Annotated in this window: 55 protein-coding genes, 1 other RNA gene and 1 pseudogene; 27 read left to right on the forward strand and 30 right to left on the reverse strand. The window is 46.4% G+C overall.

The window, feature by feature from the left end; all coding sequences use genetic code 11:
- On the forward strand, positions 1–235 hold a 235-nt coding region (locus H6F77_RS27555; RefSeq protein ID WP_206753455.1), incomplete at its 5' end, for a hypothetical protein.
- Between the two features lie 193 nt (positions 236–428).
- Here the strand turns inward: H6F77_RS27555 and H6F77_RS11125 are convergent.
- From H6F77_RS11125 to H6F77_RS11160, 8 genes are all read right to left on the reverse strand, one after another.
- Entirely contained in the window at positions 429–1,379 is a 951-nt protein-coding gene (locus tag H6F77_RS11125) for a F0F1 ATP synthase subunit gamma (protein WP_190488369.1), read from the reverse strand.
- Positions 1,380–1,455: 76 nt separating this feature from the next.
- Entirely contained in the window at positions 1,456–2,973 is a 1,518-nt protein-coding gene (gene atpA / locus H6F77_RS11130) for a F0F1 ATP synthase subunit alpha (RefSeq protein ID WP_190488371.1), read from the reverse strand.
- 101 nt (positions 2,974–3,074) lie between these two features.
- Positions 3,075–3,632 carry an ATP synthase F1 subunit delta gene (gene atpH, locus H6F77_RS11135; protein WP_190488373.1) on the reverse strand — a complete coding sequence of 186 codons (558 nt, stop codon included), beginning with the start codon at positions 3,630–3,632 and terminating at the stop codon, positions 3,075–3,077.
- A gap of 2 nt (positions 3,633–3,634) precedes the next feature.
- Positions 3,635–4,177, reverse strand: a complete 543-nt coding sequence (locus H6F77_RS11140) for a F0F1 ATP synthase subunit B (protein WP_190488374.1) — start codon at positions 4,175–4,177, stop codon at positions 3,635–3,637.
- Between the two features lie 89 nt (positions 4,178–4,266).
- Entirely contained in the window at positions 4,267–4,752 is a 486-nt protein-coding gene (locus tag H6F77_RS11145) for a F0F1 ATP synthase subunit B' (protein WP_190488376.1), read from the reverse strand.
- Between the two features lie 192 nt (positions 4,753–4,944).
- Positions 4,945–5,190 carry an ATP synthase F0 subunit C gene (atpE, locus tag H6F77_RS11150; RefSeq protein WP_010994186.1) on the reverse strand — a complete coding sequence of 82 codons (246 nt, stop codon included), beginning with the start codon at positions 5,188–5,190 and terminating at the stop codon, positions 4,945–4,947.
- Between the two features lie 121 nt (positions 5,191–5,311).
- Positions 5,312–6,076 (reverse strand): F0F1 ATP synthase subunit A, encoded by a 765-nt coding sequence (gene atpB / locus H6F77_RS11155; RefSeq protein WP_199321288.1) that lies wholly within the window; start codon positions 6,074–6,076, stop codon positions 5,312–5,314.
- Positions 6,077–6,130: 54 nt separating this feature from the next.
- Positions 6,131–6,577, reverse strand: a complete 447-nt coding sequence (locus H6F77_RS11160; RefSeq protein ID WP_190488378.1) for an ATP synthase subunit I — start codon at positions 6,575–6,577, stop codon at positions 6,131–6,133.
- Between the two features lie 488 nt (positions 6,578–7,065).
- Between H6F77_RS11160 and H6F77_RS11165 the strand changes: the two genes are divergently transcribed.
- The gene (locus H6F77_RS11165) at positions 7,066–7,746 is read left to right on the forward strand and encodes a fasciclin domain-containing protein (protein WP_190488381.1); all 681 of its coding nucleotides are present in this window, start codon (positions 7,066–7,068) and stop codon (positions 7,744–7,746) included.
- A 167-nt stretch (positions 7,747–7,913) separates the two neighbouring features.
- Here H6F77_RS11165 and H6F77_RS11170 read toward each other — a convergent pair whose 3' ends face one another.
- On the reverse strand, positions 7,914–9,110 hold the full coding sequence (locus H6F77_RS11170) for a class I SAM-dependent methyltransferase (RefSeq protein WP_190488383.1): 1,197 nt from the start codon (positions 9,108–9,110) through the stop codon (positions 7,914–7,916).
- 380 nt (positions 9,111–9,490) lie between these two features.
- Here H6F77_RS11170 and H6F77_RS11175 point away from each other — a divergent pair, with 380 nt between their 5' ends.
- Complete coding sequence (locus tag H6F77_RS11175; protein WP_190488385.1) at positions 9,491–12,913, forward strand: phycobilisome rod-core linker polypeptide; 3,423 nt, start codon at positions 9,491–9,493, stop codon at positions 12,911–12,913.
- A 141-nt stretch (positions 12,914–13,054) separates the two neighbouring features.
- Here H6F77_RS11175 and H6F77_RS11180 read toward each other — a convergent pair whose 3' ends face one another.
- Both H6F77_RS11180 and H6F77_RS11185 read right to left on the reverse strand, forming a co-directional pair.
- Complete coding sequence (locus tag H6F77_RS11180; RefSeq protein ID WP_190488387.1) at positions 13,055–13,732, reverse strand: PD-(D/E)XK nuclease family protein; 678 nt, start codon at positions 13,730–13,732, stop codon at positions 13,055–13,057.
- 732 nt (positions 13,733–14,464) lie between these two features.
- Positions 14,465–14,671, reverse strand: coding sequence for a hypothetical protein (locus tag H6F77_RS11185; protein WP_190488389.1), 207 nt, complete (start codon positions 14,669–14,671; stop codon positions 14,465–14,467).
- 156 nt (positions 14,672–14,827) lie between these two features.
- Here H6F77_RS11185 and apcA point away from each other — a divergent pair, with 156 nt between their 5' ends.
- From apcA to H6F77_RS11205, 4 genes are all read left to right on the forward strand, one after another.
- A complete protein-coding gene (gene apcA / locus H6F77_RS11190) occupies positions 14,828–15,313 on the forward strand; it encodes an allophycocyanin subunit alpha (RefSeq protein WP_190488390.1) in 486 nt (161 codons plus the stop codon).
- A gap of 65 nt (positions 15,314–15,378) precedes the next feature.
- Positions 15,379–15,864 (forward strand): allophycocyanin subunit beta, encoded by a 486-nt coding sequence (gene apcB / locus H6F77_RS11195; protein ID WP_190488392.1) that lies wholly within the window; start codon positions 15,379–15,381, stop codon positions 15,862–15,864.
- A 284-nt stretch (positions 15,865–16,148) separates the two neighbouring features.
- Entirely contained in the window at positions 16,149–16,352 is a 204-nt protein-coding gene (locus tag H6F77_RS11200; protein WP_190488394.1) for a phycobilisome linker polypeptide, read from the forward strand.
- Between the two features lie 154 nt (positions 16,353–16,506).
- On the forward strand, positions 16,507–17,709 hold the full coding sequence (locus tag H6F77_RS11205; RefSeq protein ID WP_190488396.1) for an FtsW/RodA/SpoVE family cell cycle protein: 1,203 nt from the start codon (positions 16,507–16,509) through the stop codon (positions 17,707–17,709).
- An 86-nt stretch (positions 17,710–17,795) separates the two neighbouring features.
- On the opposite strand, the gene H6F77_RS11210 is transcribed toward H6F77_RS11205, so the two are convergent.
- Positions 17,796–20,243: a CHAT domain-containing protein gene (locus H6F77_RS11210; protein WP_190488398.1), complete on the reverse strand. Its 2,448-nt coding sequence runs from the start codon at positions 20,241–20,243 to the stop codon at positions 17,796–17,798.
- Between the two features lie 407 nt (positions 20,244–20,650).
- Here H6F77_RS11210 and H6F77_RS11215 point away from each other — a divergent pair, with 407 nt between their 5' ends.
- From H6F77_RS11215 to H6F77_RS11225, 3 genes are all read left to right on the forward strand, one after another.
- Positions 20,651–21,379 carry a cytochrome c biogenesis protein CcdA gene (locus H6F77_RS11215; RefSeq protein ID WP_190488496.1) on the forward strand — a complete coding sequence of 243 codons (729 nt, stop codon included), beginning with the start codon at positions 20,651–20,653 and terminating at the stop codon, positions 21,377–21,379.
- A gap of 358 nt (positions 21,380–21,737) precedes the next feature.
- A complete protein-coding gene (locus H6F77_RS11220; protein WP_190488400.1) occupies positions 21,738–23,333 on the forward strand; it encodes an NAD(P)H-quinone oxidoreductase subunit N in 1,596 nt (531 codons plus the stop codon).
- Between the two features lie 35 nt (positions 23,334–23,368).
- Entirely contained in the window at positions 23,369–23,707 is a 339-nt protein-coding gene (locus tag H6F77_RS11225; RefSeq protein ID WP_309228833.1) for a hypothetical protein, read from the forward strand.
- Positions 23,708–23,975: 268 nt separating this feature from the next.
- Here the strand turns inward: H6F77_RS11225 and H6F77_RS11230 are convergent, their stop codons facing one another.
- Together H6F77_RS11230 and H6F77_RS28350 are read right to left on the reverse strand one after the other, a co-directional pair.
- The gene (locus H6F77_RS11230; protein ID WP_190488402.1) at positions 23,976–24,608 is read right to left on the reverse strand and encodes a PEP-CTERM sorting domain-containing protein; all 633 of its coding nucleotides are present in this window, start codon (positions 24,606–24,608) and stop codon (positions 23,976–23,978) included.
- A gap of 232 nt (positions 24,609–24,840) precedes the next feature.
- Positions 24,841–24,972 carry a hypothetical protein gene (locus tag H6F77_RS28350; RefSeq protein ID WP_255515723.1) on the reverse strand — a complete coding sequence of 44 codons (132 nt, stop codon included), beginning with the start codon at positions 24,970–24,972 and terminating at the stop codon, positions 24,841–24,843.
- Positions 24,973–25,002: 30 nt separating this feature from the next.
- Between H6F77_RS28350 and cobJ the strand changes: the two genes are divergently transcribed.
- Positions 25,003–26,985: a precorrin-3B C(17)-methyltransferase gene (gene cobJ / locus H6F77_RS11235; RefSeq protein ID WP_190488404.1), complete on the forward strand. Its 1,983-nt coding sequence runs from the start codon at positions 25,003–25,005 to the stop codon at positions 26,983–26,985.
- Between the two features lie 91 nt (positions 26,986–27,076).
- Here the strand turns inward: cobJ and H6F77_RS11240 are convergent, their stop codons facing one another.
- Entirely contained in the window at positions 27,077–27,424 is a 348-nt protein-coding gene (locus H6F77_RS11240) for a phage holin family protein (protein WP_190488406.1), read from the reverse strand.
- Positions 27,425–28,258: 834 nt separating this feature from the next.
- Between H6F77_RS11240 and H6F77_RS11245 the strand changes: the two genes are divergently transcribed.
- The 9 genes and pseudogenes from H6F77_RS11245 to H6F77_RS11285 all read left to right on the forward strand — a co-directional run bounded on the left by H6F77_RS11245 (position 28,259) and on the right by H6F77_RS11285 (position 37,695).
- Positions 28,259–28,750, forward strand: a complete 492-nt coding sequence (locus tag H6F77_RS11245) for a pentapeptide repeat-containing protein (protein WP_190488408.1) — start codon at positions 28,259–28,261, stop codon at positions 28,748–28,750.
- A 767-nt stretch (positions 28,751–29,517) separates the two neighbouring features.
- Positions 29,518–30,162, forward strand: a pseudogene (locus tag H6F77_RS28860) (adenylate/guanylate cyclase domain-containing protein); the annotation flags it as partial.
- 4 nt (positions 30,163–30,166) lie between these two features.
- Positions 30,167–31,372, forward strand: a complete 1,206-nt coding sequence (locus H6F77_RS11255) for a 5-(carboxyamino)imidazole ribonucleotide synthase (protein WP_309228834.1) — start codon at positions 30,167–30,169, stop codon at positions 31,370–31,372.
- Positions 31,373–31,486: 114 nt separating this feature from the next.
- A non-coding RNA gene (gene ssrS, locus H6F77_RS11260) (6S RNA) lies at positions 31,487–31,671 on the forward strand.
- Between the two features lie 196 nt (positions 31,672–31,867).
- Positions 31,868–33,133 (forward strand): M16 family metallopeptidase, encoded by a 1,266-nt coding sequence (locus H6F77_RS11265; protein WP_190488412.1) that lies wholly within the window; start codon positions 31,868–31,870, stop codon positions 33,131–33,133.
- A gap of 199 nt (positions 33,134–33,332) precedes the next feature.
- Positions 33,333–34,547, forward strand: a complete 1,215-nt coding sequence (locus H6F77_RS11270) for a M16 family metallopeptidase (RefSeq protein ID WP_199321292.1) — start codon at positions 33,333–33,335, stop codon at positions 34,545–34,547.
- A gap of 67 nt (positions 34,548–34,614) precedes the next feature.
- Positions 34,615–35,535, forward strand: coding sequence for a peptidoglycan-binding domain-containing protein (locus H6F77_RS11275; RefSeq protein WP_242022075.1), 921 nt, complete (start codon positions 34,615–34,617; stop codon positions 35,533–35,535).
- A 373-nt stretch (positions 35,536–35,908) separates the two neighbouring features.
- Entirely contained in the window at positions 35,909–36,457 is a 549-nt protein-coding gene (locus H6F77_RS11280; RefSeq protein WP_190488425.1) for a hypothetical protein, read from the forward strand.
- A 95-nt stretch (positions 36,458–36,552) separates the two neighbouring features.
- Entirely contained in the window at positions 36,553–37,695 is a 1,143-nt protein-coding gene (locus tag H6F77_RS11285; RefSeq protein WP_190488427.1) for a hypothetical protein, read from the forward strand.
- A 502-nt stretch (positions 37,696–38,197) separates the two neighbouring features.
- Here the strand turns inward: H6F77_RS11285 and H6F77_RS11290 are convergent.
- The 11 genes from H6F77_RS11290 to coaD all read right to left on the reverse strand — a co-directional run bounded on the left by H6F77_RS11290 (position 38,198) and on the right by coaD (position 48,226).
- Entirely contained in the window at positions 38,198–38,842 is a 645-nt protein-coding gene (locus H6F77_RS11290; RefSeq protein WP_190488429.1) for a YqiA/YcfP family alpha/beta fold hydrolase, read from the reverse strand.
- Between the two features lie 29 nt (positions 38,843–38,871).
- On the reverse strand, positions 38,872–40,086 hold the full coding sequence (locus H6F77_RS11295; RefSeq protein WP_190488431.1) for an ABC transporter permease: 1,215 nt from the start codon (positions 40,084–40,086) through the stop codon (positions 38,872–38,874).
- A gap of 152 nt (positions 40,087–40,238) precedes the next feature.
- The gene (locus H6F77_RS11300) at positions 40,239–41,756 is read right to left on the reverse strand and encodes an efflux RND transporter periplasmic adaptor subunit (RefSeq protein WP_242022068.1); all 1,518 of its coding nucleotides are present in this window, start codon (positions 41,754–41,756) and stop codon (positions 40,239–40,241) included.
- A gap of 377 nt (positions 41,757–42,133) precedes the next feature.
- Positions 42,134–42,634, reverse strand: coding sequence for a Spy/CpxP family protein refolding chaperone (locus H6F77_RS11305; RefSeq protein ID WP_190488433.1), 501 nt, complete (start codon positions 42,632–42,634; stop codon positions 42,134–42,136).
- Positions 42,635–42,760: 126 nt separating this feature from the next.
- Complete coding sequence (locus H6F77_RS11310; protein ID WP_190488435.1) at positions 42,761–43,273, reverse strand: Spy/CpxP family protein refolding chaperone; 513 nt, start codon at positions 43,271–43,273, stop codon at positions 42,761–42,763.
- A 108-nt stretch (positions 43,274–43,381) separates the two neighbouring features.
- Positions 43,382–43,711 (reverse strand): hypothetical protein, encoded by a 330-nt coding sequence (locus H6F77_RS11315; RefSeq protein WP_190488437.1) that lies wholly within the window; start codon positions 43,709–43,711, stop codon positions 43,382–43,384.
- Entirely contained in the window at positions 43,708–44,226 is a 519-nt protein-coding gene (locus H6F77_RS11320; protein WP_375335933.1) for a sigma-70 family RNA polymerase sigma factor, read from the reverse strand. The genes H6F77_RS11315 and H6F77_RS11320 overlap by 4 nt, the downstream gene beginning before the upstream one ends.
- A 153-nt stretch (positions 44,227–44,379) precedes the next feature.
- A complete protein-coding gene (locus tag H6F77_RS11325; RefSeq protein WP_190488441.1) occupies positions 44,380–45,312 on the reverse strand; it encodes a phosphodiester glycosidase family protein in 933 nt (310 codons plus the stop codon).
- A 203-nt stretch (positions 45,313–45,515) separates the two neighbouring features.
- Complete coding sequence (gene gor / locus H6F77_RS11330) at positions 45,516–46,919, reverse strand: glutathione-disulfide reductase (RefSeq protein WP_190488443.1); 1,404 nt, start codon at positions 46,917–46,919, stop codon at positions 45,516–45,518.
- A 141-nt stretch (positions 46,920–47,060) separates the two neighbouring features.
- Complete coding sequence (locus tag H6F77_RS11335; RefSeq protein ID WP_242022069.1) at positions 47,061–47,765, reverse strand: F0F1 ATP synthase subunit B; 705 nt, start codon at positions 47,763–47,765, stop codon at positions 47,061–47,063.
- Complete coding sequence (coaD, locus tag H6F77_RS11340; RefSeq protein ID WP_190488445.1) at positions 47,675–48,226, reverse strand: pantetheine-phosphate adenylyltransferase; 552 nt, start codon at positions 48,224–48,226, stop codon at positions 47,675–47,677. Before coaD ends, H6F77_RS11335 begins: the two co-directional genes overlap by 91 nt.
- Positions 48,227–48,862: 636 nt before the next feature.
- Here coaD and H6F77_RS11345 point away from each other — a divergent pair.
- Entirely contained in the window at positions 48,863–49,801 is a 939-nt protein-coding gene (locus H6F77_RS11345) for a type II secretion system F family protein (protein ID WP_242022071.1), read from the forward strand.
- A gap of 91 nt (positions 49,802–49,892) precedes the next feature.
- On the opposite strand, the gene H6F77_RS11350 is transcribed toward H6F77_RS11345, so the two are convergent.
- From H6F77_RS11350 to H6F77_RS11360, 3 genes are all read right to left on the reverse strand, one after another.
- Positions 49,893–51,044: a class I SAM-dependent methyltransferase gene (locus H6F77_RS11350; protein ID WP_190488447.1), complete on the reverse strand. Its 1,152-nt coding sequence runs from the start codon at positions 51,042–51,044 to the stop codon at positions 49,893–49,895.
- A complete protein-coding gene (locus tag H6F77_RS11355) occupies positions 51,037–51,618 on the reverse strand; it encodes an NADPH-dependent FMN reductase (RefSeq protein ID WP_190488449.1) in 582 nt (193 codons plus the stop codon). Before H6F77_RS11355 ends, H6F77_RS11350 begins: the two co-directional genes overlap by 8 nt.
- Positions 51,619–52,081: 463 nt before the next feature.
- Entirely contained in the window at positions 52,082–53,059 is a 978-nt protein-coding gene (locus H6F77_RS11360) for a carbohydrate kinase family protein (protein WP_190488451.1), read from the reverse strand.
- Positions 53,060–53,163: 104 nt separating this feature from the next.
- On the opposite strand from H6F77_RS11360, the gene pedR reads away from it, so the two are divergent.
- From pedR to H6F77_RS11390, 6 genes are all read left to right on the forward strand, one after another.
- Positions 53,164–53,439: a photosynthetic electron transport-dependent transcriptional regulator PedR gene (pedR, locus tag H6F77_RS11365; RefSeq protein ID WP_190488453.1), complete on the forward strand. Its 276-nt coding sequence runs from the start codon at positions 53,164–53,166 to the stop codon at positions 53,437–53,439.
- A 17-nt stretch (positions 53,440–53,456) separates the two neighbouring features.
- Positions 53,457–54,116, forward strand: a complete 660-nt coding sequence (locus tag H6F77_RS11370; protein ID WP_242022073.1) for a TolB family protein — start codon at positions 53,457–53,459, stop codon at positions 54,114–54,116.
- A gap of 186 nt (positions 54,117–54,302) precedes the next feature.
- Positions 54,303–54,953 (forward strand): DUF6391 domain-containing protein, encoded by a 651-nt coding sequence (locus H6F77_RS11375; protein WP_190488455.1) that lies wholly within the window; start codon positions 54,303–54,305, stop codon positions 54,951–54,953.
- A gap of 81 nt (positions 54,954–55,034) precedes the next feature.
- Entirely contained in the window at positions 55,035–55,412 is a 378-nt protein-coding gene (locus H6F77_RS11380) for a photosystem I reaction center subunit IV (RefSeq protein ID WP_190488457.1), read from the forward strand.
- A gap of 3 nt (positions 55,413–55,415) precedes the next feature.
- Entirely contained in the window at positions 55,416–56,333 is a 918-nt protein-coding gene (locus H6F77_RS11385) for a DNA-formamidopyrimidine glycosylase (RefSeq protein WP_190488459.1), read from the forward strand.
- A gap of 431 nt (positions 56,334–56,764) precedes the next feature.
- Positions 56,765–56,980: an NAD(P)H-quinone oxidoreductase subunit O gene (locus tag H6F77_RS11390; RefSeq protein ID WP_190488462.1), complete on the forward strand. Its 216-nt coding sequence runs from the start codon at positions 56,765–56,767 to the stop codon at positions 56,978–56,980.
- A 540-nt stretch (positions 56,981–57,520) separates the two neighbouring features.
- Here H6F77_RS11390 and H6F77_RS11395 read toward each other — a convergent pair.
- Positions 57,521–57,640 (reverse strand): photosystem II protein Y, encoded by a 120-nt coding sequence (locus H6F77_RS11395; RefSeq protein WP_190488464.1) that lies wholly within the window; start codon positions 57,638–57,640, stop codon positions 57,521–57,523.
- Positions 57,641–57,671 lie beyond the last annotated feature (31 nt).

A 57,671-nucleotide genomic window follows, 5' to 3' on the forward strand; every position in this document is an offset into this window, starting at 1 on the left:
CTGGCTGTGGTACGCATCTATAATCTTTTGCCGTAAATCAATGGAGTACGCTTTCATTTTTAACTCATCAAATATTCACCCTTTTATACCTCATTCACTTGAGAAAGGCTATATTGCAGTTGCTATGCTCCCAGTAGTAATTCTAGTAAAACAAATTCCATTTGCAGTTCCTAAAGATACTATCGCCATCATCTGTAGAGGACCGGGACTGGCTGAACGTATAGCAACAGCCTAACTATCGCTATTACAGTTGTGCATCTATTGTGTACTTAGAATATCTACTACTAGATTCCTGTCTATTAGCTAAATCTAAAGTTACTAACCAGAAAAAAAATGCGTCTGAGAAATTACAGATGCACTCGAATATAATAAAAAATGCGTCCGCACAATCGCCGACGCATTCTAATTATTTCAGTTAAAAACTGAATCTATCCTTGTAGTGCCTCGGCACCGCCGACGACTTCGAGAATTTCCTGAGTGATTGCTGCTTGACGCGCTTTGTTATAAGTCAGCGTCAGACTTCCAATCAATTCTTTGGCGTTATCGCTGGCGCTGTTCATTGCTGTCATCCGCGCTGCGAGTTCGCTAGCTGCTGACTCTTGCAATGCACGCAACAACTGGTTATTCAAATACAGGGGTAACAAAGCATCCAGAATTTGCGCTGGATCTTGCTCGAAAATCATATCCCTGGGGAATGCTTCGACAGGGGTTGTGACTTTATCGCGAGTTACTTCAAAATTGCCGCCTTTGGTTGTGAGACGGAAGATTTCGTCATCAGCTGCTTCTAGTCCTTGCCGATCTAGAGGTAGCAATGTTTGGACGACAGGACGAGAGCTAATCAACGATACAAATTTGGTGTAGACTAGCTCAATTCTGTCCACGTTTTCTGATAGGAACAAGGACAACAGTTCATCAGCAATCATCGATGCTTCTGCTGCGGTAGGAATTTGCTCCAGTCCGGTGTATGTGGCATCAATTGGCTGGGTGCGGCGCTGGAAATACTGGGTGGCTTTGCGACCGACCAGTACATATTTGTAGTCCAGTCCTTCTGCTTTGAGTTCCTTGGCGCGGGCTTCGGCGCGACGGATGATATTGGTGTTGTAGCCACCGCACAGTCCGCGATCGCCTGAAATTACTAGCAACCCAACCGACCGCACTTCCCGTTGTTTGAGCAAGGGAAGATCTACGTCTTCAAACTGCAAACGGGTTTGCAGACCATATATAACTTGAGCCAAACGGTCGGCAAATGGGCGAGTAGCAAGTACCTGCTGTTGGGCGCGGCGCACTTTGGCAGCTGCTACCAGTCGCATCGCCTCAGTTATTTTCTTTGTGTTTTTGACCGACTGAATGCGATCGCGGATCGCTTTGAGATTAGCCATAATTTTTTTTTGTTTAGGGGTTCCTCTTGCTCCCCCCTCCCAGCAAGGGAGAGGGGTTGGGGGTGAGGGTGTCAGGCTACGCAGATACCAAGAAAGTCTTCTTGTATTCAGCGATCGCTTCCTTCAAAAGTCCCTCTGCTTCATCCGTCAGCTGCTTCTCCTTGCGGAGGATTTCACCATACTTGGGCTTGCTGGTTTTCAAATAGTCCCGCAGACCCTTAGCAAAACTGGCGGCTTTATCAACAGCAATATCATCGAGATAGCCATTCAGACCCGCATACACCACTGCCACTTGTTCGGCGACACTCAGCGGCGAGTATTGTGACTGCTTCAACAGTTCTTGCAAGCGCTGACCCCGCGCTAGCTGGTCTTGTGTTGCCTTATCCAAATCCGAGGCAAACTGAGCAAAAGCACGCAAGTCGTCGTACTGTGCCAGTTCCAGTTTCAACTTACCCGCCACCTTCTTCATCGCTTTAGTTTGAGCGGCAGAACCCACGCGGGATACTGAGATACCAGCGTTAATTGCCGGACGCAGACCAGCGTTGAACAAGTCGGAAGACAGGAAGATCTGACCATCAGTAATCGAAATCACGTTGGTGGGAATGTACGCAGACACGTCACCAGCTTGCGTTTCGATAATCGGCAGAGCAGTCATGCTGCCTTCGCCTAGTTCGTTACTCAACTTAGCCGCACGCTCCAGCAAACGGGAGTGGAGATAGAACACATCTCCAGGATAAGCTTCCCGTCCTGGTGGACGACGCAGCAGCAATGACATCTGGCGATAAGCTTGAGCCTGCTTGGAGAGGTCATCGTAGATAATCAGCGTGGCTTTGCCTTTATACATAAAGTATTCAGCCAAAGCAGCACCCGTGTAAGGAGCCAGATATTGTAGTGTTGCTGGGTCGTTGGCGCTAGCATTAACAACAATCGTGTAGTCCATCGCTCCCCGCTCTTGCAGGATACCGACTACTTGGGCGACAGTGGAAGCTTTTTGCCCGATGGCGACGTAAACGCAGACAACGTTTTCTTCTTTTTGGTTGAGAATCGTGTCTACAGCAACTGCGGTTTTACCCGTCTGTCTGTCACCAATGATTAGCTCTCGCTGACCGCGACCGATGGGAATCATAGCGTCAATAGCTGTAATTCCGGTTTGCATCGGTTCGTAAACCGAGCGACGCTCAATAATCCCAGGTGCGCCTGATTCAATAAGACGCGATTCAGTTGTTTGGATGTCTCCTTTGCCGTCAATTGGACGAGCCAGAGCATCGACCACGCGACCGAGCATAGCGTCTCCCACAGGCACCTGAGCAATCTTGCCAGTCGCCTTGACGGTGCTACCTTCTTGGATTTGGCGACCGTCGCTCATCAGCACCGCGCCCACATTGTCTTCTTCCAAGTTCAGGGCGATGCCAACGCTGCCATCTTCAAATTCTACAAGTTCTCCAGCCATGACCTTTTCCAGGCCATAGATCCGAGCAATGCCGTCTCCTACCTGAAGAACGGTTCCAACGTTGGAAGCCTTAACTTCTTGGTCGTACTGCTCAATTTGCTGCCGAATAATGTTGCTAATTTCGTCTGGTCTGATAGCGATCATGATCGGTTGTTAGTTGTTAGTTGTTAGTTGTTAGTTGTTAGTTGTCATAGTTCATGGTTCAGCGGCGAATGAACAATAAACCCATGAAACATGGCAACGGACTATGTGGCGCTGCTCAGATGCATTCCAATGCGGCGGATCTGTCCGCGCAAGCTTGCGTCTATAACTTGAGAGCCTACTTTGATGATGACTCCGCCAATTAAATCCGGGTCAATTTTCGTATCCAGTTCCACTTCGCTGGCGCTGGTTAAAGCCTTAACCTTGTCACGCACGCTCTGTTGCTGCGCTTCATTGAGATCCACCGCTGAGGTGACTTCAGCCAAGACAGTTTGCTTGAGTTCGCGTAACAGAGCTAAATAGTGTTGGCAGACTCCTTCGAGGAACATAATGCGGCGTCTGTCTACTAGCAGTTTCAAGATGTTGATGGTGAAGGGATCGAGCTGCTCCCCGCCAACCTGCTGCAATACTGCCTTTTTTTGTTCGTTCTTGACTATTGGAGAACCTAGAAACAGCTGCAAATCCTCAGAGCTTTTGATTATGCTCAACAAGGAGCGCATATCTTCGCCTATCTTATCTGTTTTGTTCTGAGACTTAGCCAAGGACATCAGCGCCTCAGCGTAAGGTTCTAGGACTTCAGCGCTTGCCATACTGCCTTTCATGCTCAACCTCCTAACCCCGCGATACTACGGTCTATTAATTGTTGTTGAGTATTGTCATTTAACTGACTTTTCAGCTGAGACTCTACTTGCTGCATGGCCATTGCCGCAACCCGTTGACGCAATTCGGCGATCGCTCTTTCTCTTGCGGCGTTCGTATCCTGTTGAGCTGTTGTCTTCAAGCGTTCCACATCCCGAACAGCATCTGCCAAAATTCTTTCTCTTTCCGCCTTGGCGTTTTCTTCTGCTACTGCGCGAAGCCGTTGTGCTTCCGATTGGGCTTGGGTCAACTTCTGCTGAGCGTCGGAAAGTGCAGCAGCGGCTTCCTTCTGTTTAGCTTGTGCTTCCTTAATCGCCGTTTCAATTTTTGAGCGTCTTTCTGTCAGGATGTTACCTATAAACTTCCGCCCAAAGTAAAACAACACCCCGATAATAATCGCGAGGTTTATCAGGTTAGTTTCTAAAATGTTTGTATTCAGACCAACCCCATGACTCGCTGATTCAGCTTCAGCCGCCGCTTCTGTAGCCAGTAATAAAAAAGTCCCCATGTTGCTCGTCCGTTGAAGTATGAATTCTGAATTATGAATTTTGAATTATGAATTTCATCCATTCATAATTTACAATTCATAATTCTTGTCTATTTGACCAGTGATGGTCCTAATAGTTTTTCCACAATCTGGCGACTAAGTGCGTCTACCTGTTGCTCTAGAGATTGAAATGCTTTGTTCTTTTCATCTTCAATCTCTTTACCTGCCTGTTCTCGTAGCGCGATCGCTTCTGCTTGCGCTTCAGCCATCTTCTGCGCTGCTATTTTCTGAGCATCTGCTTGCGCTGCCGCAATTATCGCGCTCGACTGACGGCGCGTTTCTGCTAGATCTTGCTCGTATTTTTTGGTCAGGCTTTCAGCTTTCGATAGCTTCTCCCTGCCCTCTAGAAGATTGGTGCGGATGTAGTTATCCCGATCGTCAATTGACTTTGTTAGTGGCTTGTAGAACACTGCATTTAACACAGCCACTAAAATCAAAAACTGCACTGCCATCAATGGCAGGGTGGCATCAAGATCGAACAACCCCCCTTCTTTGGCAGCCGTTTCCACAGCCAGCAGAATGGTCCAGTTTGTCATAATTTTATGACCCTCTTCTCAAAAAGGGTCTTTACTTTCTGCTTATTGAGATGCAATTTTTACAGTTGTAGTGATTGTTTTTTCCAGCGCCCAGACTGGTTAGATTTTAAATTTTGGATTTTAGATTTTAGATACTATCTAAAATCTAAAATCTTTGTTTTTTCTTGTTAGCCTGAGCGCTGAACCTACAATTTACGCGAAGGGGTTGGCAAACAGCAGCACTAGCGCCACGACCAGACCGTAGATAGTTAGCGCTTCCATGAAGGCCAAGCTCAACAGTAGAGTGCCGCGAATTTTACCTTCTGCTTCTGGTTGACGAGCAATACCTTCTACTGCTTGACCAGCTGCATTACCTTGACCAATACCAGGGCCAATTGCGGCTAAACCAACAGCGAGAGCAGCAGCCAAAACTGAAGCAGCAGAAACTAATGGATCCATGATTTTCCTTACCTTAAATACAGTACGATTTGCGCTTTTAGATTTGAGGGGATTTCTGAAAAAATCCCTAATCCCAAATCCAAACTTTTTTACTAGAGCCACGACTTGAGTTCTTTACTACTCAATCGTGATGCCCTTCCTCACCATGACCGTGATCCTCTACAGCTTCCCCAATATAAGATGCTGCCAGCGTCGCAAAGATTAAAGCCTGAATTGCACTTGTGAACAGACCTAAAATCATTGCTGGCAATGGCACAAACAGGGGAACCAAGAGAACCAAAACCGCCACCACTAATTCATCAGCCAATATGTTACCGAACAGACGGAAGCTGAGAGAGAGGGGTTTGGTGAAATCTTCCAAAATCTTGAAGGGCAACATGATGGGGGTTGGGTGGACATAATTGCCGAAGTACCCCAATCCCTTTCTGCTAAAACCAGCGTAGAAATACGCCAAGCTTGTTAGCAGTGCCAGTGCCACTGTTGTATTAATGTCGCTTGTGGGAGCGGCTAGCTCACCTTCTGGTAGCTTAATCAGCCTCCAAGGAATGAGTGCCCCCGACCAGTTGGACAAGAATATGAACAAAAACAATGTGCCCACAAACGGCACCCAGGGACGATATTCTTTCTCACCTATTTGGGTTTTGGCCAAATCTCTAATAAAGTCCAGCGCGTACTCCATAAAGTTTTGCAGTCCGCTTGGAATTCGCTGGAGATTTCTAGTCGCTGCTAAGGAAGCTATGACTAAAATGGCGATTACTACCCATGAGGTAAGAAACACCTGGCCATGCAGTTTGAGATTGCCCACTTCCCAGTAAAAGTGCTTGCCGACTTCCAATTCAGCAAGTGGCAAAGAATTTAGGACGCTTAAACCATCTAACATGAACATTGCGGCGATGTCCCCACCAGAGCAAGAGAAGTCAAGGATGACCTAACACACAATTTATTTGGTATTAGGCACGAGAGAAGTTCGCAGCACGTATATGATGAGCGCGGCTTTGTAAGTGAGAAATCCCAAAAAAATGGGCAGAATTTGTAATTTTTGCCACTGTGTAGCTACTACCATCAGCCCAATAAAAAGCCCGAGTCTATTAGACCCAAGACGCTTCTTTTCGCCGCCCAGTCGCTCAACATCTTTAGCCAACATTCTCAAGTAAACCACACCAGTGGACGCCCCAAGCAAATAATTCAGGGCAATGTTGAGGGAATAAAAAATCCATACACAGATAAAAATAATCCCGGTCAAAACAATTGTTACCAGCAACAACGATTGTTGTAGTTGGTAAAACTCTTGCATGGAAGCGTTGGGTTGGCTGTCTGCCGATACTTCGTCAGATAGCTCTCCCGGCGTTACTGGTATGGGTGTTTGAGATTCGTCTGATAAATTCACGGAACTGGTAAGTTAGTCCAGTTAGTTGACTTGTCTGTTACAGAGTTCAAGCAATAATGTTGTAAACTTCGGTGAAAGCTGCTAAACTCTCTCCAAATTACCGTAAAAGCTTGTAATTCTAACTTTTACTTGGACAACACTACGCGATCGCTCCCGCCGCAGAGCGGCAAGGAAATTCTTTATTTGGAGCAACCCCACTCAAATTGCTTTTGTTTAAGCCGTCATATTGTGGGGAGAAGAGCGACGAGTTTTTTGCCTCACACGCTTCAACTTGAATATACCATGCAGTGGTAACAATACTTAAAAAAGAATTAATGCTGTAAATGTTCTGATTTACTCGAATAGTTACCAGCGATCGCCCATACCGCAACCGTAAGTGATTGAATATCTCAAGTTGTACGTCGGCTGCTAGAGGTCAAGGCCGGGAAACATAACTTAATCTGTAGTCATAGCAAATCGTAAATAGCTTTTTAAAAGGGATTTATCAAATGAAGACTGGAATTCACTTACTAATCGGCGTTTTAGGATTAACCTCTATCATAAGCCTACCCGCGATCGCTCAACCGACCCGCGTCGAAGACTTCTTCAATAGTGTCCCAGGAAGGGGTAACGAGACTTTTGGCCCCCTCAACCAAACTGGAGATGAACAAGCCCCTAGCTATAATCGGGCGAGCGATTCCCGCCAAATGACGACAGCAGCAAACAGCACCCTGCTAGATCGAGCCGCAAGCAACAATCAGTTCAAGCTCCTCGCTATGGCTGTGCAAGCGGCAGGCTTGAGCGACACTCTGAAGGGAGAAGGGCCTTTCACGATTTTTGCCCCTACGGATAAAGCCTTTGCAGCGCTCTCACCCCAGACAGTAGATAAGCTACTAAACCCCGAAAATAGAGATTTACTGCGTCAGGTGCTGGCTTATCATGTAGTTCGCGGTAAAGTTACATCCAGTGCTTTAAAAAGCGGACAAATCGAAACTTTAGCTGGCAAAACAGTGGCAGTACAAGTTAATAGCTCTGGTGGGGTGACAGTTAATAATGCCAATGTGACTCAACCAAACATCAGTGCAAGTAACGGGGTCATCCACGCAATTGACCAAGTGATTCTACCACCACAGATTCAGGCTCAGATAGATTCAGCACCAGCAACTCAGAAGACAAACCCAGCCCTGTAATAAAATGCTGCGATCGCTCTAATTTTTGTCCCCTAGCTGCCTATGCTAGGGGAGAATTTTTTGCTCGCAGCATAAGATACACTTCCTTGGTTGTAGTGCATCGAAATGAAAACCGTGATAACTTCTGGCGAAGACATACCGCGTGCGATCGCGCGTCTGCTTTTTGCTTAACTTGGTGTCAGCATAATTAGCTGCTGGTCGAGGAGCGATCGCACGCCTGTTAACCCTACTGGCACATCTGTCAAAATTTCTTCTACAGTTCTACGTTTTTCTGAGTTGGCATCACAAACTTGCAGAAATTCAAACTCAGATTCGGACAAATTCACAATTTGATAATCGTAATTAAACAAGCAACGACTAGGCCATCCGTCCATACAAGGATTGCGATCTGGAATCGCTGAGAGAAGCGCCCGTTCGTGCGACCAATCTACTTTAGTTAACGGTGGACGTGCCAGAAAGAACTCATAGTGAGTGACTGCTTCGGGATCTAATAATTCAATTAAGCGATAACGTTCGCGATCGCTTAACCCTTGCGCCCTTTCCATCAATTCTGGATTTTTCCCTAAAAGTCTTTCGAGCTGCCAATATTTGGGATTAGAAAAACCGATAAATTCCAACCCAGAAGCATCAATTAATTCAAACAGCGTCTCGATGTTATAGTCAATTTCTTGGGGATGAACGTACATATCGGCAAAGCACTCATCGCGCTGATTTTCCAGCGACCAGCGTTCTTTTTCCCTCTTGACGAGCCGATTATCTTCTGGTAAAGAAGCAAATATCTGACGTCCTACTTTAACACCATCGCGGTAGTCGCCGCGCTTGTCACCTTGTAGGAGAGCGATCGCCTTCTGCATCAGTTGAATTTCCCAGCGTCCCTGTTCACCATAGACAAAAATGTGCATCAATCCCCCAGGCGCTAGCTTAGGGGCTAGAGACTGAATCCCCCGAATTGGATCGGGCAAATGGTGTAGCACTCCTACACAGTTAATCAAATCAAACTCACCCGGAACCTGCGCCACATCGTACAGACTGAGGTGATGAAACTCGACTCGATTGGCTCCGGAACGCTGACATCGCTCAGATGCCACAGCCAAAGCACCAGAACTCAGGTCAATACCAGTGACGTGCGCGTGAGGATTGAGGTGAACCAAATATTCTGTTCCCACGCCAGTGCCGCATCCAGCATCCAAAATGCGGATATCCTGTTTTTGCGGTTTTTGCCCAGTGCAAAAACTATAAGCAGCCAGCCAATTCCAACGCCAGTTGTACCCTGGAGGTGGGCTATCCAGTAGCGGTTCTGGGGGAAAGGGGTAAGTATCGTATAGCCGCTGAACGGCAGAAGTAGTATTTTGATTAATTTCCATATATTTTTTTGTACCAGACAAAGCCGCTCTGTAACGTTGGGGCTTAGTATTATCCAAGACAGTCTATCTGGAAAGTGGAACCCATGTAACCCTGACGCTGCTTGGTTGGCCTTTTTTAGGACTTGGGAAGCAACTTCACCAACACTGCTGAGTGTCGGACATGATGGAAGTGGCTGTTTTGGCCCCCCAACTCTTAAAAACGTTACCTAAATTTTTCAAAATCTACACACTTCTTAACAAAGCAGCGTAAACAACGCGAAAAGTTCTAATCTAGAAAACTGAACAGGTAGACGCTCGGCAGTTGTTTTGAACAAGCCCAGGCTCCAAAGCTGGGAATTAGCGCAAACAAAATTTATCTATAGGGAGCTTTTGGAATAATCATGAGTGTTAAAGCCAGTGGTGGAAGCTCAGTTGCACGTCCGCAACTATATCAAACCGTACCCGTGGCTACAATTTCGCAAGCGGAACAACAAGACCGCTTCTTAGGGCGTGGCGAACTCGATGAACTAGCCAGCTATTTCAGTTCTGGCAGCAAGCGTTTAGAGATTGCAGAAACGCTCACCCAAAATTCAGACCTGATCGTGTCTCGTGCTGCCAACCGCATTTTCGTGGGTGGTTCACCGATGGCTTTCTTAGAAAAGCCAAAGGAACCAGCGAGGGAAATGGCTGGTGTAGCTACAGCCGGGGGGATGGATGTCAAAGAAGGCATGAAATTGGGAACCGTCACCTATGTAGAAAGTCGGGGCGGATTCTTTGAAGGATTGCGATCGCTCTTCAGCGCCAGTGGTGGCGTGGGCACCAGTGCCACTCCTCCTGGCTTCCGACCAATCAACGTTGCCCGCTACGGCCCTGCTAACATGCAGAAATCGCTGCGGGACTTAGGGTGGTTCTTGCGCTACGTCACCTACGCGATCGTAGCTGGAGACCCCAACATCATCTCCGTCAATACGCGGGGATTGCGCGAAATCATCGAAAGTGCTTGCTCTACCGATGCCACCCTCGTGGCATTGCAGGAAATGCGGCTGGCAGCTTTGGGTTCCTTCCGCAAAGATGCTAAGGCAACTGAGATTGTCGAGAGCTACTTTGAAGTCCTGATCAACGAATTCAAAGCCCCCACCCCCTCAGACAAAGTACGGCAGCGTCCTTCGGGCGACCAACAAGGTCTGCAACTGCCCCAAATCTACTTCAACGCAGCCGAGCGGCGTCCCAAATACGCCATGAAGCCAGGGCTGTCGTCATCTGAAAAGCAAGAAGTTGTAAAAGCCGCTTATCGGCAAGTCTTTGAGCGCGACATTACCCGCGCTTACAGCCAATCCATTTCTGACCTAGAATCCAAGGTCAAAAACGGCGACATCTCCATGAAGGAGTTTATCCGCCGCTTGGGTAAATCTCCCCTTTACCGGAAACAGTTCTACGAACCCTTCATAAACAGTCGCGCTCTAGAACTGGCCTTCCGTCACATTCTTGGACGCGGCCCATCCAGCCGCGAAGAAGTACAAAAATACTTCTCTATCGTCTCCAACAAAGGTCTGCCTGGTCTGATAGACGCTCTGGTAGATTCTCAAGAATACTCCGACTACTTTGGCGAAGAAACAGTACCGTACCTCCGAGGTCTGGGTCAAGAAGCCCAAGAGTGTCGCAACTGGGGACCGCAGCAAGACCTGCTCAATTACAGCGCACCTTTCCGCAAGGTTCCTCAGTTTATCACTACATTCGCCGCTTACGAGCGTCCGCTGCCCGACCAACACCCCTACGGCTCCGGTAACGACCCCCTGGAAATTCAGTTTGGGGCAATCTTCCCGAAAGAAACCCGCAATCCCAGCACCCGTCCGGCGCCTTTTGGCAAAGATACTCGCCGCATCCTGATTCGCAACGGCCCTGGAATTGACAACCAACTGAGCAACCCAGCAGCTCGTCCCAAGGCTCCTGGCTCCCTCGGTCCCAAGGTGTTCAAGCTAGATCAACTCCCTGGTGTAGGAGGAAACGGCGGCACCTCGCTGAAACGCTATAGCAAAGGTTCCAGCGTTAAATTCTCCGAAAGTTCTACCCAAGCAGTTATTCGTGCTTGCTACCTGCAAGTGTTTGGGCGCGATGTCTATGAAGGTCAGCGCCTAAAAGTACAAGAAATTAAGCTGGAAAATGGCGAAACTACCCTGCGCGAGTTTATTCGAGCGCTGGCTAAATCTGACTTGTTCCGCAGCTTGTACTGGACGAAGCTGTATGTAACCAAGGCTGTTGAGTACATCCACCGTCGTCTGTTGGGTCGTCCCACCTACGGACGCCAGGAAATTAACAAGTACTTTGACATCGCTTCCAAGAAAGGCTTCTACGGTTTAGTCGATGCCCTTATCGACAGCCCAGAGTACAACGAGTCGTTTGGTGAAGATACCGTTCCCTACGAGCGCTACCTGACGCCCGCAGGCTTAAGCTTGCGTAGTCTGCGTGTTGGCAGCATCGGCGACACAGGCACGCTGGTAGATAAGGAAGAAACACCGCGCTTTGTCGAACTGGGTGCAGTTGCAGAAATACGGTCGGAACCGGATATTCAGTTCCGCGTCAACCAAGGCGTCAGCAAGCAGCGCGAACAGACCAAGGTCTTCAAGCTCACCAGCACCGAAGACAAGACTCAGGTGGCAACACTCATCCGGGCTGCTTATCGGCAAATCTTTGAGCGCGATATCGAACCCTATATCGTGAAAAACCAATTCAGCAACCTGGAAAGCAAACTGGGGAATGGTGAAATCAACCTCAAGGAATTCATTGAGGCATTGGGTGGTTCGGAACTCTACATCAAAGAGTTTTACACGCCGTATCCCAATACCAAGGTGATTGAACTGGGTACGAAGCACTTCTTGGGACGTGCGCCTCAAGACCAGAAGGAAATCCAGAAGTACAACGTGCTTCTGGCCTCGGGAGGGATTAAAGCATTTATCGGTGCCATGGTGAATAGTGCCGAGTATGGCAAGTTGTTTGGAGAAGATACGGTTCCATACCGTCGCTTCCCGACGCTGCCTGCGGCTAACTTCCCCAATAGCGAGAAGCTTTACACCCAGCTGACAAAGCAGAATGATGACTTGGTGGTTCCCAGCTTCGAGCCTGTCAAGTCGCGCATGGATGCCACGAAGATGCCGATTATGTCCAAGGCGATGGCAGACTTGGCGCGTCAGGCAAGAATGCCGGATATGACCAAGCCTCGCTTTATTGAACTGGGACGCTCTTTTGCTAACGGCAACGGGCAATCTGTTGAGGTTGGTGTCGGTACGACACGCCGCAAGCCTGCACGGATTCACCGGATGAATTTAGGCATGAGCCAGAGTGAAACTGAACTGGTGCTGAATGCCATCTACTGTCAGGTGATGGATGTATTCAGCGGTCAGGTTCCCCACGAGATTCGACGTTCGGATCTGGAGAGCAAACTCCGCAACAGTGAAATTTCTGTGCGTGAGTTTGTTAAGACTCTGGCAAGTTCGGAGATCTACCGTAAGCGCTTCTATGCGCCTTACCCGAATACCAAGGTGATTGAGTTCTTGTTCCGGCACATCCTGGGACGCGCACCAGCAACCCAAGCTGAGATCCGCCAGTACAATAAACTGCTAGCAGATAGTGGCTTGAAGGCGGCTGTAGAAGCAATGGTTGATAGTCCTGAGTATGCCCGTTATTTTGGCGAGGATGTGGTCCCATACAACCGCTATCCGTCGCTGCCTGCGGGTAATTACTTGGGTAGCGTGAAAGCTCAAACCGACTTGGTTAAGCAGTCCTGGTCCGATCTGTCGCCTTCTTATCTAGGCGGACGGTTTAGCTAATTAGCTAATTTGTAGGGTGGGCAATGCCCACCCACTTCTCACAAATGAATAAGAAATTTTTTCCCTCGATCTTTAGAAAGGTCAGAGGGATTTTTTGTGAAGCCTTAGAAGAAAGAAAGTAAGAAAAGAGGCGATCGCTCTTTAACGCAGCCAATATGCTGTTACTCTTTTTTGCCACTTTTGCCAGTAATTCATCATCGCTTCTGGCTCAAACCAAAATACTTCAGCTGGCATTTCAGGTATGGCAACAACCAGCAAAGCGCACTCTATCTTAATGTCGTAGTCCTGATAAGATTGGTTGACTCCTCCCATATATGCTGTTAGTTGAAGAGGGTAATCGTAGAGGCGATCGACCGTGTTTTTAGGCTTATCTGCTGTCTTCCACTCGCAGACGCAGGGTATCCCCCGATAACTGGCAACGCAGTCTACTTTTCCGGCGTAGCGCAAATCGCGGTGGAAAACAGAGCCTTCAACTAGCCTAATATCGTGGATGTCTTGTAAGACTGGTTCGATACTGTTCCAATAGGGGAGGACGGTATCAGGAATTCGCTTGTCTTCGCCTAGCAAATAGCGTTGAATATGTTTGTGGGTTTGGGTTCCGCGACTGCTAGCGGTTTTGGTAATTTGGCTGGCTTCAGCTACTCCTACTCGCTGTTTCCAATTAGCCAGTGCATCTCTATCTGCTTGCGATTTAGTAACATTCAGTATAGTGGTGACGCTGGGGACGCGATCGCCCGATTCATCCACAAAATATTGTTTTCCCCTATCCCACACAGATTTTGCTTTGCGGCTGGGGAGTAGTGAGGTTGGTTTGAGCATTGGTTTGTTTGTCTTTGCGTGCCATGCCTCTTAATCTTATTAATAATAAAAAATATTAGAGCGATCGCCTTTTATCGAACCGCCCCGCGCAGACTAAACAGAGAATGAGTGGTAGAGGAGGGGCGATCGCTGCCTTAATCATAAAATTCAATGCTAATAATTTTCCATAAATCATATTTTAGTTTATATTTTATGTGTATTTGCACTATTTTTAAAGTTATAGTGTTCTGCTAATTGAGCCGCGAGCTTCTCTTTCGCATTATAAATAAAATCTTATTACTTAGTTTTTTGTAGTTATATAGCTAAAATTCTATAATTTTAGTTGAAATTTTAGAAAAACAACTTTTTATTTTTTACATTATTACATTAGTTAAAATAAAAAAATATTAAAAATAAAGCGAAAACTTTAAAAATATTAATTAACAAATAAAAATGTAAATTTTGGTTTTATTAAAGTAGCTATAAATAAAGTAATCCTGGTATCAAGATGGTGTAAATTGAGCAATAAACTCATCTTATTCAATAAATACTTAAATAATTTTTGTAGAGCGATCGCAGTCTTCGCCCGATCGTCGCTTCGCTGCAAATCCACTAATTTATTGACCTTAATCGGGACATGCCCATCGAAACGAGGGAGGCTCCTGCTCTTTCTTGGCACCCTTCGTGTCTTAGCGCTTCAAAAATGCGATCGCCCGCCCGACCACAGTGAGTGCGATCGCACCCCCACAACCTCTAACCCGCGACTACCAACCTTGTCGCAGAGGTGGCCTGTTGTGTGATGTTTAGCCCCATACTTCTGACTGCACCAGGCTTTGGGCGATCGCCTGCTGTTTGCGATCGCCCCCCAACATGAGGAACTATGTTACAAACTATTAAGAACAGAGCCAGAGTGTGAACTAAATATCGCAAAATATTTCCGGAAGGGAGCTGGGTCAGCAACCTCCTGTATCCTCAGTAACCCTAATAAACGCAGAAAATACTTAAAGCTTCTCAGCGTCTAGGGACAAAAGCTGCTTGGGGAAAAAGACTCAGCAATAATTTGGTGAAAGCCATTTTCCACACATCTGGTTACATATTTTTTGGAGGAATCCATCGATGAGTATCGTCACGAAAGCTATCGTGAATGCAGATGCCGAGGCTCGTTATCTTAGCCCAGGCGAACTAGACCGGATCAAGAGCTTCGTCACCTCTGGTGAAAAGCGTCTGCGTATCGCTCAAGTGCTGACCGACTCCCGCGAGCGCATCGTAAAGCAAGCTGGCGACCAATTGTTCCAAAAGCGCCCTGATGTGGTTTCTCCTGGTGGCAACGCCTATGGTGAAGAAATGACCGCAACCTGCCTGCGCGACCTCGACTACTACCTGCGTTTGATCACCTACGGAGTAGTTTCCGGCGATGTCACCCCGATTGAAGAAATCGGTCTGGTAGGCGTCCGCGAAATGTACAAGTCTCTGGGTACCCCCATTGATGCCGTTGCCGAAGGCGTCCGCGCTCTGAAGAATGCTTCTTCTTCCCTGATGTCTGGTGAAGACGCATCGGAAGCTGGCTCTTACTTCGACTACGTGATTGGTGCTATGCAGTAGGGTGTTTCCCCTTCCCTGCTTAGGATTTGAACCAACAAAAACTACCGAGATAGGAAACAAGAAAAATGCAAGACGCAATTACTGCTGTTATCAATTCCTCCGACGTTCAAGGTAAGTACCTGGACACCAGCGCACTCGAAAAGCTCAAGGGCTATTTCGCAACTGGTGAACTGCGCGTTCGTGCAGCTACCACCATCAGCGCCAACGCTTCCACCATCGTTAAGGAAGCTGTTGCTAAGTCCTTGCTGTACTCGGACATCACCCGTCCCGGTGGCAACATGTACACAACCCGTCGCTATGCTGCTTGCATCCGCGACTTGGACTACTACCTCCGCTATTCCACCTATGCTATGTTGGCTGGCGACCCCTCCATCCTGGATGAGCGCGTGCTGAATGGCTTGAAAGAAACCTACAACTCCCTGGGTGTACCCATCGCCGCAACTGTGCAAGCTATCCAAGCAATGAAGGAAGTTACTGCTAGCTTGGTTGGTGCAGATGCTGGTAAGGAAATGGGCGTTTATTTCGACTACATCAGCTCTGGCTTGAGCTAATAGTCTAGCTAGGCGCGATGTTTGCGTGAGTTAAGGTCCGGGAAGTCGATGGTGAGTGCTAGCTTGTTAGAAGCTTGTCCTGCTCAGTGGGGTTGCAGATGAGTTTGAGCGATCTAGTATTTACTTTTGACTCCCGGGCTTTGAAGTGTTAGAGCGGTTGGAGAGCGTAGATTGCAGGGGCAACACGCGATCGCTCTTGCAGAATTTAAGAAGAGCCAAGGTTGGCGTATTCTAAAGATTGATTGACATTAAAAGTTTCCTCACCAAATCAGGAGAATTAACCCATGCGGATGTTCAAGGTAACAGCCTGCGTTCCCAGCCAAACTCGCATCCGGACGCAGCGTGAATTGCAAAACACCTATTTTACTAAGCTGGTTCCTTATGACAACTGGTTTCGCGAGCAACAGCGGATTATGAAAATGGGTGGCAAAATCGTTAAGGTTGAGCTGGCTACTGGCAAACCAGGTGCGAATACAGGACTGCTGTAACTTCCTGTTTAGACGGTAAGCTTTGAGGAGAGAGGTCATAAAGGCCTCTTTTTTGTTTATGGTAAATGGGGAAAGTAAAATTTTACTTTTGCCTTTTGACTTCTAGCCCCACTCACCAGCCTCTAGTTACCCATCGCCGTTACCTCTAGCCCCTGTGAACCTACGCCAACTAATTCCGTTTTTTGACCCTTCAGTAAAGGAATGGTCTTTAGAAGCCCGAATGTTACGGTGGCTAACATTCTTGTGGCTATTTATTGGATTAGTGGTTCTGTTCTCCGCTTCCTATCCCACTGGGGATGCTGAGTTTGGGGATGGACTTTACTACTTCAAACGACAACTTATCTCTGTAGCACTAGCTCTAGTGTTATTTAACGTTGTAGTTAATTCCCCCTTGCGTTACGTGCTGGGAATAGCTGATTGGTTGGTATTCCTGCTGTTGGCGCTACTTTTCGTCACCTTACTTCCGGGAGTAGGAACTACTACCAATGGTGCCACCCGCTGGATAGCCTTGGGGCCATTTCCAGTCCAACCCTCTGAGTTAATAAAGCCCTTCCTAGTGCTACAAAGCGCTCGCATATTTGGGCAATGGGAGCGGCTAACCTGGAAAGTCCGCTTAACTTGGTTAGGAATTTTTGCCTGCGTGCTTTTAGGAATTCTGCTACAGCCCAACTTGAGTACAACAGCGCTGTGCGGGATGACGCTGTGGCTGATTGCTCTAGCGGCTGGCTTGCCTTATTCCTACTTGGGAGGGACAGCCTTAGGCGGTTTGCTCATAGCCACTCTCAGTATCAGCATCAAAGACTATCAGCGGCGGCGCGTGATGTCCTTTCTCAATCCTTGGGCTGACCCCATGCAAGATGGATACCAGCTAATTCAAAGTTTACTAGCTGTAGGCTCTGGCGGAACTTGGGGGTCTGGGTTTGGGCTATCGCAACAAAAGCTCTTTTATTTGCCGATTCAGTACACCGATTTTATCTTTGCCGTCTTTGCCGAAGAGTTTGGATTGGCTGGCAGTCTGCTGCTGTTGTTACTAATAATGGCTTATGGAAGCTTAGCGCTGCTGATTGCCATAAAAGCCCGCAATGACGTTCACAGGCTGGTGGCTATTGGCGCAATGATTTTGATGGTTGGGCAGTCACTAATAAATATTGGCGTTGCTACGGGCGTCTTACCCACAACTGGGCTACCTTTGCCATTGTTCAGCTATGGGGGTAATTCCATGATCGCGAGTTTAATGGCAGCGGGGTTGCTAATTCGCGTGGCGAGAGAGAGCAATGAAGCCGAAGTGGTGTCGATGCAAGGGCGCAGGGGTGAAAATGGCCGCCGGCGGCGCGTTGTGCAGAAGCCGCAGGGATAAATCTATTTTGGATTTTATAGATGGGTAAGAGACGCGATAAATCGGTGTCTCTACAAGAATATGTTCAAGTTAACCTTGATAGGTTACTACTTAGCTTCACCAATGAGGGTAAAAGCTGCCCAGTCTTTGGGTGCGGGATGCTGTTTCATGGTGGTAAGCATTGCCTGACGAAGTGCTTTGGCTTTGTCGTCGTTGCGCCTGAAGTTGCGATAAAATTCTGTCATTAATGAGGCTGTGGGTGCGTCGGTTACTGTCCATAGGGAGAGTATGGCAGAGGGAACGCCAGCCGAAATTAGAGAGGTAGATAGTCCGATAACGCCATCGCCACCGATCTTGCCCTTCCCAACTTCACCAGCACTAATTACAACTAATTTAGCTCTCAGTTTTAAGTTTAAGATTTCGTTAGCGGTGAGCAAGCCGTTATCGGATCTTGCGGGGGAAAGAGCGATCGCTCCCGGTACTCCGTCTCTAATTTCTTTCAATATCCCCTGCGTTGCTAAATGAATTATCTTTGCTTTAGGCAATTGCTCCAACATTGCAACTTTGGTAGCGGCGTTACCCGTTAGGGGTTTTGTATTCCAAAGACGAGAAACTTCTAGAATTTCCTGTTCTGCTGTCGATATTGGCGCTAACTGCGTCGGCGGTTCCCCCATTTTAGAAGGAATGTTGGGAATAATAGGATTGCCCATCACCAACACTTTATCCCCTTTAGATTTTTCCCGCTGCTTGCGCGACAGTTCCAAAACTTGGATTCCAGGCGCAGTTAAAATTGTGTGCTTTTCAATTAAATACTTGCCGCTTTCATCTTGCAAAGCTGCGAAGGGAACTAAAAATAACGCTCCTTGCGGAATAAAAATAACTCTCGCTTCTGGTTCTTTTGGCAAAAATTCCGCAATTGGATCGATTAGCAATTTGTGGAGTTGTCGCAGTTTTGTTTCGGGAGTTGCTACAGCAGTTGACTTGGCAACTATACCGCGATCGCCTGCTGCACCAAGAGCTTCTCTACTACTAGCAACAAGTTCTTCTATTGTAGAAAGAGGAGCAATACCATCTTTCGATTGCAGATCGATCCGGCGTACCACAACTTTGCCTGTAGGTTGAATTGCCCAAACGAACAATTCTGAATCCTTTTGATTACTGTCTTTAATAATTGAATATTCAATAATCGTGGCTTTTTGTTGGGCAGCAATTTTTTGAATTTGCGCCAGTTTTGGTGCTTCGAGGGGAAGTTGCACAATTGATGGAGCTACGGTCTTTGTGAATAAATCTTTAAAATGTTTAGTACGCTGTTGTTCGGCAATTTCCAGGGCGTCCTCCGGCTGATTTTGAGTTATTAGGACTTGTTGCAGCAGACCATAGGTATTACTTTGCTCTTTAATAATTAATGCCTTATCGTTACTATCTGCTGGTTTTGATTCCCAAACATTAATTCCATCTAGTAATATTTTTTTGGCTTCTGGGTAATTTTGATTGCTGATATGAGTAAGAGCAATATTGTTTAGAGCCGTGCCAAGGGAAAGGCGATCGCTTGATTTTATCGCCAGGTCTGCCTGCTGCTGATATAACTCAACCGCCTTTTCAGGTTGGCCTAGCGATTTGTATGCTGCTACCAAAGCTTTTAGACTATTCGCTTCTCCCGCAGCGTCCCCAATTTCCCGCGAAACTACCAATTGCTGCTGATAAAAGTCAATTGCTTGCTGATATTGTCGCAAAAAATTATAAGCTTCTGCGACACGTTTGAGAGAATTAGCAATACCTGCCTTGTCGCCTAAATCTCGCGCAATTTGCAGTTGCTGCTGATAAAACTGAATCGCTGCTTCGTATTTTCCCGCAGCAACAGCAGCTTTCCCCAGATGATTTAAAATATTAGCTTCGTTTGCTTTATCGCCCAATTTACTAGCTCTTGCAAGCTGCTGTTGATAAAGCTCAAGTGCTTGTATATATTGTTTTTCGCGCTCGGAAACAATGCCCGTATTGCCCAAAAAAGCAGTTTCTCCTATAGGATTGCCGAGTCTTTGTTTAGCAATATGCGCTTGCTGTTGCAACTTCCTCGCTCGATCGTAGTCTGCCAAATAGAAGTAAGAATTGCTCAAATTGATTAGACTTTGAGCTTCACCAGCGCGATCGCCCAAGTTTCGGACAATTTCAAGCTGCTGTTGATAAAATTCAGTTGCTTGCTGATATCGCCCTAAAGAAAAGTAAGTATTGCCGATAATTCCTAAAGCATCGGCTATTCCTCTATCATCTTTGATATCTTGATAAAGTGTCAAAGCTACCTGCGTTGATTTTAATGCTGCTCGAAATTCACCATTTTTGTGCTGGTTTATTCCTTGGCGCAGAAGGGTATCGGCTTGGGCTTTAGCTTCAATTGGCATTTGCGCCAATAACTTGGGTGATGGGGGTTGTTTGATTTGCGGTTGGTAAATTTGCCCTTCTTCGCTACTACTTTGCTCCTGACTTCTGGCTTGAGAGTTTGTGACGGAACAGGTTAGTAGAGTAATAAGTGAGATAAGGATAATTTGTTGGGATTTCATGGCACTACTCCAAACTCAAAATTAATAAATTTATTATTTAAGACGCCATGCATCGCGTCTTAAATACTCACAACTTTAATCTGCTTTGCTTTCGTAGTGTAAATGCTTCCCAGTAGGAGGGGTTGGGATGTTATTTCAAAGTGGTTGGGATGAGAAGCGATCGCGATAGTCCGATGGCACCATTACCAGTGATTCTACCGCGCCCAGCGTTGCCAACACGGTTAATTACTGTACTGTTTTAGCCGGGGTTAAAGGCCGCGTCAATAAGTATTTGCTAGTTGACGGCGCTACCCTTGAAGGCGGGTAGTTTATAGCTGTGCGGACGCTTTGCGTATCGTCGATCTGTTCTCCAAGCCTGTGTGAGCTACAATTCAAGCAGAATAAGCATTCCACAAGCCAGCGCCCAGATGATTGAAACATTGCAAACACAGCTTTACGAATTACAACAATTTGCCGATAGCCTCGTTTCCACCCAGCTAACGCATCTCAGTTGGGTCAGCATCGGCGTGATTTTTGCTGCTGGGTTGCTAACCAGCCTCACACCCTGCATGCTTTCTATGTTGCCCATCACCATTGGCTACATCGGCGGATATGAAACTCAAAGTCGTCTAAGCGCAGCAGTGCAGTCAACTTGGTTTTCATTAGGGTTAGCAACCACGCTAGCAGCTTTAGGAATACTTGCAGCTTTACTCGGTAAAGTTTACGGCCAAGTTGGAGTTGGTTTGCCAATTATTGTCAGCATTGTGGCTATCTTGATGGGTCTTAATTTACTTGACGCACTGCCCATACAGTTGCCTTCTTGGGGTGGTTTGGATTGGATTTCTAAAGACTTGCCAAAAGGAGTGCGATCTTATTTGATTGGCTTAACTTTTGGGGTAGTTGCTTCTCCTTGCAGCACTCCTGTTTTGGCAACGTTGCTTTTTTGGGTTGCTCAGACAAAAGACTTGATTTTAGGGGCAGCTTTACTTCTATCCTACACAGCCGGATACGTGGCGCCCTTAATTTTAGCTGGTACGTTTACAGCCTCAATTAAGAAGTTGCTGGAGTTGCGCCAGTGGTCTGGATGGATTAATCCTGTTAGCGGGGTGTTATTAGTAGGATTTGGTTTATTCTCGCTGCTATCTCGGTTTGCCTAATTTGAACTAATTATCGAGTGCAGGGCTATTTTATTTTAAATAGCCTGTTGATGCGTTTAAAGCAAAAGCGAGACTTACTTAATCTGAAAGGTTTCATTATCAAAGGCTTATGCTTGATATTTGGTTTAATTCTAGAACAAGCTTTTTTAAAACTAGCAACCTGGGTTAACGATAGCAAGTCGCGCGATCGCTATATGCAGGGATAGAAATATCTGCCGTATTGGTGTTTTTTGTGAATATTACCCGCCTTGCATGAGAAAGCACTGCATAAAATCCCTATTAAAGATGGAAATACCTATAAAATCAATAAAGTTAGCCTTTATACCCAAGCACCAAATCCCCAATAGTTATAGATCCTATGAGCTTTGCTGAACTTGCAGCCCAGTTGAATGCTGGGACAATTTGGCCAGAGGGAATTGTAATTATTACCCTCCTGGTAGTTCTAGTCGGTGACTTGATTGTAGGGCGGTCGTCGGCCCGTTGGCTTCCCTATGTTGCGATCGCGGGTCTTCTTGCCTCCGTCGTCGCCCTGTACTATCAATGGGATAGCGCTAACACCATCTCATTTTTGGGTGGTTTCAACGGCGACCCCCTCAGTGTCGTGTTTCGCGGCATTGTTGCGCTCTCCGCCGCCGTCACCATCTTAATGTCCATCCGCTACGTCCAGCAGGCGGGCACATCTTTAGCGGAATTCATGGCCATATTACTCAGCGCAACAGTTGGGGGGATGTTCCTCTCTGGTGCGAATGAGTTGGTAATGATTTTTGTCTCGTTAGAAACTCTCAGTATTTCGTCGTATCTGATGACGGGATACATGAAGCGCGATGTCCGTTCCAACGAAGCGGCGCTGAAATATCTGTTGATTGGCGCTTCTAGTTCGGCAGTGTTTCTTTATGGCGTCTCCCTTTTGTACGGACTGTCAGGGGGAGAGACAATATTGAGCGAGATCGCAACTGGCCTCGCCGCCAACAGCAGCGCACAATCATTGGGTTTAGCGATCGCATTAGTATTTGCGATCGCTGGAATCGCCTTTAAAATCTCCGCCGTCCCCTTCCACCAGTGGACGCCCGATGTTTACGAAGGTTCTCCCACTCCAGTCGTAGCTTTCCTTTCAGTTGGTTCCAAAGCTGCTGGTTTCGCCCTCGCTATTCGACTAATGGTGACAGCCTTCCCACTCGTAACCGAACAGTGGCATTTTGTTTTCACCGCCCTCGCCATACTCAGCATGATTTTGGGTAACGTAGTCGCCTTGACTCAAACCACCATGAAACGCCTGCTAGCCTATTCTTCCATTGCACAGGCTGGCTTCGTGATGATCGGTTTGATTACTGGTACAGATGCAGGTTACTCCAGCATGGTGTTTTACCTGCTGATTTACCTGTTTATGAACCTCGGCGGCTTCACCTGCGTGATTCTCTTCTCCCTGCGGACGGGAACCGACCAGATTAGCGAGTACGCCGGACTATATCAAAAAGACCCGCTCCTAACCCTTGGCTTAAGTATTTGTTTGCTATCCTTGGGAGGCATTCCGCCCCTTGCGGGATTCTTCGGTAAGCTGTATCTCTTCTGGGCTGGTTGGAAAGCTGGGGCTTACGGGTTGGTGTTGCTAGGCTTGCTCACTACCGTGATATCGATTTACTACTACATCCGCGTTGTCAAGATGATGGTAGTAAAAGAACCCCAGGAAATGTCCGAAGCTGTGAAGAATTATCCAGAAATTCGCTGGAATTTACCCGGAATGCGGCCATTGCAAGTTGGGCTGGTACTGTCAGTTATTGCCACATCTCTAGCAGGGATTTTGTCTAACCCCCTGTTTACCCTTGCTAACAGTTCCGTCACCCGTACACCGATGCTGCACGCAACGGCTACTAGCACTCAAATTTCAGGAGAGGTTTCTAGCCAAATCAATGCTATAAACGTTGAGCCAACCATTAATTTGGAACCTCAGATCTAATAAACACAAGTTCGGTAATAGGTGAGAGGTAAGAGGTGTTACCAATTCCCGATTACCGATTACCCATTACCGTCTTTTTAGATATGCCTGAACCAAAATTTCGCAAACTTCACCGCAAACTTGCTCCCATTGTCTTCGTACCCCTAGCCTTAACTGCAATTACCGGGATCATCTATTCAATTGCAGATGAATGGTTGCATGTTGAAGGTGAAAAAACTAACTTATTGCTGGCTATTCATACAGGAGCGCTTCCGGGACTAGAGAAAGTTTACGCACTCTTAAATGGGTTGGGACTTATTGCGTTGATCGTAACTGGCCTGAGCATGACGAGTCTTTTCAGACGCCGACCCAAACGCGAAGCTGAAGGTGATTAGTTCTCAGCCTAAACTAGAAATTTTGCACGCTCAATAAGCGCCTGTTTGCTCAAATAAATAGCTTACAGGCGTTTTTTGTATATACTTGTATGCGTGTAAAATAAATAGCTAAATAAATGTTCAAATTAATCTAATTCAGAGTGTAGTTTCAACCACTAGGAGCGATCGCTATTACTATCAAAGCTTATTGTAGAGGCGGGCGATCGCGAACTTGATCGGCATTACCCGCCTGAACTAACTAACCTAGCCGCAGGGAAACTACTACAAATTACGCAACTTTGTTGGTGCGCTTGAGCCGGAAAACAGTACCGAAAGCACCCACCACCAACAGGCTCATTGTAGATGCAGGTTCCGGGACGGGTTGCGTACCTGGTTCTGAGGGAGTGACGACTACCTTGGAGTCAGGAGCGCAATACCCACCAGTCGAGGCCTGTATGTGCGAATCTTTTTGCCAAACCAAACCACCGCACCCTTTGTAAACATCGTTTAGCAAGTCGCTCTTGTTTTCAAATGAAAGGGATCCGTCAGGCGCAGAATTTTGCCAGTCGTACATGGAAAAAGCTCCGGCGTCTATACTCTTTATAAACTTAGAAGCTGTATCAAATTCAAAATCAAACAAAGATGATAAAGTTGAATTCTCTTGTTTGATTTTCCCATCTTGTATAAAGGAAATATTAAAAGAATCCAGTTGATTTTTGCCGATGGTTCCTGAGTAAAGTGTGTGATCGTAACTAAAAGAACCTAAAACCGTATACTCACTACTTCCATTAAAGCTAAAATTAAAACTGGCAGATTGAGCCGGATTAGACCAACCCAGGACAGTAGCAGTAGCAACAGTGGCGGCAACAGGAAACGCGCTACTAGCAGTTAAGGCTAATTTTTTTATAATATTAGATGTCATTCAATCCTCCCCAGTCGATTTACGGTTGTTAGTACGTTTACTATTAAACTCTCACCAAGCACTGAACTACATCCTCCACTTGCATCACCCAGTAGGGTGATGTTAGTCAAACTGTAAGCGTGCATTTTGCATTGGCGGCGCGGCTTCTTGAAAAGAATTTCACATAAAATAACGGCTTGCTTCTTTTTGCTTCTTTTGATATAGGAGATTAGTGTTATAAAATTTTTAGCTACTAGGGGCGATCGCGCGGCGTAAGTGCTGCTAAATTAAACAAGTAGCGAATAGCAGGAGAACGCCCCAGTGGGTTACGAAACTGACGAAACTTAAGCCGATCGAGACGGCAAACCGCGAACGAGATAACCAAAAATAAAAGTACACTGAAGAAGAATTATAAATGCTATCAATTTGGCGCGAGTTTCAGCCATTAGCGGCGATCGCTACTACCCCCACTGGCGCTAAAAAACTTCAGTCGCTTACTCAAGCTGCTGGTGCTACCCTGTGGGTTCCAGAGTCATGTTCAGAGATTTTAGAGACGTTAAATACAGCGTCTGTAGAGGTATATCACGGTTCTCTAAAAGACCACATAGCTAGTTTGTGGAATACGCACCGGGGCTTTATTTTCTGTTTAGCAACTGGTGCCGCAGTGAGATTGATTGCACCCCTATTACAAGATAAATCCCACGATCCGGCTGTAGTAGTTGTTGATGAAAACGGCAATTTTGTTATTAGTTTGTGCAGCGGTCATCAGGGAGGCGCTGATAAATTAGCAAGAGCGATCGCTCTCCAACTTAACGCAACTCCTGTCTTAACTGGCGCATCGACAGCGTTAGGATTACCCGGCATAGATGTCTTGGGTGTTCCCTTTGGTTGGAATCGAGGTGAGGGAGATTGGAATGCTGTTAGTGCAGCAGTTGCCAGACTTGAACCGATTGAAGTAATTCAAGAAGCAGGTTCTACTTTGTGGCAAAATCATCTCCCCGAACACCATCCGTTTCGCTTTTCTCAACTGGGAGAACGTGAGAATGGGGAGGAAGAGATAAACAACTCTTCAAATCAAAACTCACAATTAAAATCTCAAAACTTACCCAAGGCTAAAATTTGGATTACTACCGCAAATCAACACTTTTCATCGGAAGCAGGAGTGCCAAAAGTGCAGTGGCATCCAAGAGTTTTGTGGGTGGGAATTGGCTGCGAACGAGGGACATCAAAAGAGTTAATTGAGATTGCGATCGCGCAAGTTTGTCAATCTAATAATTTAGCCAGTAGTGCGATCGCAGGTATCGCCACAATCGATATTAAAGCTGATGAAGTTGGCTTAATTGAACTTTGTCGCGATCGCAATTGGCCTTTAAGAACATTCTCTGCTGAAATACTAAGCTCAATTACAGTACCCAATCCTTCATCTGTTGTAGAAGCAGAAGTAGGAACCCCCAGCGTCGCAGAAGCAGCAGCATTAAAAGCATCTAACTGTCAAAGTTTGTTAGTTGCCAAACAAATTTTCCGGTCTGATTCTGAAAGCTTAGGAATCGAAAACCCAAAATCGAAAATTCAAAATCTAAAAGGAGCCGTGACAGTAGCCATCGCTCAATCCCAAACCGAATACAGCGATCGCAACGGCAAGTTATTGCTTGTGGGCACGGGGCCAGGACAATTAGATCAGATGACTCCAGCCGCCCAAACTGCTATTTCCCAAGCTGATGCCATCATTGGTTATTCTCTGTATATTGACTTAATTTCTCCCCTGTTACGACCGGGACAAATTGTAGAAGCTTTACCAATTACCCAGGAGCGGCAAAGGGCTGAAAGAGCAATTGAGTTAGCAAAAACGGGTTTAACTGTAGCGGTCGTCTCTTCTGGAGATTGCGGTATTTACGGCATGGCTGGCTTAGTGTTGGAGGAATTGCAAACTAAAGGCTGGGATGGTAAAGATCCTGGAATTCAAGTATTTCCTGGTATAACTGCCCTGCAAGCAGCAGCCTCGCGTGTGGGTGCGCCCTTGATGCATGATTTTTGCGCTATTAGTTTAAGCGATTTGCTGACACCTTGGGATGTTATTGAAAAGCGGCTTATAGGAGCAGCACAGGCGGATTTTGTAACAGCGATTTATAATCCGCGATCGCAGACTCGTACTCAACAGATAGCGATCGCGCAATCTATATTCTTAAAATACCGCGACGCTAATACACCCGTAGCAATTGTCAAATCAGCTTATCGTCCAGACGAACAAATTACCCTTACGACATTGGAGAAAATGCTCGATATCCCCATCGATATGTTAACGACAGTATTGATTGGCAATCAAAGCACAAAGACTCACAGCGATTGGATGATTACACCAAGAGGATATTTAGGATTTGGCGACAAATCAAATAGTTAAGTGATAATTTGTAGTTGCCACTTGCAAGAATCCGGTCAGAACAAATATCGCCAACAATCCGACCGGATTTAATCTTATACCTGGCGATGCTTTACCGACGGTTGAAAAAGTAATTAAGCACGCTGGAAACAACAGTTAGCACAATTGAACCAAGCAAAGCAGGCATGAAACCTACAACTCTAAACCCAGGAGTGATACCGCTGCCGACGAACCAAAGTGTGAGCGCGTTAATGACAAATAGAAACAACCCCAGGGTGATAACTGTCAGGGGAAGTGTCAGAATCACCAAAATTGGTCGCACAATTGCATTAGCCAATCCTAGAACAACGGCGGCAATTAGGGCAGCAACAAAAGTTTTGACTATAAAGCCTGGTACTAGGTAAGCCGTAATCACCATAGATACAGCTGTAATCAGCCAGGTCAACAAGAAATTGGGCATAATTCTTCTCAATCGTTTTATATAAGCATTTTAACTCTTGTTTACTAAGTCATGTTTTCTTGAATATTCGCTAAGTTGTTTGGTTAATGATATCAAATCCGACCTTTACTTGATACGCACCTTGCATAGTGACGGAGTTCGTAACTTCGCCAAAACGCGCTATGGTATTTTGAGCAAGTTACCTTGTGGTTAAGTCTGCCTCGTTCCAAGAGGAATTTACATATTGGCACGGTGGCAGTTTTGGGGGGTGCTTTCTTAGCTGTGTATTGAACTTAAGCAGAATACAAGAGCGATACTTAAAGCCACTATTACGATGGATGCGGCTCCGAAGAGTCATGCACCATATTCCCAATGATTATATTCTTCTAGATGTGGGTTGCGGAAGAGCGCCAGTTTTTATAAAAGCGATTTCTCCTTATATCAGGCAGGTAATTTGCGTAGACTTTAAAGTAGAGAACACCCGTTTAATAATAAAGATATTATATTCGCAAAAAGCTAAATAAAACATTTACAGGAATTCCGAATTTTGAAGAATTAAATTACAATTACTCTTAATTAGGAGTAGATAATTTCTGTAATGTTAGGAAAAGTAGCCTATAGCATAAAGGTTGAACGAACATCACCAGCCCGCTCTTAAAAGCCGTACTAAGGAATAATCATTATAGGAGGAGTGGGGCAGAAATATTGTAGAAAAGTAGAGCGATCGCGTCTCGCTAGCCCTCTTTTTTAAATACATAACCACTCATAAATCATATTAGTGGATATTTTAGCGAGGCGACAGTATGCAGTAACATGAAATGTAAACCTATTTGTAACAAGAGCGGATTTATTTGCATGATATTTCGGCAACTGGCTGCATTCCTAATCGCCTTACTCCTCTTCTGCTATCCTTTATCGGCACAAGCAGCCGACACCCCCGCGCCTCCCTCATATAGCGGCGGTACGCTCACAGGTAGGGACTTTTCTGGGCAAAACCTCCAGATGGCGGAGTTTGCCAGTGCCAATATGCATATGGCAAACTTCAGCAATGCCGACTTGCGCGGATCTGTCTTCAGCACCTCCATAATGACGAGCGTAAATATGCATGGCGCAGATTTAACCTATGCGATGCTAGATCAGGTGAATTTGAATAGTGCAGATTTAACTGATGCTATCTTTCAAGAAGCGCTTCTACTACGTGCCATTTTTGGCGATGCAAATATCACGGGTGCTGACTTCACTGATGCGATCCTAGATGGAGCGCAAGTTAAGCAATTATGCAAAAATGCCTCTGGCGTAAATCCCAAAACTGGTGTTGCAACCAGAGACTCTCTTGGATGTCGATAATTTCCTAGTAAGAAAGGCGTGCTTGAATTAAAGACATTCACTTAAAAGTCAATTGTTGTCAATAATTTAAACAACGCGAATACTAATATCGACTAATTAACCTGCTCCCCATCTACTACATAGCTTGTAAGAGGTGAAACATGACGGCAGAGACTAATATGAATTTTCTGACTTTGCAGTTTGATGGGGAGCTTGAAAGGGATTTCTTAAAGGATTATTTCCACAAGTTTTTGCAGCAAGTAAGATTTGCTTTATTGGCTGGTACTGGCGTTTACGCAACTTATGGAATCTTAGATGCATTAATGGTGCCAGAGGAAAAATACAAGCTCTGGTTTATACGTTATGTAATAGTTTGTCCCTTACTTTTGGGAATTTTCTGTTTTAGCTATTCCCGCCAGTTTAGAAAATTTATGCAGGCATCCATCAGTTTAGCCGTTCTGCTAGCAGGATTTAGCATAATGCTGATGCCAGTGATAGTTAGAGAGCCTAATTATTTAAAAGATATATATGTTGCTTTAATGCTTTTAATTATGGCTACCTATACGTTTACTAAACTGAGATTTGCCTATGCCAGTCTAACGTGTTGGATTATAGTGGGTACTTATGAAATAGTAGCTATATGGGTCGAAAATTTTCCTCTAGCAAAGCTACTCAGCATCAATTTTGGGTTGGTTTCAGCAAATTTCATCGGGATGTTTGCCAGTTATTTACTCGAACAGTACATTAGAAGAGATTTTTTACAAAACCGTTTATTAAAAGAGGAACGAGAAAAGTCGGAGCGCTTAATACTTAATATTTTGCCAGCAGCGATCGCTTGTCAGTTGAAAGAAGATCACCAGACGCTAGCTGACCACTTCCCAGAAGCAACTGTATTGTTTGCTGATATTGTAGGTTTTACAAGTCTTTCAACCCGCATTGCGCCTATCCAAATGGTGGGTATGCTTAACGAAATATTTTCAGCATTCGATGGACTAGCTGAAAAGCATGGTTTAGAGAAAATAAAGACTATTGGGGATGCATATATGGTAGTCGGCGGCTTGCCGATTCCCAGACCCGATCATGTTGAGGCGATCGCGGAAATGGCCCTCGATATGCAACAAGCAATTAGCGATTTCAACACCTCAACTGGCGAACCATTTAGCATCAGAATAGGTATCAACACTGGCCCAGTTGTCGCAGGAGTAATTGGCATCAAAAAGTTTATCTACGATTTATGGGGAGATACCGTTAATACTGCCAGCCGCATGGAATCTCACGGCATACCAGGCAGCATTCAGGTGACAGAGGAAACTTATAAAGTATTGCAAGACAAGTATATATTTCAGGAGCGGGGTGCAATCCATGTAAAGGGTAAGGGAGAAATGCATACTTATTTCCTCAAACGCAGAAAAGTACACGCCACATTAGTTTAATCTTGTGAATGCGATTGTCGAAGGAAATCCTGTGGAATCTAAACAAGTCAAACGAGTAGGTGTAATTGGTGGGGGACAGCTAGCCTGGATGATGGCTGGTGCAGCCTCGTCTTTGCAAGTTGAATTGGTGGTTCAGACGCCCAATAAAACAGATCCGGCTGTTGGTATTGCATCTTCAACAATTTTTGCCCCAATTGATGACGGCGAGGCTACAGCAGAACTAGCGTCTCGTTGCGATGTTATTACTTTTGAAAACGAGTTTATCAGCTTAAAAGCATTAGAGCCATTAGCCCAACAAGGAGTTTGTTTTCGCCCCAGTTTAGAAGTATTAGCGCCCTTGCTAGATAAATATAACCAGCGCTGCTATTTGGAAGATTTAGGTTTACCTACCCCGCAGTTTATGGCGCTGGAGGGAGAACCTCCCACTCTAGGCGAGGGGAAAGATGCCCAGCCGATATCTATGAACAATCTGGATTACCCAGTTGTTTTGAAAGCTCGACGCGGCGGCTACGACGGTCAAGGGACTTTTATTATTAAAGATAGCGACGCATTGCACTCCACTTGGGAGCGATTGGGATATCAGCCAGTTTTGTTAGAAGAATTTGTGCCTTTTGAGCGAGAATTAGCTGCGATCGCCGCTCGTTCTGTGGAAGGCGAAGTTGTAGTTTACCCCATCGTGGAAACACAGCAAGAAGATCAAGTGTGTCGGCGCGTTTTAGCTCCAGCAGATATTAGCCCAGTTTTGCTTCAAGAGATACAAGCGATCGCCCGCACTTTCCTTAATAGCCTGCAAGCTGTCGGCATCTTTGGCATTGAGCTATTCTTAACCCAAGACGGCAAAGTTTTAGTCAATGAAATTGCACCCCGCACTCACAATTCCGGACACTTCAGCCTGGACGCCTGCGAAACATCCCAGTTTGAACAGCATCTCCGGACTGTTTGCGGTTTGCCATTAGGCAATACAGCCCTAAAAAGCGCGGGGTCGGTGATGGTAAATTTGCTGGGTTACGAACATTCTCATAATGATTATCTTGCCAAACGCCAACAGTTAGCCAATTTGCCTCAATCTCACGTGCATTGGTACGGCAAAAGCGAATCGCGCCCCGGTCGCAAACTAGGCCACGTCACCGTTTTGTTGGATACATCCAACCGCAGCGAGGCAATGGCGATCGCGCAAACGATAGAATCCATCTGGTACTCGCAACAGTAGGAGGAAGCGCCCGCACCTTGCCCTCATTGCTTCTCATCCTCTCCAGGCAACGATTTCCCCAATTATTTATCGTCCATCCACCCATCTCATCATCTGCCCTCTATAATGAAATAGGTTGGACGGCGACGTTGGTGACTGCCAATAACGTTTTTTGATCTATGCCTTTTCCTTAAGGGAACCGACACGTCTTAGCGGCAGTAAACCGGGCAAGTACCCGGAAACTTTAAGCATGGACAACTGGTACCCACCTGGTTCAAACCAGGTCATAAACTGAGGTAAGACGGCGTTGCGGTTCAGCTATTTAAGAAATAAAATCCCCTTGTCTACACGGCTGGGGGATTTTTGTATAAAAGTTTACTGAAAGTTTAAATTGTTGGTAATATCTCGTAATTAATAGCACAGAATTTTAGCCTCTTTATATTTAAGGTAAATTAGAGGCTACAAAGCGCTAACATGATAAAACTCGCATCTAACTTGGGTTAGAAAATAGACAGGTTGTCTCAACTATTAACTACTACAAAGTTTCCAGCAGATCTATTCAAGCTGGAAAACGGGTTGACTGTGATTCATCAACACCTGGCTGCCACGCCCGTAGTGGTGGTAGATGTTTGGGTGCGTGCGGGCGCGATCGCCGAGCCTGATGACTGGTCGGGCATGGCTCACTTCCTAGAACACATGATTTTCAAAGGCACCTCGCGCCTAGCTCCTGGCGTGTTTGACTCGGTGATTGAAAATCGCGGAGGAATGACCAATGCAGCTACCAGCCATGACTATGCTCATTTCTTCATCACTACGGCTGCTGAATATTTAGAAGATACACTGCCTGCACTGGCAGAAATACTCTTAAATGCTGGCATTCCAGATGATGAATTTGACCGCGAACGGGATGTCGTCTTGGAAGAAATACGCCAGAGCTACGACAACCCAGACTTCCTGGGATTCCAAGCTCTGATGGAAAGCGTTTACCAGTGCCACCCCTACGGACGCCCGATTTTAGGCACAGAGGAACAGCTAATGCTGTACACTCCTAGCCAAATGCGTTCGTTTCACCGTTATCACTACCAGCCAGAAAACATGACGGTAGCGATCGTTGGAGGGGTATCTAAAGAACGGGCGCTAGAACTGGTAAGCCAGTCTTTTGAGCGTTTCAGCCCACCCCTTGAGTGTCCTCTCAATCAAGCCGAGGCAGAACCACCACTCGCAGAAATTCGCCGTCAAAAATTATACTTGCCTAGAATAGAGCAAGCTCGACTGATGATGGCATGGACTGGGCCGGGTGTAGAACAGCTGCGGAGTGCTTACGGGCTAGACTTGTTATCAGTTCTGCTGGCATCGGGTCGGTCTTCGCGGCTGGTAAGAGAATTGCGTGAAGAACAACGATTGGTGCAAAACATCAACAGTAGTTTCTCTTTGCAGCGCGAGTCCAGTTTGTTTACAATTAGTGCCTTGTTAGAGCCAGAGCATATCGAGCTTGTGGAAGCCCTGATTTGTGAGGCTATCAAAGACTTGCAGACGATTACGGTAAGCGAGGTGGAACTGGAGCGTTACCAACGCTTGCTGTGTAATGACTATGCCTTTTCCACAGAAGCACCCAGTCAGCTAGCGGGGATGTATGGCTACTACAACACCATAGCTGAGGCCAAACTATCAGTGACATATCCTGAGCAGATTAAGTCTTTCGATCCTGCGGAAATTCGTCATCTGGCGCGTCAATATCTCTCTCCAGAACGTTATGCTGTCACCATCCTCCAACCTTGTTAGCCTTACCAAAGGTGGGATTGGGGATTAAGGATTGGGAATTAGGAATTAGGGATTGGGGATTAGGAGTCTCCAGTCCCGGATCGCTATTCCCCAGTCGCCAGAGTTGAGTTTTAAGTTGGAAAAGGATAACTTTGTGAATCAAGTTGGGACGCGATCGCATTTGCGAGATACCATCCATCGCACCGTTTTAGACAACGGTATGGTGGTAATAGCAGTAGAAAATCCAGCGGCGGATATTATCTCAGGTCGCATTTTTGTAAGAGCAGGTGGAAGGTGGGAACGGCGCGACCAAGCTGGTTTGTCTTACCTGCTCTCAGCCGTTCTTACTAAAGGCACTGATAAACTTTCCTCTCTAGAAATTGCCGAGCGCATAGAGTCAGTCGGAGCCAGTCTGGGTACTGATGCATCTACCGATTATTTTCTATTGAGTCTAAAAACAGTTGCGGCAGACTTTCCGGAAATTTTAGAACTAGCAGCACAACTGCTGCGATCGCCCAGCTTCCCAGAAGCCGAAGTCGAACTAGAACGGCGTCTTGCTCTCCAAGATATTCGTTCCCAGCAAGAACAACCATTTACAATTGCCTTTGACCAGTTGCGGCAGGCGATGTATCAGCAGCATCCCTATGCCTTATCAACTCTAGGAACGGAAGCCAGCATGTCGTCGCTATATCGTGGCGATTTGCAGCGCTACCACCAAACTTATTTTCGCCCGGATAATATTGTCGTTAGTATTGCCGGACGGGTGGCGCCAGAAGAAGCTATAGATTTGGTAAATCAAGCATTTGGCGATTGGCAGAGTCCCCCGCTACCCCTGACTGGACTGGATCTACCCAAGATTACCCCCAATCCCACTTGGATGGCTACAGCACAAGAGACGCAGCAATCAATAGTGATGGTAGGCTACCAGTCTCCATCGGTGCGAAACCCCGACTATGCTGCGATGAAGCTGATTAATACCTATTTGGGCAACGGTCTTTCCAGCCGCTTATTTGTGGAACTGCGGGAAAAACTAGGCTTGGCGTATGAAGTATCGGCTTTTTACCCCACGCGGTTAGATGCGTCGCAATTTGTGGCTTATATGGGCACAGCCCCGGAAAATACCGCGATCGCCCTCTCAGGCTTGCGGAAAGAAGTAGAACGGCTGTGTAACACCAAACTAAGCGTTGATGAACTGCAAGCAGCCAAAAACAAGCTGCTGGGTCAATATGCACTAGGCAAACAGACTAATGCACAAATTGCTCAGGTTTATGGTTGGTACGAGACTATAGGGTTGGGAATTGAATTTGATAGCAGGTTTAATGTCGAAGTTGCCGACGTAACAGCAGAAATGGCGCAAGAAGTGGCTTGCCGATACTTTATTGAACCTTATGTGTCTCTAGTTGGCCCATCAGCAGCAATAAATACCGTATCCTAAACGCGCATCGCTGCACCCTGTCTGTTAAGTTTAATGTCAGGTGTGGATAGGGTGAGCGGTGAGACCAATGATTTATCTAAAATCTGCATTCCCAGGATCTTATTTGGGAAAGAGGCAAAATCTAAAATTTAGCAAGCCATTTGTGGGAATATTGGGGTGTTTGTCGTTAATAACGCCCTTAATTAGTCCTTGGTGTCATTCTGGCGCGATCGCGGCTGATATCGAATACATCGCCCAGGCTAATCCCCCAACGGCAAGCAACCGACCAACTTTAAGAACGGGTAGCCGGGGCGTCGAAGTGTCGGAACTGCAAGCGGCTCTTAAATTATTAGGATATTATACGGGGCCAGTGAATGGCCTCTATGGAGACACTACCGCGATCGCCGTCTCCCGGTTTCAGCAGGCAGCGGGTTTAAAATCCGATGGGATCGTTGGCGCTACAACCTGGGATCGCCTGTTTCCATCGACTACCGTCGCAGCCACACCAGCAGCAGTTACGATACCCTCGGCATCACCTCTAATAACTCAGATACCCTCCCCAGCACCAACACCTAACTCAGCGGCAACTTTTCCCATTCCATCTGCTAGCCCAGCAGCCGTTCCTAGCAGTCCTGCGCCCAGACCAACTGCGCCCCCCCTCAGACCCATTACCCCCAGCAGAATTACCCCACAAAGCCGCACTACAACAACTGCTGCTAGCGCAGTCACCTCCAATCGTCAGACAACGCCCCGGAATTCATTAGCGACGCAGACAGCGACTAACTCGCCGTCGAAAACAGTAGATTTTCCAATTTTGAGGCTGGGGATGCAAGGTTCAGCAATAGCGACATTGCAACAACGGCTGCGATCGCTTGGCTTTTTAACCGTTAGGGTGAATGGCATCTTCGATGAACCAACCCAAGCCGCCGTCCAAGCCACTCAAAGGCGCTTCCGGCTTCAACCGGACGGTGTAGTTGGAACTGCAACATGGAACGTTCTGTTGCGTTAAGTAGTGGTTAATTTTTAGAGCGATCGCCCAGCAAGGTCTTCATACTCAGACCGGATTATCGCGCTTAATATCTGCACTGGTTATTGCCTAGAGCGATCGCCACAATGGGACATTTGTTCCCGTCAGCCATAAATTTCTAACCTCTAATCGCAAATTTATAACTAATATCAATCCTTAGATGGAGGAGATACTCCATTCTGTGGATAGAGTGACAACGAGTATTCCAGCCTTAAATTAGTATATAAGGACACGAGAAAGAAACTCTTGGGTAGCTAACAAAAAGAATTAGTAAACCCTGTAATTAACCGAGTGCAACTGTTGTCAAAAATATTCTTAATGTCCTCATTTAATAAAAGGAGATTTGCAAACAGCCATGTCAACTAATCACAATACTAATTCAAATAGCGATACGGTTAATAGTCCTAAAGACTATTCTAACGAAGGTTCTTACCGGGATGGCTACATTCACGGCGCGACTACCGAGCGACGTTTAAACGAAGAAAGCTATATTGAGAGCGAGCGCGGTACTGGTAATGGTTTGGTACTGGGCATAATTCTCGCAGCGCTCGCCGCTCTGGGTATCGGCTCTGCTTACGTTCTGACGCAGCGAAATGAGCCGGCTTCCCGCACTCAGCCTTCCACACAAATTATTCCCATTCCAGTTCCTAATAACAGCCAGCCTCAAAGAAGCGAACCTCAAAGCAGCAAAAAAGAGACAACGATAATTGAAAGAACCGTAGACAAAACAAAAGAAATTGTTCCGGTTCCTCAACAACAAGAACCAGCAAAACAAGCACCTACTACACCAGATATTAACATTAATCTCAACAGTCAGGAAAAACAAGATACTGACGCTAAAGCCTCCACCGAACCAACTCAAACTGGCGCATCTGACAAACAAGGTGCATCGGAAGATAAGTAACCGTAGCTACTCATAAACGCTTCAAATCTGCTCAGCAGATATTTTTTAACAATTTTCTTCTTTCATAAATCCATCAATACTTCCTGGCAAAAACTATGGCTAACCTACACAATCGCAACCCGAATAACCATGAAACTACTGGGGATAGAGACGGGCAAACTCCCACCAATAGCACCCCCACCAACTCAGTCAACCCGCATCCCGTCAACCCAGAGCCAGCTAATACAGTTTATCGGGACGGTTACGTTCACGGTCGTACTTCCGAGCGCCGCCTAAACGAAGATGGGCTAGAAGTTCGCGATAACAACAACGCTGCAAGGGGCTTATTAATTGGCATCGGTCTCACATCGCTGCTAGGTTTGGCCGCAGGTGCTGCCTTCTTACTCAATCAAAGACAGCCAGAGGCTCCCTCGTCAGTTGTAGTCCCCGTACCTGTAAACCCAGCTTCACCAACGCCTTCACCTTCAGCATCTGTTGCGCCGCAAAGCCAAACAATCATTAGAGAAAGAACCGTTGAGAGTTCTCCACGAGTGATTGTGGTTCCGCAGCAACAAGCTAGCCCTCAAGCAACACCAAAGGTTAACGTTAACGTTACCCAGCCAAAAGCCAGCCCTCAACCAGCGCCAAAGGTTAACATTAGTGTTCCTCAGCAACCAGCAGCAAGTCCGGCTCCACAGAACACGACTATTAATGTAACGCCTAGTTCACAGAGCCAGAATCGTTCGGGGGCTTCCGGCGCTGATACATCGGGTTCAAGCACAAGCCGGAACCAAACTCGGACGGAGACGACTGACTCTAGTTCATCGCCTGCTAGAACCGGGGGCACAAATGGAACGGGGACGAGCAGCGGTAGCCAATCGGGTGGTACTAACTCCACCTCGCCTGCTGGTGGAACCGGGACCTTGAATGGAACGGGGACGAGTAGCGGTAGCCAATCGGGCGGTACTAATTCCACATCGCCTACTGGCACTGGAACCAGCGATTTTAATGGCAATGGGACGGGTAATTCCAACGTTGATACGCCAAATTCCAGCATTCAAAGTTTGCCAAATTCCAGCATTCAAAGTTCGCCTACTGGAACGCAAAATTTGAATGGTTCAGGAAATAACGGCTCTACAGGCACAGGTACAGGTACTGGTACAGGTACGACGGGTACAGGTACGACGGGTACTGGTACAACTGGAACCACATCGGGTAGCGGTTCTACCTCGGGTGGTGGAACTGGTTCAGGCCAATAGATTTTAAACGCGCTTAGTACTTAGTAGCCCCCTCTAAATTAGAGGGGGTTTTGTTTTGTATGGTGTAAGTGAACAAATATTCGCTAAACATTTCAAAAGATAAAAGGCTATGAACTTTAGTAAAATAATGGGTTGGTTCAAAGATGCAAGTGCTAACTTAAAAGCAGGCACAAAGAAGTAGAAACCTTCAGAACAATCTTCGGATTTGAGCCTGTGCCTCCCGCTCGTATCCAACGCAATTCCTAATCGCTGTAGCATCTCTAAAGAAGTAGCATTGCGCTAGTAGGCTGATTTAGTTAGCGATCGCAGCTATTAAAGCGCAGCTCTAGAATTGCTGTCTGATTCGACAGCAAGATGCAGAAGTCAGAAGAGGTTAGTTGCGAATTCAGTCCACCGTATTAGAGTTAACTTTTTGTCCTTTCTATTTGTTGAGTCCGCTGACAGTTCATTTCTCGTTCCATAAACCCGCCTTTCTCCTGGCGGGTTTTGCGTTTTTAGGGCATTAAGATAAGTGACAGAATATTTGAATTGCTTGCCAAATTTCAGGTAGGACGTTACCGAGGGCGTGATCGCTCTCTAGTTCAATTAACTCCACCCAAGGACGTTGAGTAGCAAATTCTTGGCTAGCTGAAATGGGGATAACTTCATCTTCCCGACCGTGCAGTATTAAGGTGGGAATTGGACGCTGTAGCTGTTCGTCTTGATACTGCGCGGCGTCTAGAACGAATTGATAATTTAGGGGGAGCGATCGCTTCTCGCCATAATGATAAACAGATAAAAATTGCTCTGTCTGCCAGCGTTGCAGTTGTTCTTCCCCCAATTTAGGCAACCAGTGAGAGAGAAACCCAAAAGCTGGAGCAAGTAAAACTAAGCGCTGCACTTGGGGATATTTTTGTGCCACCCATGCAGATGTTAAACCGCCTAAACTCGAACCAATTAAAGTTACTGGCATCCCATCGGAGGGGAATTCCGCAGCGACTTGTTGAAACTGGCGCGTTAGAGTTAAGCCAGAGAAATCACCTTGATTGAGATCGGGGATAGAGAGGGGAATATCCAGGGAAGAGAAGCGATCGCGCACATACAATGCTTTAGCAGATAGCGGACTAGAAGCGAATCCATGCAAATAAATGTAACTTGTAGTATGCATCCCAATTGGCTTGTACTTAGTGGGAAAATTCAGGAACTTCGCAACGCTACAATCGGATCTAGCCTAGCAGCTTGTCTAGCGGGAATCACCCCAAAAAATAGACCGATACCGCCAGATACACCAACTGCAAGAGCGATCGCTCCTAAAGAAAGCCCCCCTTTAAGAGGAGTATAAATTCCAATCACAACAATAGAACCCGCTCCGAGTAACGTACCGATCGCACCCCCAACCAGGGATAGAATCATTGCTTCAATTAGAAACTGCTGCAAAATATCAAATCGCGTAGCTCCCAGTGCCTTGCGTAAGCCAATTTCCGCAGTACGTTCTGTTACCGAAGCTAACATGATATTCATAATTCCAATACCCCCAACAAACAGGGAAATACCAGCCGTAGAACCCAACAACAACGTTAAAGCACCAGTAACATTATTAGCAGCAGCTAGAGCATCAGCTTGGTTGCGTACAGTAAAGTCATCTTCACCAGAAATTTTATGGCGCAGGCGCAGTAAATTAGTCACTTGATATTCTGCTATATCCACATTCTCTTCATTAATAGCAGTTACTGCAATAGAATTAACAGCAATTCCATAGGGTGAAGTTCTTCCCACCAAAAGACTTGACGCAGTAGTAATGGGAACAAATGCCGATTCATCCTGACTATTCCCAGCGCTAGCGCCTTTTTCTATCATTACTCCAATTACCTGGAAACTACCGTTATTCAGGCGCACGCTTTCACCAATAGGAGAACGATCCCCAAATAGTTCAACTGCTAGTTGAGAACCTAAAACTACTACACGGCTATTGCGTTCTACATCTGGTGCGGTAAAAAAACGTCCTGAATCTACTGGAAAATTACGCACGCTCACAAAAGCTGGCAGCGTTCCAATGACGCTAGTTTGCTTGGCGTTGCTGCCATAACTAACTAATGCTTGACTGCTAATTTGTGGAGCAACTTCTTTAACTGAGGGAACTTGCGATTCTATAGCACTGGCATCAGCCAAAACTAAAGTATTTTGTCTCTGGCTACCGCGTCGAACATCACCGCTTCCGGGAAATACATATAGAAGATTTGTGCCTAAAGATTGAAGCTGTTCTGTGGTATATTTCTGCGCTCCTTGTCCCACTCCCACCATTGCAATTACTGAGGCATTGCCTATAATAATTCCTAAAACGGTTAATAAACTCCGCAGACGATTTGCTGAGAGCGTTTTTACCGCCATTGTTACGCTTTCTGAAATATCCATAATTGGGAATGGGGAATTGGGAATCAAAACCGCGTGTCATTCTTTACTACATTTTGAGCAGGCGATCGCTCCACTACATTTCGCTCAGAATGACATCTTTATAGCGATGCTGGGAAACATTTAAAAATGAACTATTAACGCTGAATAAAATATTACCTAAATCTTACAGGCAACCCGCCGCCGCCGGCTCCTCCTCTTCCACCACTACCACCAGATCGAGATCTGGGGGATCTCTGTACATAGACAAACACTTGCTCTCCCGGCTCTAAACCTTCCAAAATTTGAGTTTGATCTCCTAGTGAAAAGCCTAGTGTAACTGGCTGGAATTGGGGTTGTTGATTGGCGTCGGGAACCATAACTCCAGTTTTGCCTTTTTGAGTAATAATGGCAACAGTAGGCACAACAACGGCATCTTTAATGCTTTCACCTACAAAAGTTAGGTCAAGATTCATCCCCGCTCGGAGTTTATTTTGACCAGTTTCTAGAGATATCCGCACTTGAAAAGAAGTAACGTTTTGCTCGACAACTGCCGCTGGCGCAATTAATCGCACCTTCCCGCGAAACTTTTCTCCCGGAAAGGCATCTGCTTTAACCTCGACTGTTTGATTGAGGCGAATTTGACCGATATCTCTTTCTGGTACTTTGGCTAGAACTTCTAGATTGTTAGCGATCGCCACAATAGAACTAGAAGTTGCTGAAGATGTAGAAGAAGCTGAAGTAGTTGGAGTCACAAAAGCGCCTACATTGGCATACTTTTGCGTAATAGTACCGCTGAAAGGCGCTGTAATTATTGTGTCAGTTTGTTGCACTTGAACAGCTTTTAACTGAGCTTTGGCTTGAGCTACTAAAGCTTTATTTTGGGCGATTTCTTCTGGACGAGTGCCATTCAAAAGTTGTTGTAGCGCTTGGCGTGCTTCTGCAACAGCGGCTTCGGCTTGGATAATTTGCTCTCGGCGAGTACCGTTGCGAAGCAAATCTACTTTCTTCTGAGCTTGTTGAAGATTAGCTTGAGCATTGCGCTCGTTTGTTAAAACTTCATCGAGTTGATCTTGAGCGATCGCTCCACTCTGAGCCAATTGCTGATATCTAGTAGTGCGTTCTTTTGTTAGGTTAAGTTGCGCTTGCGCTGCATTTACTTGAGATTGTGCTTGAAAAATTTCTTCTGGACGACTACCAGCTTTTGACTCAGCTAGCTTTGCTTCAGCTTGTGCCAGACGCGATCGCGCCTGAGCAATTTCTGTAGGACGACTACCAGCGATCGCCAGAGCCAGACGCGCCTCTGCTTGGTCTACATTAGCCGCAGCTTGGGCAATTTGGGCTTGAATTTCTGCATCTTCCATCCGAGCAATTATTTGCCCTTGTTGTACCTTATCTCCTTGCTCGACTAAAAGCTGTGCTATTCGACCAGATCGTGTGGGACTTAAATTAACCTCTTTTATAGGTATTGCCGTACCGCTAGCACTAATCTTGACGCCCAAATCTTGTGTTTTTACTTCTACTGTTAACCCCTTCTGGCGCTGTGTCGGTTGTTTGTTAACAAACTGGGTATAAGCAAAAAATCCCCCACTTCCAATTAGCGTTGTTAGAACTAATCCAACCAGCCAACGTGGGGGTTTATCAACTTTGCCAATTAGGGGAATTTTCATTGCCAGCCATTGTTCATTGGTCATTGGTCATTAGTAAGGACAAAGGACTTTTGACAAAGGAGGATTACCCATTACAAATTTTTTTAAGTTTAAGTATAACCGGGAAAGATTTAATCACTTTTATTCCTATCTAAGCTTTAATGGGTGCTTAATCTAGTGTAATATCAGTCCGACGATTGGTTTTAAATCTAATAATTTATGCTAAACTCCACCAATCGCGATCGCTTAATATGGTTAATTAAAATTATCACCCGCCAGCGCTTTTAAGATCTGACTAATGGCTTAAGTTATCTTAACAGAACTGACAAAGAGATTTAGTCAATTTTAATAGACTTGAGCTATTAGCCCAGACCTTAATTTCCGGTTGGGTGAGAGCCTTTAATAAAGAGCTATAACGCTTGTTAAGGCGCTAATTGAGGCTGTTTATCTCTACTTTTTCCCTGTCGGTTGCGGAAATTTCCTCCCCGCTTTTTCATCAATTGGTCAAGCTTAGCGCGTTGCTCAGTAGTTAGTTTCTCGCGCATTTCCAACATACTTGAAAAGCGTAAATCCTCAACCTCCTGCCGCAACGCTTGAACCTTCTGATGTTGCTGACGGATTTGATCTGAAGAAGCTGTACCCGACATCATCCGGCGCATTTCTTCGGATGCTTGACGCAAATTTTGCTGGCTAGTTTGCATCCTGTCTTTGTACTTAGCACGAATTGCCTCCATATCGCGAATTTGCTGCTGGTTGAGACCAAGTTGCTGCATAAGCCGAGCCTTACCTCGCTCCATACGGCCTTGGCCAGGTTGGTTTTGAGCGACAGTTTGGGGAAAATTGGAATTGGGTTTAGCAACAGCAACAGCACTACCGAAAGCAAGAATGATAGCTGTTAAAACAGAAACATGACGTAAAAGCATTGTCTTGAGCGGTGAGGTGATAACTGATATTTTATATTTGATATTTTTTTAATAAAAGTGGTTCCCCGTTAAGGATAAGGGCTGAACTATCAATTCAGCCTATATCCTTCAGCCTTTACTCAAAATTTATAGGCTTTGAGTTGGCGCTGCTGGAGACTGTTGACCTCTATTCTTCCCAGTATAGTTACGACGATTTGCTTGCCGATTTTGCTTCATTTCGTCAAACTTGGCTTGTTGCTCTGTAGTCAGTTTGGCGCGGATTTCTGACATACTTGCAGATTTTATATCTTGCATTTGCTTCTTCAAACCTTGCATCTTTTGCTGTTGTTGCGCGATCTGATCTGCTGAAGCGTTATTTGTCTTCAACTGGCGCATTTCTTGTTTGGCTTGACGCAAGTTTTCCATGATAGGCTGCATCTGGGGTTTGTACTTCTCCTGAATTGCCTGTATATCCTGCACTTGCTGCGCGTTCAGACCGAGTTGCTGGGTCATCCAATTCTTACCACGTTCTCCGCGCCCTTGACCGGGTTGATTTTGCGCGACTGTTTGCGAAAAATCAAAATTTGGCTTGGCAACAGCAACAGCGCTACCTAAAGCAACCATCAGAGCGGCTAAAACAGAAACGCGACGTAAAAGCATAGTGTTGAGAGCTGAGTTGTTAGTTAATAATTGAAAGTCGATTGTTCGTGGTTGATTGTTGATGGCAATGAACCATGAAATTAGGAACGCTAGACAATAGATAGATGCTTAATTGATTGGCATCCAATCTTCTTCTGGACTATCATCCACGACGCTAGTCCAGTTGTTTTCTAGAAAAGCTTCGAGAGTGCCAGTGTCAACCTGTGCGGTGCGCGGTGTTAGGAAGTGAGATCCTGCTAAAGCAAAGATTGCACTAGCGGCGATCGCTGGTGTTACTATCCACAACAGCCGACGTTGAGCAGGCGGATCTTGTGAATATGCGAGACTACGCATAATCTGCTGTTCTAGATCGGGTGCAGCAGTTGGAGGATCTGGGCGATGCCCGCGCAGAAAATCTACTAAGCGTTTATCGTCCTCATGATGTGGGAACTTCGTCATGGCTGAACTCCTTGTTTTTGAAGGAATTGTCGCATTGCGTCACGCGCATGGAACAGGCGAGACTTGACGGTTCCCACCGGAATCCCTAGAATCTGCGCTACCTCTTTTTGCGGCACATCCTCCAAGTCATGCAGAACCAGTACAGCGCGATGTTCTAAACTAATTTGAGCGAGGCCGCGTTGCACCAAATCCTGATAGTGTAGATGCATCAAATCGGGGGCTTCCTGTTCGACTGGTTGCGTTTTGCTCAGAGTTTGCCTCTGGGTGTTGGCTTGAGCAAAGTGTCGCCGCTGATCGGAGGCGACATTCCACGCTATGCGATAAAGCCAGGTGGAAAATTGGGATGCCTGCCGCAGATTTGGCAATCCTTTCCAGGCGCGGAGGAAAACTTCTTGCACCAAATCATCTAGGTGTGATGCACCAGAAAGTTGGTAAAGGGCGGATCTGACTCGTTGCTGATGACGGTGGTAGAGTTGTCGGAAACTTTGCGTGTCTCCCTCTTTGCACCGCTTTATTAGGTAAGCATCGGTGTCGCGAGCAGATTTGTCGCTGGGTTGTTCGCTTGTTAGCCCATCGAATGGTACAGACGGCACCGATTGCATCTCCCTCACCAGTTTGTTCTATGGATTAGACCCAGGTGGTAAGAAAAAGGTTCAAGGGCGATCGCGCTAATCCTGTCGTCGCGCATAAAACCCCAAATGGTTAGCAATGGGACGCTGGCGCATGGGGATGCGCGTGTGAATAGGTGAGTTGAGCGATCGCGTCCCCGAAGCATTAGCAACTACCAGCGTTGTCGATCCGCCGCCGTCCAAGTTCAGCGCTTTATAAGCACCCAACTCCATCACAATATCTGTCAGTTCAGGCAAGGTCATACCCTCGCTATATTTAGTCTGACGACCATCAACAATAATTAGCCACAATTTCTCGCCGCTTTTATCAATAGCTACGGCGGTGCGCGGATACAGATCGTTCTTGGTGGGATTATCTTTTAGCACCACAGGCTTACCGCCATCAACAAAAACATCACCACCCGACAATGCTTGAACTGCACTCTTTTCGCAACTTTCTCGACGGATTTGGACGCGGTTATCAGGTGCAAAACACAACACAGTCGAGTCTGACTGGCTAGATGAATAGCTATTTCCATTTGAGATAACTTGCCCGAATACGCTCACTGGTTCGCCGTTGTGGGGGTAATAATCCAACGGCCCGTTTTCACGAAATGGGCCAAAAAAGCTGCCATTAATAGCGAGTTGCAACTTAAACTCTTTAACAAAATCAGAGGTAGTTTGCGCCCTCAACTCATATGGCTGCCCGGTTTGCTTGTCCCACCCGTTTGGTTTTCCCGGTGTCACCAAAACCCCAATTCCCGGTGCGGTTAGGTCAATGGTAACGATGTGAATTGTATTTGGGCGTGGCGTTGAACGGGCAAAACGCCGATAAAAGATACCCTGAAATAGTTGTTGCTGCGTCTCGGTGCGGGGGGGACGGCTTAGAAGTAACGCACCATAAATTAATAAGAGTAGTAGCGGTATCCCCAAGATAGTCAGGGAAACGGCGATCGCGGCTCGCTTCAGGGTGATTTTTGGTCGTTTGCTCATGCTGGTAAGCTTCATTAAGGCAAAAGTAACCGCAGTTTCAGACCTTAATTACTACACTTCTCTATTAATAAATTCCTGCATCAATGGCTTTTTAAGAAATTTTATCAAGCGCGATCGCTCTTAAAAATACACAGTATAAAATTATTAAAAACCCGCCCTTAGAAATTTCCAAGAGCGGGTAACTAATTACTACGAAGCTAAATTTATCTTAGGGTAACAAACTCTTCTGCTGTTGAAGGATGAATACCAACGGTAGCGTCGAAATCTTTCTTGGTGGCTCCCATCTTAACTGCGATCGCTATCCCTTGTATTATCTCTCCGGCATTTTCCCCAACCATATGCGCCCCTAGCACGCGATCCGTCTTTTTATCCACTACCAACTTCACCATCACTTTCTCTTCTGCACCAGTCAAACTGTGGAACATCGGGCGGAATCGGGCGCGATATATCTGCACGCCGTCGTCTCCCAACTGCTCTTTCGCTTGCGCTTCGCTTAAACCAACCGTACCCGCTTCCGGTTGAGTAAACACCGCCGATGCTACATTTTCGTGACTGAATACGCGGCGATTATTCCCAAACTCAGTATCAGCAAAACAGCGACCTTCGCCAATCGCAACTGGTGTTAAATTAATCCTGTTGGTGCAATCGCCTACAGCGAAAATATTAGGCACAGAAGTGCGGCTGTATTCATCAACTTTGATGGCGGATTCTACACTATACCCATCTATTGCCGGCGAACCTTGGTTTTCACCTTTTACAACTTCAACACCTGCATTCTCCAAACCCAAACCGCCTAATTTGGGAACGCGACCGACAGCAACTAAAACTTGATCCGCCCTTAGTGTCGTCTCCGCGTCTTTGCCTTTTTCAACAAACTTGACGTTAAGACCTTCTGGCGTTTTCTCGACGCCTTTACCCGTGCAATTAGTAATAATTTTGATGCCATGTTGAGCCATCGCATCTTGAATACCAACGCGGATATCATCATCAAAGCCTTTGAGGATGCGATCGCCCCTCAGCACCAATGTAACCTCGCTGCCAAGTCCGTGCATAATACAGGCAAACTCTACAGCAATATAACCCGCGCCAAAAATAACAATCTGCTTGGGTTGCTCTTTAAGGAGAAATATCTCGCGAGAGGTGATGCAATGTTCCTTTACTCCTGGTAAATCTGGTCTAGCTGCTTCCCCTCCAACGGCAATTAATATCTTATCTGCCGTATATTTGCGCCCGTCTACTTCGACAGTATGAGCATCTACTAAAGAGGCGCGACTCCTAAACAATTCCACTCCAGCTTTTTCCAGAAACCCAATATGCATCTCGCTGAGACGGCGGACTTCCTTATCGACCGAGGTAATCATTTTCTCCCAGTCTAAGCTTCTTTCACCCACACTCCAGCCGTAACCTGCTGCATCCTCAAACAAGTGGGAGAACTTAGAAGCGTAAACCATTAATTTTTTGGGGACGCAACCGCGAATCACGCAAGTTCCGCCGACTAAATCGTTTTCTGCGATCGCTACTTTTGCTCCGTAGCTGGCAGCACGTTTAGAGCTAGCCAAACCACCAGAACCCGCACCAATCACAAACAGATCGTAATCGTATGTCATAGCTTATTGCTAGTTGTTAGTTGGGTAATGAGTAATCGGGTATTAGGGTATGTAGTTACGAGTTATTAATTTAAAACGTGCTACTTGGCTACGTTAACAAAATTCATAAATCATAGCTCCCCCCATGCCCCATTCCCATTTTCACTTTTTCGGTGAATTTGGCGATGGACGGTTGGGTGAAGCGGGCGTGTCAGTATCGCGCGATCGCGGCGTGGGCGCATCATTTTGCAGCTGTTGACGCCCGTTGCGAATTACCCTCAGCATATCGCCCAACTGCTGCTCGATGTTTGTCAAAACTCGGTCGGCGTAGTCGTCTGCTCCAAGCTGAATATCCTCGCACTCTTCGAGCGCCATTTGCCGCATTTGCTCTAGTTCCTGTTGTGCTTGCAACCGCAGGCGCTCAATTTCCGCGAGCGTTTGCTCCTGCATGAGTTCGCACTCTTCTTGCACTCGTTCTCGGATCAGTTCTGCTTCTCTTTCTGCCTGTCGGATGATACCTATTTCATCCAATATCTGATCCGCTCTGCGTTCGGCTTCCTGAATAATTGCCTCACCATAATCCTCTGCTTGCCGGATAATATCTTCCTTATGCAGCACTATGGCTTCCGCTTCGCGAAATGCTTCTGGCAAATTTAGGCGCACGACATCCAACTGGTCGAGTAGTTGTTCCTCATCAACCAGCGTGCGTCGAGTAAAGGGAATACGGGGACTATCCAGAATCAGTTCTTCGAGTCTGTTCAGCTCCCGCTGAATATCTACACCTCCCGATCCACTCTGGGGCGATTCACCCTCGTTGCTAGGTCCGTCGCTATCTGGGTCGAGTCGGGATGGGTCTTGGCGTAACATCGGTAGATATCTAGGGCAACGTGCTGGGGAACAAGATGATCGACGGAGCCGCCAAATTTGGCAATCTCTTTCACTACGCTACTACTTAAAAAGCTGTATTCGTTAGATGTGGCGAGAAAAACTGTCTCAATTTGATCCCAGAGGGTTTTATTAGTATGAGCCATCTGGAGTTCGTGTTCAAAATCGGAAAGCACTCGCAATCCTCGCAGCAGCGCAGTAGCTCCACGCATTCTGGCATAGTTTACTGTCAGACCATCAAAGCTGTCTACTTCTACATTCGGCAGATGTTGCGTACACACGCGAATTTGCTCTATGCGCTGCTGCACGGTAAACAGGGGCGTTTTGTTGGGATTGAGCAGAAGCGCGACAATCACCCGCTCAAAGAGCTTGCAACCCCTCTCTATAATGTCGAGGTGCCCCAAGGTAATCGGATCGAAGCTGCCTGGATAAATTGCAATCACACGGGTAAACCCTAGAGCTAGCTTTGGCAATTGTACTGAACTATGGTGACAATTTTATGAATTTTTTGAATAAAATTACCTTTAAACGTTTATTCAAGAACGCGATCGCCCTTTTATTATTATCGTAACTCTTGTAACAACCCTCTTGTCACTTATTAGCTATATCAGTTTAGCATACAGTTTTGTAGATACAAAATGCTATTTAGGCATACCTTATAATGTCAGTTGAACCTATTTATTTTTAATTGTAAAAATTGTTATTTAACCGCAACTTTGAGGTTAAACGCAAGAGTTTGTAGCTAGTTGTTATGATATTTTGCCTGTTAATGTAATTTTTCTAAGTTCTACCTATTTACATCAAATACGCATAATTATCAGCAACAACGGCAGGTAATAATTTGCAAATTTTACCAAAATACTTTTTATTCCATGTACTACTCTAGTAAGCAAATATGTTGTAAAAAGCGATCGCACTGCGGAAGCACCACCAACCTGCGGTAGGATATTTTCTAGTTGTTGGCGATCGCCATAAAACCAATAGCCTATAGAATAATATGGATATGAGGATATTTTAGGTAAACGCAAACAAAGATTGTCAGAAAAGCCTGACTTATTCAGCCTAAAGTTTAAACAACATTGAAAGCTAAAGAAAAAGCCATATTTTTTCAACAGTTAGCCGCTATGCTGAACTCTGGCTTGACAGTACAGCACAGCTTAACTATGGCGGTAAAAGAGCGCCATTCATCCTTCGCGCGCTATATACAAAAAGCCAGCGCAGCGGTGGGATCGGGGATGGATTTAGCAAGCGCGATCGCCCTCCAACCTAACTATTTTGACGCTTGGACGATCGGCTTGATACGCGCCGCCGAATACAGTGGAACATTGCCAGAAGTTTGTCGGCGAATAGCGATCGCAACTGAAACAGAACAGCGACGAGAAAGACTTTATCTTTCGGTGAGGCTAGCAGCGATCGCTATTATTTGGAGCATATTATTACTAATAGCAGCAATATTCAAAAAGCAGACAAGCGGTTTGATGAAACCGGGTTTCTGGATATATGCTTTAGGACTCGGCTTAGTTTTGTTTTTCGCAAGTCTTATACCTTCTCGCTACCCCAGCCGAGGATTGCATCAATTGACGGCAAAAATACCCGGATTGGGAAAAGTAATCGAGGCGCGATCGCTGCTTTATTTAGGTGATTTGGCATTACCTTTGAGTGCGGGGATACCGATTTTGACCGCCCTAGAATTGCTGCGATCGCACATCCGAGATCCTCAAATGGGAGAAAATATAGCCAAAGCCTCTAGGCAAATTCGCAGCGGAAGAACCCTCACAGAGAGTTTACAAAGCAAGATACCACCAGTAGCCATCCAAATAATCCGCACTGGCGAAGAAACGGGTAATTTAGACAACGCTTTCCAAAGATTAGCAGTATATTACGAGGGTGAGCTAGAGCGCTCGCTTCTTCAGTTACAAAGTATTTTGCGCCCTGTAAGCTTGCTAACTGTTGCTGCTTTAATTGTTGCTCTTGGAGTTCGGCTCATCACATCATTTATGAACTCACTACCAGGATAATTTTTGATATCCCGCATCCCCAGGTACACCCTGGAAATGCCTATTCTGTAAGTTTCCGCCTCCAGTGAAACGAGAAGACAAGAAATTATTCTTAAGGCATACTTAAACCTCTAAGCGTCTCCTGCTCTTTCAAACCCTTACTCTGAACTAATACCCCAAAACGTCCCAACCCTGCTGGATCTATCAGTTGGTGTAAAGCATCGCGACGCCGCAACAGCTTTTGGATATCTTGTCCGCAACTAGAGGCGAGATTAGCAATGCGATCGCCCATCCCCAACGCCATCAAAAACATCCCTTGGTGAGTAAACCCCACTCGCTGCAATCCGCACAACTCCCCCCATCGTTCCAAAGCAGTAAAATCTACATGGGCAGTTATATCCTGTTGCCCAATATTTATATAAGGATTGTCGTGATGTCGGTGCTTATAGTAACACTGCAACGTACCGCGCGAGCGCTGTGGATTGTAATACCTCACAGCGGAATATCCATAATCAATTGTCAGCAAATACCCCCGATTTATCCTATCTGCTACCACACCCAACCAGTCCAAAGCTGCCAAATTCACCTCGCTGCGATATCCATCAGCATACGCACTCGATGGCAACTCAATTCCTACTAATTTAAAATACTCAGTTAGCTTTAGCGTTGAAAGTTCGCCACTTACTTCTACAAAGTTATCATTTGCAGTGACATAAATTTCCCGCAATTGCCCCTCTTCAACCACAAACTGATGCACGGGCAAAGCATCCACCAACTCATTAGAAAAACAGCAACCAGTTATAGAGGCGCTGGGTATTTCCTCCCAGCTACGCCAATAAATGCGCCCCCAATTAGTTATCCAATCTTGCAACATCTGTTGCTGTTGGGCAATCAATCCGGGTGCTTTTTCAACAATTACATACTCTAAAACATCAAAAAACTGCGGATAACTCTTTTGTAAATATCCCAGGACATCAGCAGCCAAAAGCCCTTGACCCCCCCCCATCTCCACTAACGTAAATGGTTTAGGGCGTCCCAGGATATCCCACATTTGGACAAATTGCTCTGCCAGCACTTCGCCAAAGTCAGCACAAAGGTGAGGCGAAGTAAAAAAGTCACCCTGCGAACCAATATTCACAGAAGGGCTAGCATAGTAGCCGTATTGTGGATGGTACAGCACCAAGTCCATGTATGAAGCAAAAGTAATGCGCTGGAGAGGGCTTGCTGCGATCGCGCTTCGCAGGGTTGCAGCTAATTCATCCATTTAACTTAGCTAGCACCTTAGCAACATTTTCACCCAGCTTCTCAACAGACGCCTGCTGATTGGGATCTTTCAAAGTGCCATCAGTATTAAAAACCTCATAAGCCTTAGAAACCGCTACCTGATCCGGAAGCACAATAACCTTAATATTTCCCAGTATTGAGCGGACGTGAACTAAACCGCGCATACCCCCGAATCCTCCTGGCGAGGCGCTCATAATAGCCGCCACCTTGTCAACATAACAAGCCAGCATTCCTTCTCCCGGTAATGGACGCGACGCCCAATCAATAGCATTCTTCAAAACGGGCGTAATGGAACTATTGTATTCAGGACAAGCTATAAGAAGTCCCTGATGTTGCATCATCAGTTCTTTCAACTTAAGTGCATTCGGGGGGATTCCCTCAGCTGCTTCAAGATCCTCATCATATATAGGCATGGGGATATCCCGCAGATCCAAATATGTCACCTCAGCCCCCGCTGATCTGGCTCCGTTTGCAGCAATTTGCACCAGTTTCTTGTTATAAGAGTCCTTCCGGGTACTACCAGCAAAAGCTAAGATTTTGGGCGTGTAAGCCATACGTGCTTCTAAGTAAATTTCCTATTATTCATTTCAATTCTAATAAGGATTATTACATAGCCACCCGCGCACCACTTATTCAGATACTCATAGGTAGCTAAGAGAATTCACTTACCACATCCCCAAGATTCCTCATAGTACATCCTGGGGAAAAACCCCCCTTAAAATCACAAGCCCACAAGAGATTTCGGTTTCACAGCCAGCAGACCTCCGAAATTCATTCCCCGACACAGCCAGAAAACGAAAAAACTCTCAACCACAGCCCAAACTTTAACGTGGAGGGGATTTTTCCAGCTAAACATAGCTAAAGCCAGAGAAAGAGAAAACTCTCAGCCACAGCCCAAACTTCAATGTGGAGGGGGCTTGGGGGACGCACCCCGTCCCCCAACGGGGGGATTGGGGGGAGACCCCCCAAATCCGGGTTTTTCTAACTAAACGTAGGCAAAAATAAATTTTCTAACCCCTAACCCCCATGCTGCGAGAGAAAAGCTTCGACTTCGGCTGCTGTAGGTTGGGATGCGATCGCCCCTGGCTTCATCGCCGTCAACGCACCAACAGCGCTGGCATAACTCACCACCCGCTTAGCCGCCTCCGGATCGCTAAGCGTCTTTATACCGCCTTGACATAACTGATGAACGAAACCCGCAACAAAACCATCGCCCGCACCAGTAGTATCGGCTACGTTGACTGAAAAAGCAGGCACATGTCCTTCGTTTTGCCCCAGACAGTAAGCGCAACCCTTGTCCCCATCCGTGATCGTGACACCCTCTATCGTGTCAAGACGGTAAGCGATCGCGCCTGCATCCGCTGTCCCAAACAACAACTCAGCTTCTTCTTTCGACAGCTTAAGGAAATCAACATGCTTCAAAAGATCGTAAATCGCTGGCTTGGCAAGGCTGGTATCTGGCCAAAATGTTGGCCTCCAATTTACATCTAATAAAATCTTCACGTGATGCCGATCTGCCAACTGAATAGCGCGTGCGATCGCCCCGCAGCTTTGCGGATAAGCCAACTCCAACGTACCCAAAACTAAAAAATCAGCGTTTTCAAACAGAAGTTCCGGTAATTCAGTAGCTTGCAGCCGAGTATCGGCAAATTCTGTCGTGTCGATCTCGCCAAACCCAGCAAACTCCCTATCGCCAGTTTGCGATCGCACCACGTAAACTTGCCGCGTCGGTGCTGTTGCGTGACGTTGCACGCCGCGCATATCTACACCAACTTCCTGCAATAGTTGCACCAGAGCCTCTCCCGGCTCATCCGACCCTACGCATCCAACAAAACCAGATGGCGTTCCTAACTTGACCAAAGCACAAGCAACATTCGCCGGAGCGCCCCCTGGATATGGAGTCCAGGATTCCACCTCGTTGAGCGATCGCCCGATTTGATCGGCCAGCAGATCGTACAAAATCTCGCCTAGACACAGAACACGGGGATTAGTCACAGCTGCATCCTCTTCACCTTTCTCAGCCTACCAGAGGCGTAACCCCGCGTTAAGGTATTAACATAAAAGAAATACTAAGTAGATATACTAAGGGGAAATTACTTATGGCTAATACCGAGCCTCTGACGCCCGCGACTCTCTCCGACCGGGAACTGCAAATTATCGATCTAGTGTCTGATGGCCTAACCAACGATAAAATTGCCCAGAAGCTGGAAATCAGCAAGCGCACGGTTGATAACCACATTAGCAATATACTGACCAAGACAAAGACCAACAATCGTGTAGAACTTGTACGCTGGGCTTTGCAGTGGGGGAAGGTTTGTATAAATGATGTCAATTGCTGCCCCTTGCCATCAGCTACTGATGAAGTAATTTCCTAGAACTTTGTTAAACAACTATGGTCATTGCTCTAAAGCCATTGACCCTGCGGTGGATGTTAGACAAAGGACGCGATCGCCGTCCTTTGTCCATACTCTCAATTACTTTATTAGTCGGATTGGCGGGATGTGGCGATCGCGGCTTTCTTACCCCTCCTCCGCAAATCCTCGGAGCCTCCCTCAACAGCCTAGCTGCCGATCGAGAACCCCGTTTTTCCTACGATGGTCGCTACTTAGTATTTAGCTCTAATCGGCAAGCTAACAGAGGTATATTTTTATACGATGTCACCTCACATCGCCTGATCGATCTTCCAGGACTCAACCAGTCTGGTATCCTTCAAGACCAGCCAGACATTAGCGCCGACGGTCGCTACATAGTTTACATATCAGAAGAGCGGGGCAAGCCGGACGTATTTGTTTATGACCGCCAGACGCAACAATCTGAAATTATCTCTGGCAATATTTTGAGCGAAGTCCGCCATCCCACCATCAGCGGTAACGGTCGCTTTGTTGCCTTTGAATCCAACCGTTCCGGGCAGTGGGATATTGAAATTTACGATCGCGGCAGCGTTGAAGTATCCTTACCCAACGGGCAGTCATCACCGATTAAGCGTCCTGGGAAATCCCAACCCTCGCCCGCTTCTAATTCACCAGTTCCGCCTCCGCCAGCTAAACCTTAAAAAAGCGCTACATATTATCAACACTCTCCGGTCTAGAGCCTATCCTAGAAACGGAATTAAGCGCGTTTACAAAAAATAAAAAGGCGATCGCGCTTCGTACAAAAATTTGCGATCGCTCCAAGACGTAAACGCTACAGTTGAAAAACATCTCAGTTAATCAATCTGCTTCTTAAAGTAGTGCTGCTTATGACTACTGCTGCTTCGGCTTCCTCACAGACCGACAACTTCTGGAGCTTTGACTTTACCGCTCCTCAACCCACACAGGATAGCGATATACTCAGGCAACTCAACTTCATACCTGGGTTAAAAGAACTCCTGATGCTGCGTCAAGTTCATGCTTTAGAACACGCAACCGTTTGGGTTCTCGGCGATACATCTAGACCACTTAACTTCAGAACTACTGGCAATCGCACGGCTAGCGACAATGACTTGCTCGGCGGCTTATCAACCGACCAAGGATTTTATCTCTACGGCCAAGTTAACCCAATCGACTTGCAACGCGCAGTTCGCATCGCCCTAAACCGCATTACCAGCGGCGAGTGGAACCTAGCCGTGCATCCTCGCTGCGGAACTAACTTGTCAGTCGGGATGCTAGTCACCGCAGGACTAGCCTTGAGCGCCCATCTCATACTGCCTCGCGGCCCCATAGAGCAAATCATCGGTTTGGGTATTGCTGCGGGTGCTGCTGCCCAGTTAGCCCCCGATCTGGGTAGCCTCGCCCAAAAGTATCTGACAACCGCAATTCCCTTCAATCTAGCTATAGAAGAAATTAGCGCTACGCCTGACATTTGGGGGCGTCCAGCGCAATTTGTCCGGGTGCGGTGGCTCGAACATTAACAAAAATTAAAAACTCTGTTACTCAGAGAGTCCTACTCCAGTAGTACCCTGAAGCTTAGTAACTTAAGGGAAAAAACACTTATGGTTCAACGTGGTTCAATCGTTCGGATTCTTCGCAAAGAATCTTTCTGGTTCCAGGACACTGGTACAGTAGCTTCTGTTGACCAGAGCGGCATCAAATACAACGTGATTGTCCGCTTCAATAACGTCAACTACGCTGGCGTCAACACCAACAACTTCGCCGTAAACGAAGTGTTGGAGGTTGAAGCACCCAAAGCAGGCGCGAAGAAAGCCGTGGCTAACGCTCCTACCTCAACTCCCATTGACGAAAGCAAGCGCAAAACTGGTAGCGGCGTTAAGGCCGGTAGTCAAGATAAAAGCGCTCGGGGTACGCAAGAATCTGGAAATAGCGATCCTCTGGTAGAGGGAGGCGGCAATCAGGGAACTGAAAAGCGTTAAGCTGTGCCAGAACTGCCTGAAGTTGAAACGGTTCGGCGGGGTCTCAATCAAGTCACGCTGAACCAAGAAATTATGGGTGGCGACGTGCTGCTAGAGCGCACGATCGCCCACCCTTTTTCTGGGGATGATTTTTTGACAGGTCTGAAGGGCACGGTTATTAACCAATGGCATCGGCGCGGGAAATACCTGCTGGCAGAACTGTCTAGATCTCACCTCGAACCTCTCAACCCCGACTCCGGACTCCAGACTCCGGAGTTAGGACAAAGCCCAGGGGGTTGGTTGGGGGTTCACCTGCGGATGACTGGTCAGCTACTGTGGACAGATCCCTCAGTGCCATTACAAAAACACACGCGATCGCGCCTGTTTTTCGACAGCGGGCGCGAATTACGTTTTGTTGACCAGCGCACGTTTGGTCAGATGTGGTGGGTTCCACCCCATACTCCACCAGAAACCATCATTACTGGCTTGCAGAGATTAGGATCAGACCCCTTTTCACCTGGTTTCACTCTGGAGTATCTAGCTGGGCAATTGAAAAATCGTCGCCGCCCGATTAAAACTGCCCTGCTGGATCAGTCTGTGGTGGCTGGGATGGGTAATATCTACGCCGATGAAGCTTTGTTTATCGCTGGCGTGCAACCAGAAACTTTGTGTGCTGACCTGAACTTAGATCAAATTCAGCGTCTGAGAGGAGCAACTATTAAAGTTTTGCAAGCTAGCATCGATGCTGGCGGCACTACATTCAGTAATTTCCTCAACGTGCAAGGTATTAACGGTAACTATGGCGGTGTTGCTTGGGTATATAACCGTGCTGGTCAAGCTTGTCGAGTTTGTACCACACCTATTTTGCGCCTCAAGTTAGCAGGACGCTCATCTCACTTCTGTCCTCAGTGTCAACGGCTAGAGAGAAGAGCGAATAGGTAAAAGAAGAATGATGAGTTATAAGTTTCAACTCCCAACTTATAACTCATCATTCTTAAATCTTAACTTTTAGCAATTACCCAAACTATCTTGAGCGAAACCGCGATGGAGCCGAAGAAGGATACTGCTGCGTTGAAGCTGCGATCGCGCCTAAAGTGAATTTATAAGAATTTACAAAAATAATAAGTATAAATATTAACTAAGTAGGCAAGTCTTGCGCTTGTAACAGCCCTCAAAAGCATACTGTGGCGGAGAGGACGATATCGACTAAGTGTTGTCACCAGGCTTGACTTTTACTTTTAGCTGTGGCGATAAGACAGCTTGCTGCATCGGTCTATGGCATTTTCAACTCAATCTTTACTTGCAGCTACCTTCTAAACCATTACAGCCTTAAAATCTGAAGAGAAGATTCCCAGAATAATAAAGATTGGGTTATGGCAGTAAAAAAAGGCGATTTAGTCCGCGCTATTCGCGAAAAGTTGGAAAATAGTCTGGAAGCACAAGCTAGTGACACGCGCTTTCCGCCTTATATGTTTGAAAGCAAGGGTGAGGTTGTAGACTTGCGAGGTGATTACGCACTCATCAAGTTTGGTCAAGTACCCGCTCCAAACGTCTGGTTGCGTGCCGATCAACTAGAACCTTTTAAGTAATTGCCAATGGCTACGTTCGCAGCGATCGCCCCCCCACCACCATTAAGCACTTAATCGATAGTAACCGCAAGCCCGGACGGAAATTGTCGAATTCATGCAATCGGGGGTTGCTTATTTTTCCCCCGCTTGTGCCCACTGCTTAATGGTAGGGGCAATTTTAAACAACAAATCCCGACTAATTTCCTTGTGCCATACCTCCAAAGCGAATATGGATTGCACGATATTTTTCTCGGCATTCCCTGCCGTTTTGGAGGATATGGTGTTGAAAGCCTATTGGTGATTGAGCCTGAAAGACAGTGAATGCGCCGCGCTTCACATCTGGGCGCAATCAGTTAGGCAGAATATCAAGCGGGCGATCGCCATCCTAGAAAATTAGGTACTAGGGTAGGGACTAGAGAGGGGGAAATAGTTCTGAGTTTTCAATTTTGAGTTTTGAATTAGAGAATTCAACTCAAAACGTGCTACTTGGAGCAGCTAACAAAACCTTAGCGGAGCGTCTCCGGCTCCGCTCAAAACTCTTCTCCCCAATCCCTTAGTTACTTATTTATTAAGAAAACCTTGGATTTGTTTCAAGGCATAGGGAAGAATATTCAACCCAGCCCAGCCTGCTGCTGCGACAACTGGCAGCAGTACGATTAAAACACGCCAATCAAATTCCATCTGAAGTTTCCTCTCTAACGCTTGAAGATTT

It is taken from the genome of Microcoleus sp. FACHB-831, from assembly GCF_014695585.1.
GTDB lineage: Bacteria > Cyanobacteriota > Cyanobacteriia > Cyanobacteriales > FACHB-T130 > FACHB-831.

What these genes read in the sequence shown, in the direction of transcription:
- H6F77_RS11310 (WP_190488435.1), bottom strand. Translation starts at nt 43,273, where the DNA reads ATGCTTTTACGTCGCGTTTCTGTTTTAGCCGCTCTGATGGTTGCTTTA.
- H6F77_RS11380 (WP_190488457.1), top strand. Translation starts at nt 55,035, where the DNA reads ATGGTTCAACGTGGTTCAATCGTTCGGATTCTTCGCAAAGAATCTTTC.
- H6F77_RS11125 (WP_190488369.1), bottom strand. Translation starts at nt 1,379, where the DNA reads ATGGCTAATCTCAAAGCGATCCGCGATCGCATTCAGTCGGTCAAAAAC.
- H6F77_RS11220 (WP_190488400.1), top strand. Translation starts at nt 21,738, where the DNA reads ATGAGCTTTGCTGAACTTGCAGCCCAGTTGAATGCTGGGACAATTTGG.
- atpB (WP_199321288.1), bottom strand. Translation starts at nt 6,076, where the DNA reads ATGTTCATGTTAGATGGTTTAAGCGTCCTAAATTCTTTGCCACTTGCT.
- H6F77_RS11355 (WP_190488449.1), bottom strand. Translation starts at nt 51,618, where the DNA reads ATGGCTTACACGCCCAAAATCTTAGCTTTTGCTGGTAGTACCCGGAAG.
- H6F77_RS11325 (WP_190488441.1), bottom strand. Translation starts at nt 45,312, where the DNA reads ATGAGCAAACGACCAAAAATCACCCTGAAGCGAGCCGCGATCGCCGTT.
- H6F77_RS11280 (WP_190488425.1), top strand. Translation starts at nt 35,909, where the DNA reads ATGTCAACTAATCACAATACTAATTCAAATAGCGATACGGTTAATAGT.
- apcA (WP_190488390.1), top strand. Translation starts at nt 14,828, where the DNA reads ATGAGTATCGTCACGAAAGCTATCGTGAATGCAGATGCCGAGGCTCGT.
- H6F77_RS11145 (WP_190488376.1), bottom strand. Translation starts at nt 4,752, where the DNA reads ATGACAAACTGGACCATTCTGCTGGCTGTGGAAACGGCTGCCAAAGAA.
- H6F77_RS11275 (WP_242022075.1), top strand. Translation starts at nt 34,615, where the DNA reads ATGATTTATCTAAAATCTGCATTCCCAGGATCTTATTTGGGAAAGAGG.
- H6F77_RS11245 (WP_190488408.1), top strand. Translation starts at nt 28,259, where the DNA reads ATGATATTTCGGCAACTGGCTGCATTCCTAATCGCCTTACTCCTCTTC.
- H6F77_RS11305 (WP_190488433.1), bottom strand. Translation starts at nt 42,634, where the DNA reads ATGCTTTTACGTCATGTTTCTGTTTTAACAGCTATCATTCTTGCTTTC.
- H6F77_RS11175 (WP_190488385.1), top strand. Translation starts at nt 9,491, where the DNA reads ATGAGTGTTAAAGCCAGTGGTGGAAGCTCAGTTGCACGTCCGCAACTA.
- H6F77_RS11390 (WP_190488462.1), top strand. Translation starts at nt 56,765, where the DNA reads ATGGCAGTAAAAAAAGGCGATTTAGTCCGCGCTATTCGCGAAAAGTTG.
- H6F77_RS11395 (WP_190488464.1), bottom strand. Translation starts at nt 57,640, where the DNA reads ATGGAATTTGATTGGCGTGTTTTAATCGTACTGCTGCCAGTTGTCGCA.
- atpH (WP_190488373.1), bottom strand. Translation starts at nt 3,632, where the DNA reads ATGAAAGGCAGTATGGCAAGCGCTGAAGTCCTAGAACCTTACGCTGAG.
- H6F77_RS11170 (WP_190488383.1), bottom strand. Translation starts at nt 9,110, where the DNA reads ATGGAAATTAATCAAAATACTACTTCTGCCGTTCAGCGGCTATACGAT.
- H6F77_RS11200 (WP_190488394.1), top strand. Translation starts at nt 16,149, where the DNA reads ATGCGGATGTTCAAGGTAACAGCCTGCGTTCCCAGCCAAACTCGCATC.
- H6F77_RS11215 (WP_190488496.1), top strand. Translation starts at nt 20,651, where the DNA reads ATGATTGAAACATTGCAAACACAGCTTTACGAATTACAACAATTTGCC.
- H6F77_RS11285 (WP_190488427.1), top strand. Translation starts at nt 36,553, where the DNA reads ATGGCTAACCTACACAATCGCAACCCGAATAACCATGAAACTACTGGG.
- cobJ (WP_190488404.1), top strand. Translation starts at nt 25,003, where the DNA reads ATGCTATCAATTTGGCGCGAGTTTCAGCCATTAGCGGCGATCGCTACT.
- H6F77_RS11315 (WP_190488437.1), bottom strand. Translation starts at nt 43,711, where the DNA reads ATGACGAAGTTCCCACATCATGAGGACGATAAACGCTTAGTAGATTTT.
- H6F77_RS11180 (WP_190488387.1), bottom strand. Translation starts at nt 13,732, where the DNA reads ATGCTCAAACCAACCTCACTACTCCCCAGCCGCAAAGCAAAATCTGTG.
- pedR (WP_190488453.1), top strand. Translation starts at nt 53,164, where the DNA reads ATGGCTAATACCGAGCCTCTGACGCCCGCGACTCTCTCCGACCGGGAA.
- H6F77_RS11140 (WP_190488374.1), bottom strand. Translation starts at nt 4,177, where the DNA reads ATGGGGACTTTTTTATTACTGGCTACAGAAGCGGCGGCTGAAGCTGAA.
- H6F77_RS11270 (WP_199321292.1), top strand. Translation starts at nt 33,333, where the DNA reads ATGGTGGTAATAGCAGTAGAAAATCCAGCGGCGGATATTATCTCAGGT.
- H6F77_RS11210 (WP_190488398.1), bottom strand. Translation starts at nt 20,243, where the DNA reads ATGAAATCCCAACAAATTATCCTTATCTCACTTATTACTCTACTAACC.
- H6F77_RS11335 (WP_242022069.1), bottom strand. Translation starts at nt 47,765, where the DNA reads ATGTTACGCCAAGACCCATCCCGACTCGACCCAGATAGCGACGGACCT.
- atpA (WP_190488371.1), bottom strand. Translation starts at nt 2,973, where the DNA reads ATGATCGCTATCAGACCAGACGAAATTAGCAACATTATTCGGCAGCAA.
- H6F77_RS11350 (WP_190488447.1), bottom strand. Translation starts at nt 51,044, where the DNA reads ATGGATGAATTAGCTGCAACCCTGCGAAGCGCGATCGCAGCAAGCCCT.
- atpE (WP_010994186.1), bottom strand. Translation starts at nt 5,190, where the DNA reads ATGGATCCATTAGTTTCTGCTGCTTCAGTTTTGGCTGCTGCTCTCGCT.
- H6F77_RS11300 (WP_242022068.1), bottom strand. Translation starts at nt 41,756, where the DNA reads ATGACCAATGAACAATGGCTGGCAATGAAAATTCCCCTAATTGGCAAA.
- H6F77_RS11240 (WP_190488406.1), bottom strand. Translation starts at nt 27,424, where the DNA reads ATGCCCAATTTCTTGTTGACCTGGCTGATTACAGCTGTATCTATGGTG.
- H6F77_RS11295 (WP_190488431.1), bottom strand. Translation starts at nt 40,086, where the DNA reads ATGGATATTTCAGAAAGCGTAACAATGGCGGTAAAAACGCTCTCAGCA.
- gor (WP_190488443.1), bottom strand. Translation starts at nt 46,919, where the DNA reads ATGACATACGATTACGATCTGTTTGTGATTGGTGCGGGTTCTGGTGGT.
- H6F77_RS11290 (WP_190488429.1), bottom strand. Translation starts at nt 38,842, where the DNA reads ATGCATACTACAAGTTACATTTATTTGCATGGATTCGCTTCTAGTCCG.
- H6F77_RS11230 (WP_190488402.1), bottom strand. Translation starts at nt 24,608, where the DNA reads ATGACATCTAATATTATAAAAAAATTAGCCTTAACTGCTAGTAGCGCG.
- apcB (WP_190488392.1), top strand. Translation starts at nt 15,379, where the DNA reads ATGCAAGACGCAATTACTGCTGTTATCAATTCCTCCGACGTTCAAGGT.
- H6F77_RS11375 (WP_190488455.1), top strand. Translation starts at nt 54,303, where the DNA reads ATGACTACTGCTGCTTCGGCTTCCTCACAGACCGACAACTTCTGGAGC.
- H6F77_RS11370 (WP_242022073.1), top strand. Translation starts at nt 53,457, where the DNA reads ATGGTCATTGCTCTAAAGCCATTGACCCTGCGGTGGATGTTAGACAAA.
- H6F77_RS11165 (WP_190488381.1), top strand. Translation starts at nt 7,066, where the DNA reads ATGAAGACTGGAATTCACTTACTAATCGGCGTTTTAGGATTAACCTCT.